We start from the raw sequence: 57671 nt of genomic DNA on the forward strand, positions 1-57671 counted from the left end.
ACTTTCTCAATTGAATGACTACGAATTGCTTTGTTTACAGCGTTTAACGTTCTGTTATCTACACCGTTATCTTTTCCTTCGTTGAAGTTTTTACCAACGATGTCAGTTTCAACTTTCGTCATGAAATCAGCTAATAATGGCTTACAAGCGTGGTCGAATAAATAACATCCGTATTCAGCTGTATCAGAAATTACTGAGTTCATTTCAAATAATTTTCTACGAGCGATTGTGTTTGCGATAAGTGGCGTTTCGTGTAATGACTCATAGTAAGCAGATTCTTCAATGATTCCTGATTCTACCATTGTTTCATACGCTAATTCAACACCTGCACGTACCATCGCAACCATTAAAAGACCGTTATCGAAATATTCTTGTTCTGCAATTTTAACCGCTCCAGCAGGTGTTTTTTCAAATGCTGTTTCGCCAGTTGCTGCTCTCCAAGTCAATAAGTTTTTATCGTCATTAGCCCAGTCTTCCATCATTGTTTGCGAGAAATGACCGCTCATGATGTCGTCTTGGTGCTTTTGGAACAACGGACGCATAATCGTTTTCAATTCTTCAGAAATTTCAAATGCTTTGATTTTCGCAGGATTTGAAAGTCTGTCGAACATACCCGTGATACCACCTTGTTTCAAGGCTTCTGTGATAGTTTCCCAACCGTATTGGATTAATTTTGAAGCATATCCAGCGTCGATTCCTTTCTCAATCATTTTGTCGAAACAAAGGATTGAACCTGTTTGTAACAAACCACAAAGGATAGTTTGCTCACCCATTAAGTCAGATTTTACCTCAGCTACGAAAGATGATTTCAATACACCCGCACGGTGTCCACCTGTACCTACGCAATAGGCTTTTGCGTAATCCCAACCTTTTCCTTGTGGGTCGTTTTCTGGGTGAACGGCAATTAAAGTAGGCACACCAAAACCACGAACATATTCAGCACGAACTTCTGAACCCGGACATTTTGGAGCAACCATGATAACTGTTAAATCTTTACGGATTTGCATTCCTTCTTCAACGATGTTGAAACCGTGTGAATAAGAAAGTGTAGCATCTTGTTTCATCAATGGCATTACCGCTGAAACTACCGCTGTATGTTGTTTATCTGGCGTAAGGTTGATTACTAAATCAGCCGTTGGGATTAATTGCTCGTAAGTACCCACTGTAAAATTATTTTCAGTAGCACTTTTCCAAGATTGTCTTTTTGCGTCGATAGCTTCTTGACGAAGAGCGTAAGAAACATCTAAGCCAGAATCACGAAGGTTCAAACCTTGGTTAAGTCCTTGAGCTCCACAACCAACAACTACGATTTTTTTACCTTCTAATGCTTTAACACCGTCAGCGAATGCACTGCTATCCATGAATTCACAAACGCCTAATTGACTAAGTTTTTCTCTTAATGAAAGAGTATTGAAATAATTTGCCATTATTTTTGAGTGATTTTGTTAAGTATTGTCTGCCATGTTCTCCACAGCGAAATTTATAATGTAAAGTTCATCAAAATCCATTGAAATATTGTGGTAAATAATCCTTAATTTTAGGTAGTTATGATGGGTAGTGAATATTGTTGAAATGATGATTTGTTTTAAGTAATTGATATTTAATAGTTTGTGTTTTTTTATTGATTGTATAATTTGTATAAAAAAACTATATCTATTTTGGTCTTTGTGTTGAGTATTTAGATAATAATGTTCTCTATTCATTATCTTTTTGTAATTTGTAGAAAAATAAGCACTTATAATGATTGAAATAGAAAAGCCTCATTATTCATTTGAGAGTTCACCCGATGCCCTTTTATTTGAATTTGAAAGTATTAGTGAAAATAAGACCATTCGTAAAGCCGTTATTTATGAAGAAATAGAGGGATATGAAAATTTAGTTCAACTGGGTTTTGGGGATATTACTGAGGAAGGAGAAATAGATTTTATTGCCGTTAGTAGAAATAAAGATAGAGATAAAATATTAGCGACAGTTGCTCAGACAATGATAATTTTCTTTGAAAAATATCCTAATAAAAAACTTTATTTTAGAGGTAGTACCGATACCAGAACTCGACTTTATAGAAGTCTTATTTCTAAATTTATCGAAGTTATTGAACCCTATTTTTCTGTGATTGGTTTAAAACATGATGGTTCACCCGAGAAATTTATTTTAAATCAAGATTATAACGCTTTCATCATATATCAGTATGGAACAGAATAAAAAAACAGCAACTATTTGTACTGTAAATCCAAATTTACAAGGCAAAAAATATAAACTTACGGCTGAATCAAAAGCTTTTTTAGAAAAAGGACAAATGTTTTTGAGAGAAAAAGTGAAAGAGCTTGTCCTGTAAATTTCTATAATTTAATAGCTTGAAGATGTCTTCTATTAGTACAACTGATAGAAGACATTTTGTTTTTATCTTAAAAGTTAGAGTCTGTCTAATGTAATTTGACAAATTGGAAATCCGTCTTACCAGTATGCAATCAATCCCCGTTTATAGCATAGATAAATTCAATTCTAAAACTGAAAAAACGATTCAGTTTCAGATTGAGCCATTTGATATTCACCGAAATTTTAAAGTGACCTATCCGCACAGGCACGATGATTTTTATGAGATTCTTTTCATTACACAAGGCGAAGGTATTTATACCATTGATATGCAGGATTATGTCATTAAACCGTTTACAATTTTCTTTGTTTCTCCGGGGCAAATACATGAATTAGAGCTTTCGGAAGATGTGCAAGGTTATATTTTTCTTTTTACTTCTTCGTTTTATCATTTCAATAAAACTGACCCATACAAACTTTTTGAGTTACCTTTTTTCTATAATTTGGCACAAGAAACGCCTCCACTTTGTTTAAAAACGGAAGTAGAAAAACAAGATTTCGTTGAATTATTCAGAAAGGCGATGAATGAAAATCAGTTGAAATTGACTGATAATGAAGAGGTTATTAGAGCTTTGTTGGATTTGATTCTGATTCAGAGTAAACGGATTTATCCTGTAAGTATTACCGAAGAACCAACCAATAAAGGACGCATTTTAGTGAAGCGTTTTAAGCAACTAATTGAAGAAAAATGTCAGGAGAATTTATCGGTGAGAGAATATGCAGAGCTACTAAAAATTACGTCTAATCATCTCAGTGAAACCGTCAAAAGCGTAACAGGAAGAACCTCAACAGATTTGATTAACGACCGTATGATTATGGAAATTAAGCGATATTTGACCCATACAGATTTGGGCGTTTCCGAAATTGCGTATCAATTAAACTTTGCTGACCAGTCGTATTTTTCTAAGTATTTTAAAAAAATGACAGAAGTTTCACCGTTGGAATTTCGGAGGTTATTAAGTACAAAAATTGTCTGAACTTAGATTGCGAAACGTCGCACCGTATTAGATTTATGGATTTTACGATTAAAACTCGACGAATAATCCTAAAAATCCATAAATCTAATACGGTGCGACGTTTCGCAATCCAAGTTCAGATATTTTTTATAAAATCTCTACCAATCCACTCTTAATTAAAGCATTATCTTTAGAAGTTAATTTTGAAATACCTCCACTAACTTTCGTTTCATAAACCTCTGTTTTTCCTTCGCTTTTTACTTCTAATAAGACATAGAAAGTACCTTTTGCAGTAGTTTTAGAATTTACTACAAAGTTTTCGTGTGGCGTATCTTTTTCAGAAAGAGGGAGTTTTGAGGCAGTTTTTGCTTGCCAAGTTGGAAGAGATTCTGGTTTGAAATCTGACAATTCAAATTTACCTTCTTTGGCTTCTTCTTCGCTTTTAGGAGTTTGTGCTTCTTTAGCAGGAACGTACAGATTTTCTACAAATTTATGCGTTGAATCTTCCACCCAAATGGCTACAACGGGCATTTTGGTTTCTTTATTTTTCTCTACTAACACTCTCAATGCAGTTCCTTTTGAATCTTGATTGGTTTTTATTTCTTCAAAAGATAAGTTTTCAGGTCTTTGTCTTTTCTTGGCAAAAATTCTGCCTGCTTCAGCTATTGGTTCAAATACTTCAGTAACGCTTCCGATGAGTACGACGCCAAAAATTGCCGAAGCCACAATGAGTTCCTTCTGAATTTTCCCTGATTTTCTTTCCTTAGAATAGCCTGTAATTGATGACCAGTTATTAACAATATGAAAAATGGCAAAACCGATAAAAATTAATCCGAAGATAGTATGGGTAATTTCAGCAGCGTGTGATTTCTGTTTGATATAAAGTAAAATACCTGTGATAGCAATAGCCAAAAAGGCGAATCCAATGGTTAGACTAATAATGTTCTTTCTTTTCATGATTTTTTAGTTAAATGTGGTACTAACAAATTTAAAGGATTTATCTGATTGTCTTGAATGATAAACCATTAAATCATTAAAGCGACCGTAAAATCAGAAGTTTATGGAGAGTGTTTTTTTGTGATAAGTAATTTTACAAGATAAACGACCATTGCTATTATTTGTAAATCATTGACAATCAACGCTATGATAACCATAATTTTTTAATCATGATTGTACTTGTAAATGTTGATTAAGGGTATTGTTTGCTCGTAAAAATTACAAAAATCATTTTTGGTTATTAGGGCTTTTATTGGGTATCTAAACCATTAACTCAATAATAAGACCACATAATAAGAAAATCTTTTTCTGCACTTAATGTTCATTTACGTTTGTCATGAAATTTTAAACAATCTAAACATTTAATGAAAATGACACAAGATATTATTTTGTATTGGAATGAAGTTGCTCTTGATGCAAACAAAGAAAGCCATACTTCTGGTAATGATGGTGGTATGGTTAATGGTCCAACACTTAGCTCTCGGGCAATGGCGATAGTTCATTTGGCAATGTATGATGCTTTTGTAGGAACAAGCGGTTCACTATTGACAAGCTATACAGGGACGGGGAGCATTACCAACGGTTCTGTCAGTGCAGCAGTTTCTGCGGCAGCTCATGCTACTTTATGTGCCTTGTTTCCTTCTCAAAAAGCAACTTTTGAACAGAAACATAAAAAAGCAACAATAACAGGAACAACTGATGAGATAAACGCTGGTCATACATTTGGGCAAAGCATCGCAAACCAAATTTTATTTCTTAGAAAAGATGACCCCAATGCAAGTGATGATGGTTATTCTTCGTACCCAAGTCATGGAACGCATCGTCCAGACCCAATTAATGTAAATCAAGGTTATCATGCTCCTTTTTATGGGCGACGTTCTGATTTATTCGCTTCGTCAACTCGCTACGCATTGAATGCCCCTCCTCAACCCTATGAAACAGACGCTAATTACAAAAAAGCTCTTAAACAAGTTAGAGGAAAAGGAATTGCTGCTGAATTGATGGGAACTTTACCTACAACTTATTCTAAAAGAACAGTTGATGAAACACTTATCGGGATATTTTGGGGATATGACGGAGCAAAAAAGTTAGGTACTCCTCCAAGATTATATAATCAGATTATCAAAAAAATTGCGGAAGAACAAAGAAATACGCTCGAAGAAAATGCTCATTTATTTGCCTTAATAAATGTAGCTATGGGGGATGCAGGCATTTTGGCGTGGGAACAAAAGTACCATTATAATTATTGGAGACCTGTATTGGGTGTACGAGAACACGATAGCTCAATGGGTTTTGTTGGGACTGGAACAAGTGACATTGACAACGATTGTGACCCACTTTGGTTACCATTGGGTGCTCCAAGTACAAATGAGAAAGGGAAGCCTAACGGAACACCACATTTCCCTGCTTATCCTTCGGGTCATGCTACATTTGGTGGCTCTGTTTTTGAAATTGCCAAGAAATTTTATGCTTTGAAGGGAAAAGATTTACAGCCAATGTTCGATACTGTAAGTTTTGTTTCGGAAGAATTTAATGGAGAAAGTTTTGATAATAATGGCGTAGTAAGACCCAAACATTATCGAAAATTTTTAAGAGGTTTTGACCAAATGATTGAAGAGAATGGTTTCAGTCGTATTTATCTTGGAGTTCATTGGTCTTTTGATGCTTTTGGTTTAGGTAGTGATGGTAAACCAGATTTTACTCAAAATATTGGAGGTGTTCCTTTGGGTATTAATATCGCAAATGATGTTTTTAATGGAGGATTAGGAATTAAAAAATCAATAGTTAAAGGGGTAAAACCATAATATGACAATAAAAAATAGGGGTGAGCTAATGAACTCACCCCATTTATTTCTACAACATATCCTTAACAACCTCTTTCTTCTCTCTCGAAACTGTCAGAATTAATTCAGCAATTAGACCTGTCCAACCTGTTTGGTGAGCGGCTCCGAGTCCTTTTCCTGTGTCTCCATCAAAGTATTCACTGAAAAGATATAAGTCTTTGAAATGTGGGTCAGATTGTAGTTTTTCGTATTTTTCGTACATCGGACGTTTTCCTTTTTCGTCTTCCGTGAAGAGTTTTATTAACCTTTCTGAAATACTCAATGCTGCATCTTTTATACTAACCATCAATCCCGAATCGGTTGGGTATTCTACTTCATAATCATTGCCATAATACGCTTGGAATTTTAATAAGGAGTCGATTAACAAGAAGTTCATTGGGAACCAAATTGGACCACGCCAGTTTGAATTTCCGCCAAACATACTTCCTGTTGACTCGGCAGGCGTATAATCAACTCTCAAAATATCATTATTTACACGGAATTGATAAGGATTTTCGAGGTGATATTTTGACAATGAACGAATGCCGAAATCTGATAAAAATTCGCTTTCATCAAACATTCGTTTCATAATCATTTTCATACGGTGTCCACGCAAAATAGCAAGCAAACGGTTTTCTCCTTTTCCAGATTCGTACCAACGTGAAATTAATCCTGCTAAGTCTGGGCGGTTATTCAATACCCATTCTACTCTGCGACGGAAATCTGGAAGTTTTTCCAACATTTCTGGCGTTAAAACTTCTACCGCAAAAAGTGGAATTAAACCTACCATCGACCTGATTTTCAGTAACATACTCTTACTGTTTGGCAAATGTAGCATATCATAATAGAATTGGTCTTCTTCATCCCAAAGGCTGATGTCATCACCACCCAATGACTGCATAGCTCCCGCAATGTGCAAAAAGTGTTCAAAGAATTTAGACGCCATATCTTGATAAACAGGACGTTCCAACGCAATTTCACAGGCAATTCTTAACATATTTAAGCTATACATTGCCATCCAACCCGTTCCGTCGGCTTGTTCTAAGTGTCCGCCCGTTGGCAAAGTTGCCGAACGGTCAAAAACTCCGATATTATCCATTCCTAAGAATCCACCACCGAAGACGTTATTGCCTCCCTCATCTTTTAAATTAACCCACCACGTGAAGTTGAGTAATAATTTATGGAAAATTCTTTCTAAAAAGGCAATGTCTCCTTTACCGTTTATTTCTTTGTCAATTTCATAAACCTTCCAAGTTGCCCATGCGTGTACGGGCGGATTTACGTCTGAAAATGACCATTCATAAGCAGGAATTTGTCCGTTCGGGTGCATATAATACTCCCGCAAGACAACTGCCAATTGACGCTTGGCAAAATTTGGGTCAAGGCGTGCCAATGGCAGTGTATGAAACGCCAAATCCCAAGCGGCAAACCAAGGATATTCCCATTTATCTGGCATTGATAAAATATTGGCAGCATACATGTGTCGCCAACCTGCATTTCGCCCGTATTTACGATAGCCAGAAGGTTCTGGCATAGCTGGGTCACCTTTTATCCATTCATTGACATTGTAGTAATACCATTGTTTTGTCCACAACATTCCTGCATAAGCCTGACGTTGAATTTTCAATAACTCAGGGTCTTTAACGTCTTTTTGAACTTCGTCATAAAACTGATTTCCCTCACGGATTCTTTTGTCCATTGTATCTTCAAATCCTCCGAAAGGCTCAAGAATAGAATGGTCAACCAAACGCAAACGAACCGTAACACTTTCTCCTGCTTTGACAATTTTCTCGTATTTTGCTGAAGCTTTAGTTCCAATATTATTTGGATTAACGGCTTTTGTGTCACCTTCTACGATATATTCGTTGATGCCATCTTTGGTATAAGGAGAGAAATTGGCTGCTCCGTAAAGACGTTCGAAATTACTTTCGTTTTCCGTGAAAAGTAGTTCGTCTGCTCCTTCACAATACAATTTGAAATGCCCCACCACTTTATGGTCAATTTCAACGGCTTTGTTAGAAACTCCCGTCAACATGGGTTTATACTTGAAGTTTTCGTAACCCCAACTCCACGTATTTCTAAACCAAACAGTTGGCAATATCGTCAGCGGTGCATCTTTAGCACTGCGGTTATGTGCCGTAATTTTGATTAAAATATCTTGTTCATCTGACTTTGCATATTCGATAAAAACATCAAAATATTCGTCTTTGTCAAAAACACCTGTGTCAAGAAGTTCATACTCAGGCTCTAAACGAGAACGCTTACGACTTTCATCAACCAATTTATCATAAGGATAAGCATTGATTGGGTACTTATAAAGCATCTTCATGTATGAGTGCGTAGGCGTAGAGTCGAGGTAGTAATACAACTCTTTTACGTCTTCACCATGATTAGATTCGTTGCCTGTCAATCCAAAAAAGCGTTCTTTCAGAATATGGTCATTATGATTCCAAAGTGCTAATGCAAAACAAATGTGAGATTTATTGTCTGAAATCCCCGCAATGCCTTCTTCTCCCCAACGATAGGCAACAGAGCGTGCCATATCATGTGAAACCGCATTCCACGCATCCTGACTTGGTGAATAATCTTCTCGCACAGTTCCCCATTGACGTTCTGACAAATATGGTCCCCACTTTTTCCAACCTTTGTTATCTTGACGAGTGTTTAATCGAAGTTTCTCTACGCTAATAATTTTACTCATAATTTCTTTATATAAATGGCAAATTGAAGAAGCCCTGATGGATAATTTATTGATGGTACAAATTTTAGAAAAATTTGCAAATTTTTGCAAATTTTAAATTTTTACTTTGCAAAATTAAGCAGAATATAATTCAAATTTAATTAAAACACTCGCATCACCAACCAAACGAGTATAATAATTATAATCTTTTTTGCCAACTTACTTATTTGCATTATAACTTTGTAGTCTAATTTTTAAAAATCCAATGACCTCAAAAAATTACTTAGCGTTGTTTCTCTTGACACTCATCAGTGTCAAGACGCTACTTGTTCCTGTGGTTTATTTGGATTTTGAATTGAGGAAAGATTACATCATCCAAAACCTTTGTGAAAACCGTTTCAAGCCACAATTGAAATGTAATGGACAGTGTTATTTAGCAAAAAAACTCCATAAAATTGCTGAAGACAACGCTACCAAACAGACACAAAAACAAGGTGAATCAATCAAGAAAATTATGGAAGAAGTTTTTGACGAAACTCCTCTTTTCTCGTGCGATTGGGCGGTGAAAGTTCTTTCTCCAAAATCCATTTATTCCTATCAATTGGCTCATCCACAGAGCGTAACTTCTTCTTTTTTTCATCCTCCAATAATTTAGTTTCGTTTCCGTGTTGGGGTAATTATGCCCTTTTTATTTTATGGTTAAATGTTAAGTTCAATTTTTAGTTGAGGTTTTGAGGTATGTTTTATGCTCAAATATCGAATGCTGTTATTGTTCTTAAGATTTTAAACCACGCTATTTTCTGCTTTTTGTATTCATTAAAAATTAGCCAACACATTTTTATCTGTATCGATGGGATTTTGCTTGTTAAAAATCACCTTTCAGCTACCGATAAGTAGGGGTTGGGATTTAGTTGTTAGGCATTAGTGTTGGAACTCCTTATTAATCAGGACATTGCAGCATTGTCAAACATAACCACAGGGGAGACCCGCCTAATTCTTAACGAATACTTATATTTAATTAAAACTAAATTATTTCATGAAAACGATATATAATTTGCTCATTGTCAGTTTGTTGACGATGAGTTTCTCCTTTGCCCAAAATGTCATAAAAGGACGAGTTTTTGATAATACAACCAAAGAGCCAATCGTAGGGGCATCTGTAAAAATTGATGGAACAAATCTCGGAACAACGACGAATCTAAACGGACAATTTTCACTAAATTCCTCTGTAAAGGCTTCCAAAATAAGTGTTTCGAGTGTTGGATTTACTTCGCAAAGTTTTGATTATCAAGACGAAAAACCCTTTAATGTTTCGCTTGAACCTTCTATTGAAAATCTTCAACAAGTGGTGGTTACGGCAAATCGTGAAGCTGGTTTACGTACACAAGCCCCGATTGCTATTTCAAAAATTTCTCCGAAAATGATTGAAGAAGCCAAACCTACGGCGATGTTTGAGATTGTTAATAAAGTTCCCGGTGTTTTGATGGTGAATCTAAATAATGAACAACATCAAATGGCAATTCGCCAACCTATGACTACCAACGCTTATTTTTTATACATGGAAGATGGCGTTCCAATTCGCCCGATGGGCGTTTTTAATCATAATTCTATTTTGGAATATAATCAATTTGCTATTAGTTCTGTGGAGGTTGTGAAAGGTCCTGTTTCATCAATTTATGGAGCAGAAGCCGTTGGCGGAGCCATTAACTTTATTACGCATCGTCCGACTGCTGTACCAACGGCAAAAGTTGGCGTGCAGTTCGACCAATTCGGTTATCAACGTTTGCAATATGGAGCAGGAGCTACTTCTGGAAAATTTGGCGTTTATATTGGTGGTTTTGTGGCAAAACAACGCAATGCTTGGATGACGAGTTCTGATTATGATAAAACATCTTTAAATGCTCGTTTGGAATATTTATTTACGCCCAAAACTCGTTTGACTTTAGGTTGGTCATACAATGATTACAATTCTCAAACCAGTGGAAGCGTGGACAGCGTTGCTTTTTACTCACGTCAATATGTAAGTACAACTGATTTTACGTACAGAAAAGCGTATTCTGTGAGAAGCCGTTTGACGCTCGACCACGAATGGAAAAATGGCTCACAGAGTTTTATTACGGCTTTTTATCGTAATAATCGTCATGGACAAAATCCATCTTATAGTTTAATTTGGAAATCTGGGGCGACAACTGCTACGGGACAAGTCAATTCTAACGATTTTAACAGTTTAGGTTTTATTGCTCAACATACGCAAAAAATCAATTTTTGGAACTCAAAAATTATCGTTGGAACAACCCTTGATTTTTCTCCAAATGATTATTGGGCGTATCAAGTGGACTTAAATGCAAAATTGCGTGCTGACGGAAAATCGGTAGAAAAATATACCATTACTAAAGAACGTCCAGACATCAAATTAGCAGATTATAACGCTGATATTCATAATCTTGGAACGTATTTGCAGTATGATTTTGAACCAATTGCAAAACTTCGTTTGTCGGCAGGTTTGCGTTATGACCGCATGGCTTTCGATTTCGTCAATAATCTTGATGTAAATAAAACGACGGGCGAAGCTCTTAGCGGTTCAAAAGAATATAGCCAAGTAAGCCCAAAAATTGGTTTGACTTATGATTTAGGACAAGGAAAAGGTTTGTATGCCAATTATTCCAAAGGTTTTTCGCCTCCTGCACTTACGGCAATTTTTCGTAAACGAACCACTGCCGCAGCTAATGGAGATTTATTTTACTACAATATCGACCCTGCCTTATTTGACAATGCTGAAATTGGCGGATGGGCTTCTTTACTCAATAATAAAATTTATATTGATGTAGCTTATTATCAAATGAACGGTACAAATGAACTTTTGAGTATTCGCCAACCAGATAATTCTACTGATTATCAGTCGGTTGGAAAAACGCTTCACCGAGGTTTTGAATTTGGCATTACTTATAAACCCTCAAAAGAATACTTTTTTCGTTTTGGCGGAACGACCGCTATTCACCGTTTTGTAGAATTTACTTTGAGCCAAAGAGCATCAGATGCGTTGAAAGATGTAAACGGAAAAGATATGCCACAAGCTCCACGTTGGGTTTGGAATACAGCGTTTAGTTATTATCCAAAATGGGCAAAAAATCTCCGTACTTCGCTTGAATGGCAACACGTAAGCAGTTGGTTTCAGAACCAAATTAATTCGGTTTCTTATGCAGGATATGATGCCTTTAATGTGCGTTTAGGCTACAAATGGAAAGGAATTGAGGTATTTACCAATATCTTAAATGCTACTGACGCTTTGTACGCTTACAGTGCCTCACGTGGTAATAACACAACCGATAGAACAACATTTACGCCAGCCGCACCACGTACTTTTAATATGGGCGTGCAATATACATTTACGGGCAAATAATACAAAAGGCAGGAAGTGATGATTGGCAGAGCTTCCTGCTTATGATGATTTGTTTAGGACGATTTGTTCCCCGAAATAAATTTCGGGGCTACAAAATTTACCGAACCTACGGTTCTTTTTAAAGAAAGTTTTAAAGTGTTCATTCAAGTCCGATTCGTCAGTCGCTAAATTTCACATAATTACTATCAATTCAATATACAATATGAAAAAGGTTATCATTGCCATTATCAGCACATTGTGCTTATCGACAGGAGTTTTTGCTCAACATGAAGGACATTCAAAAAAGTCAGAGAAAGCTAAACAGCCAAAAGCTGAACAAGTTTTACAGAACGATGCTATCGACCCCATTTGTAAAATGTCTGTGCCAAAAGGTTCAAAACAAGTGTCGATTTATAAAGGCAAACAGGTTGGCTTTTGTAGTATTGTATGCAAAGAAATGTTTGATAAAGACCCGAAAAAATATGCTGGTCACAAACACTAAAATTTTCAGTTTATGAAATATTTAATCATTACTGTTTTGAGCGTTTTGTTGGGCTTAGAACAATCAAATAAAATTACGCAAATTTCTGACAGTCAGAATGTTGGAGTTACACCACGTTTTACGAAAGATGTAAATGGAAATCCTGTTTTGAGTTGGGTAGAAAAAGAAGGTGATAAAGTCAATCGTTTCTTTTTTGCTATTTTAAAAGATGGAGGAGCGACTTTTTCTGAGAAAATTATGGTCAAAGTTCCTGAAACTATCTCAACTCATGCCGAAGGAATGCCCAAAATTGCCTTCAAGAAAAATGGTGAAATTATTGCCAGTTTTGAAATGTCAAAACCAACACCAACGGAGCGTTTCGCAGGAAATTTATACTACGTTGTGTCGAAAGATAATGGCAAAACTTGGACAGAACCTCAAACGGTTCATACTGATGTGACGGCAGGAAAAAGTCATTCTTTCAACGATATTACAACGCTTCCAGACGGACAAGTTGGTTTTGTTTGGTTGGATGAAAAATTAGGAAAATATACAGGCAGAAGCGTAAAATTTCGTCAGACGTTATCAGACGGCACGCTTTCGCCAGAAGTTGTGGTTGATTCAAACGCTTGTCAATGTTGTAGAACTAATCTTTTTGTCGATGCTGATAAAAACTTACACATTCTTTATCGTGATATGTTGGTGGATGGTTCTCGGGATATTTCGCACGTAATTTCAAAAGACGGAGGAAAATCATTTACTGATGCAAAAGTCATTTTTGATGATAAATGGAAAGTAAACGCTTGTCCACATACAGGTCCAAGTATTACGCAAGTAGGTAAAGATTTGTACACAACTTGGTTTACAGGGAAAGAAAACGAAGCAGGCGTTAGACTTACCAAACTTGGTTCGGGCAAGTTGATAGATAATATTCAAACGAATAGGGCAAAACATCCACAAATCAGTAATTTGAATGATAATTTGGTATTAGTTTGGGAGCAATCTATGCAGAAAGATGATACTTTTTTTACCAAAATTGGCTTGAAAATTTTTGGAAAAGACAGACTAAAACAAGAATGGCTAACACCCGATGGAATGGTTTGTAATTATCCAGTTGTAATGGCAGTAGGGGAGGATTTATTAATTGCTTATGAACAAAAAAAGGATATTCAGAGCAATTCTACTATCATCTTTCAACGTATAAGTACGGTGGCAAAATAAAGCATTTTTTACGATTCGGGGATATTGTAATCTGTTGATAATCAGTATTTTTACATATTTCTTCCGTTTGAGTATAAAATTTAGCCTTTTATGTATCCCTTTGTTAATTCGTGAAGATTTTTATTGTTTTCGGATTTATTATGGTTCATATTTGGTGTTGCAATTGTGCAACGCCAACCTAAGTAAAATTTTTATGAATCACTTTCCGCCCCAAGTGAGACAAATGCAAGACATCATGTCTCACGCAAAATCCCTTGGAATACTCCATGGGCATTTTTCCGATTATCAATTAAACGGACAAACGATTAATCTTAATGGACAAGACCTACATCATTTCGCCAATTGTAGTTATCTTGGACTTGAGCTTGACCAACGTCTAAAGAATGCCGCCAAAGATGCCATCGAACGTTATGGTATTCAGTTTTCTTCTTCCCGAACTTACCTCGAATCAGGACTTTACGAGGTTTTGGAAGATAAATTATCTCAAATTTTTGGTAATCCTGTTATCGTTGCCCCCACAACGAGTTTAGGACATATTTCGTGGATACCAAACGTTGTACATAAAAATGATGCCGTCATTCTCGACCATCAAGTACACCGTAGCGTTCAGAATGCCACGATGATTGCCAAAGCTAATGGAACGCACGTAGAATTGTTGCGTCATAATCGCATGGATTTGTTGGAAGACCGCATTATTGAGCTTTCAGCAAAATATCGTAAAGTTTGGTACATGGCAGACGGTGTATATTCAATGTTTGGAGACGTTGCACCAATGCAGGAATTATATGATTTGTTGAATAGACACGAGCAGTTTCATTTGTACGTAGATGATGCCCACGGAATGAGTTGGGCTGGTAAACACGGACGTGGCTATGCCCTTAGTAATGTGGACTATTACCACGAAAAAATGTGTTTGATTACCTCTATCAATAAAGGTTTTGGAGCAAATGGTTCTGCGATGGTTTTTTCGGATGAAATCCAGAAGGCAATGATAAAAAATGCAGGGTCAACATTGATTTTTTCTGGACCAGTTTCTCCTGTAATGTTGACGGCAGGAATTGCTTCGGCAGATATTCATTTGAGCGATGAAATTTATGACCGTCAGAACAGATTAACGGATTTAATTAAACATTTCAACCAAACCGCAATAGCTTTAGATTTGCCTTTGGTTCGTCAAGATATTACGCCAATTTGTTATTTAGCCGTTGGAGCAAATCCGCTTCATTGCGTAGAAATTGCTCATGGTTTGCAACAAGACGGTTATTTTGTCAATGTTTCGTCTTTCCCAACGGTTCCATTGAAAAATTCGGGAATGAGAATTACCCTCAATACCAATCATACCGAAGAGGCAATTACAGGTTTGTTAAACTCTTTAAAAAATAGAATGGACGAACGAGAAATTGTTACAGAAGAAGTGCTGAAACCGTTTGTGAGTAGAGATTTAGTAGTGGCTTAGTACACTGTTTAATAAATTATTTCAACTTCCCGAAAGTAAAAAAACTTTCGGGAAGTAGTCGAGAGGTTCACTTCCCGAAAGTTTTTTCTACTTTCGGGAAGTTGAAGAAACTTATTAAACACTGTACTTAGTTAGGTATTAGTGTTGGCTCATTATTAATCAAGTTGTTCAATCATAAACTAATACTTATGAGAAATTTGCTTATGTCGTATTTGGAGTATTTAAGAACGTACTGACTAAAAGGAAACTCCAATACTAACAACTAAATACTGAAACCTAAAAACAAAAAATAGGGTAAATAAATGGCTTAATACCATTTGTTTACCCTATTTTTTGTGCGAAAAACTCAACCTCGCATGGTTTTTTCATGTATCTTTGGAAAGCATCATTTTGAAATTTCTGATACAATAATGTCAACCAATTCCATATATAAAACCTCAAATACTATTAAAAGCTTTGTGCTAAGTCCACATTTTGGTGATGGACTACGGATAACCTTTGGGGTAGTGCTTCCGAGTTTATTGTTGGCACAATTTGATTTATTAAAAACAGGAATCAATATTTCTTTAGGAGCATTATGTGCCAGTATTGCTGATACTCCGGGGCCTATCACGCACAGAAGAAATGCCATGTTTTTCACGATAGGTTTAGTAACAATCGTTTCATTGATAACGGGTTTAGCTACGATTTCGGTATTCGTAACAGCTTTACTGATTGGCGGGTTAAGTTTCTTGTTTTCAATGTCTTATATCTATGGGAATCGTGCTTCGTCAATTGGAGTAGCGGCTTTATTGGTAATGATTTTGGGAATAGATGATATTCGTCCATTGTCCGAAATTGTGATGTATTCACTTTTTATCACGCTCGGAGGAATTTGGTACACAGCCCTGAGTTTGTCGCTTTACAAAATTATGCCTTATCGTTTGGCGACTTTATCATTGGCTGAATGTGTGATGGAAATTGCTGATTTTATGAAAATTAAGGCAGGTTTTTATCATGCAGGAATGGATTATGACGAAAACTACAAGAAATTAATTGAAGCACAAATAACGGTTAATGAACGCCTTGACGCAGTAAGAGAACAACTATTTAAAAGTCGTGAAATAGTAAGAGAAAATACCCAAGAAGGACGTTTTTTATTGGTCGTTTTTGTGGATATGGTTGATTTGTACGAACAAATTATTTCTACTTTTTACAACTATCAAAAACTCCATAAACAGTTTGACCATACAGGAATTTTGACCGATTTTGAGGTAATTCTAACGCTTCTTTCTCAGCAAATTGAAGAAATCGCTTTTTCATTAAAAGATGGAACAAAACCCAATTTCGATTTAAGTTTACCTCGAAAAATTCAAGAATTGAAATTAGCCATTGAAGCACTTTCGCCCGAAGGCGATACCATAGGAGAATCTGCTATTTTTTCAAGCACAGGTTTACAAGCACTTAAAAATATTGAAGTAAATGTTGAGAATATTTATCTCAGAATAAAGAAAATTAAAGGCTATTTTAAAGAAAAACAACTCAAAAAATTGGGTAGAAATGAGATTAAAATAAACTCATTTACGTCGCACCAAGAATATGAATTGGATACTTTCTTTGAAAATCTTAACCTAAAATCTGAAAACTTCAGACACGCCCTTCGTGTTTCGGGCATGATGCTGATAGGTTTTATTATTGCCCAATCTTTCAATTTTTTACATAGCAATTGGATTCTCTTGACCATCATGGTGATTATGAAACCCGCTTATAGTCTCACCAAAGAGCGTAATCTCGACCGACTCATTGGTACAGTTTCGGGTGCATTTATTGGCATGATGATTCTCAATTATGTTACCAACGACTACTGGCTTTTTGGTATTTTGCTTTTTTGTATGTTGGGAACGTATAGTTTTCAACGCAAAACGTATTTGGTCAGCGTGGTATTTATGACACCATTCATTCTCATTCTTTTTGACTTTTTGGGCATGGGAAGTCGAGCTTTAATGATTGAGCGAGTTTATGATACCATTATTGGCGGAGGCTTGGCTTTTATTGGCAGTTACGTTTTACTGCCTAATTGGGAACACGAGAAACTAAGAAAGACTTTAGGCGAAATGTTGGAAGCCAATTTGGCGTATTATCATCAAGTTGCTCAAATGTATTTTGGAGAAAAATACGACCGAGTTCCTTATAAAATTATCCGTAAAGAAGTATTTGTACGAAGTGCCAATTTAGCTTCTGGTTTTCAAAGAATGTTCTCCGAACCCAAGCATAAGCAGTTGAGTATAAATGAAGTACATAAGTTTTCGGTTTTGAATCACTTAATGTCCTCTTACGTAGCCACGCTTGCCTTGTACGCCAAAGAGCATTTTGAAACATTGCCAGATTTTGAGGAATTAAAACAGATTGCTCAGAATACCGAAAACATGATGAACGAAGCCATCAAAATTATAGAACAAAGCGAATTTGTGACGAAAGAAAATATCCAAATATTGAAACTAAAAGCAACCACAGAAACCGACGAAGAAAGCAAAATTGTCATTCCCGAACAATTTATGAATCTTCAAAAAGTTGCTTTTGATATTTGTAAAATTTCCGAGCGGATTCGGTTGTAAAAAAAAACTGTTATCTTTAACCTTTCATCTAATAAACAAAAACCACTTTTATCTTTAGTATCAACCCTTCACGTATGGAACGTTTCACAGGACTCATTGGAATTGTATTGATTTTGGGCATCGCCTATTTGATGTCAAATAATAGAAAAGCTATTAATTTTCGAACTGTTGGTATGGGCTTGGCTTTGCAAACAGCTTTAGCCGTTTTTATCTTGAAAACTTCAGTTGGAGCATTAGCATTTTCAACATTGGGGAGTTGGGTTACTCGTGTAATTAATTTCAGTAACGAAGGTGCAAAATTTGTTTTTGGTCCATTGGCGGATGTTCCAGCGGTATCAAAAGCATTTGATGGCGGCGGTTTCATTTTCTTCTTTAATATCATTCCTACTATCATTTTCGTAGCCGTTTTGGTGAATATTTTTTACCATTTAGGTATAATTCAAGCGGTTGTTAGAATATTAGCCAAAGGAATGAAATTCTTGATGGGTGTAAGTGGTTCAGAAGCACTTTCTAATATTTCGAGTGCTTTTGTAGGGCAAGTTGAAGCTCAAATCATGATTAAGCCTTATTTGAAAGGAATGACACTTTCTGAATTAACTGCCTCAATGTCTGGTAGTTATGCTTGTATTGCAGGTGGTGTAATGGCTACTTACATTCAGTTTGGTGTACCTGCCGCTTATTTGATTGCAGCGAGTATTATGGCTGCTCCGGGAGCTTTGGCAATTTCAAAAATTATTTATCCAGAAACTGAAGAGTCGGAAACGAAAGGAATTGTAAAATTGGAAGTTAAAAAAGAATATACAAACCTGATTGATGCTATTTCAGCAGGTTGTTCAGACGGACTAAAAGTTGGTTTAAATGTATTAGCCATGCTTATCGGTTTCTTGGCTTTGATTGCCCTTATCAACTTTATTTTTAGTAAAGTAGGAGGTATTTTCAACTATGCTGATTTTAGTTTAGATACGCTTTTAGGATATTTATTTGCAGGTTTTGCTTGGTGTATGGGTGTACCAAAAGAAGAAATTGTACAAGCAGGTTCATTAATGGGAACGAAGTTGGCAGCCAATGAATTTGTGGCATATTTGAAATTATCACCAATGATTCAAGCTCATACGCTTTCTCCAAAAACAATTGCTATTGTCAGTTTTGCCTTATGTGGCTTTGCGAATTTTGGGTCTTTGGGTATTCAAATTGGAGGAATTAGTGCATTAGAACCAAGTCGTAGAAAAGATTTGACAAAAGTAGCAGTTCGTGCCTTAATTGCTGGAACATTAGCCAGTTATATGTCGGCTACTTTGGCGGGGATGTTGTTTTAGATTTTATTTTGAAGCAAATACCAAATCTCAAAAAAAAACGTTATTTTCGTAACCAAAATGTCAGCCTAAATGGTTGGCATTTTTTTTGATAACATTCCTTATATCACATAAATAGAATCTCAACCACGATTCAATAAAATAATCCCCAATGGCAAATCAACTTAGTGTTTTATCATCTTTTACACACATTACACAAGAAATTCAAGGTATTCGTGCCATCGTATCTGTTCAATATCCAGAATTAACTGCCATGCAGTCGCTGAGTGATTCGTTTTCAAAAATTTTGGGAAATAAAAGAGCCGTTTATTTAGCTGTTACTGACCAACAATTTTGGCACGTTCATACAGTAGGAGAGAAAGTTGTGAAAAAAACACCAATTGAAGCAAATCATATTGATGATGTGAAAATCTCTAATACAACGCTTACGGGTGAAAGAGACGTTAAATTGCCACAAATAACTATTACAACGAAGCAAGTAACTCACAAAACGGTTAAGGAGGGAAAAGAGAAAAAGACAGTGGAAGTTCCCAATTTTACACAACATGATTTTACGTTGTTTCCTGTAACTTTCCTTCCAAATTTGAAGTATAGCCAAAAAATGGATGAGGTGCTTCAATCAGTTGAAATGAGACAAATTGTATTGACTTCGTTGCAAAAAATCCAAACAAAAATTGCAGATAAAAAAATAATTGAGCAGTTCAACGCTCAAGGAAAATAATAATAATGTAACACAGACTTTAGTCTGTACCAACTTACAGACTAAAGTCTGTGTTACATTATTCAGCTTCGATATTATCTAAATTATAATGCAATCCTCTGTTTTCTTTTCTCGCAATAGCATCTTTAATAACTAAATATGCCACATTAATCATATTGCGTAATTCACTTACTTTTACCGAAATTTTAGATTGTCTATATAATTCTTCGTGTTCAAGATAAATCAATTCTAAGCGGTCATAAGCACGTTTTAAACGACGGTCAGTTCGTACAATTCCTACATAATTACTCATGATTGACTCTAATTCACGAGTCATTTCTGTTACCAAAACTAACTCTTCTGGGTGTGTCGTTCCATCATCATTCCAATCAGGAATATTACTTGGCAATACGTTTTCTTCAAAGGTTTCGATTGACTTCAAAAAGGCACGGTGAGCATATACAATGGCTTCGAGTAATGAATTAGAAGCCAAACGGTTAGCTCCGTGAAGTCCCGTTGCAGAGCATTCACCTGCTGCAAATAAATGTTCAATATTAGTTTGAGAATATTCATTTACTTTGATTCCACCACATAAATAATGTTGAGCTGGCACAACAGGAATCATATCTTTGCCCGTAATGTCCAAACCAAGATTATCCTTGCAATAATTGTAAATCATTGGGAAGTGATGTTTGAAATCCTCAGATTCAAGATGACGAGTATCTAAATAAACATGGTCAACGCCATTTTTCTTCATTTCAGAGTCAATAGCACGAGCCACAATATCTCTTGGAGCAAGCGACAAACGAGGGTCATATTTCTCCATAAACGTGGTTTCATCAATATTTTTCAACACACCACCATGTCCACGAACTGCCTCAGAAATTAAGAAAGAAGGTTTTTTGCTTGGCTGATACAAAGAAGTTGGGTGAAATTGGATAAACTCCATACCTTCAACCAAAGCTTTGGCACGATACGCCATTGCGATACCGTCGCCAGTGGCAATAATTGGATTGGTTGTACTTTGGTAAATATTTCCGATGCCACCCGTTGCCAAAAGGGTATTTTTAGCTAAAAATGTTTCCGTTTTTCCTGTTAAAGTATTGAAAACATAAGCCCCAAAACATTTTTTATGTGGGGTGTCTTTCGTTACTTTTTCACCTAAATGATGTTGAGTAATTAAATCAATGGCGAAATAATGGGTGAAAAAATCAACCGATTTAAACGACTTTACTTTTTCCAATAAAGCTCTTTCAATTTCGTTTCCTGTGGAGTCTTTATGATGTAAAATTCGTTGGTCGGAGTGTCCACCTTCTTTTACTAAATCGTATGTTCCATCTTTCTTTTTATCGAAATTTGTTCCATAAGAAATCAACTCTTTCAAACGTTCTGGAGCTTCAGTTACAACGATTTCAACAGCTTGGCGGTCAGACAAAAAATCACCCGCCACCATTGTATCTTCAATGTGTTTGTCAAAAGAATCATCATCTTTCCAGACGGTAGCAATGCCACCCTGAGCATATTTTGTATTACTTTCTTCCGCAACCGTTTTGGTGATAATGGCAATTTTTACGTCCTTGCCTTTTTCCTCAAAATAAGTAGCAATTTTGGCGGTGTACGAAAGCCCTGCGATTCCAGAGCCAATCACTAAAAAGTCATATTGGGGCATCTTTCAGTTATCAGTTATTATTAAACAGTTATCAGTAAACTGCCATGTTATTTCATAATCAGTACCAATATTACAAATAAATGTTTATTGGTAAAGAAAACAAAGCTAATACCTTTCGAGATGAACCTGCATAAATTTATCCCGAAAATTTCTGTTATCCGTTGATAATTACTAAATTCGGAACTCAAAAATTTCAAAAATGAGTATTACAGGCTCATCGTTAACCCAAAATTCGGAATAATTTTATGGAAGAATCATCGCAAAGCAATGGCATTTGGAAGGCATTAGTGGGAATTCTGGCAGTCGTTTCAGGTATTCTTGGTTACTTATTATTTGATGCTAAAACTGCCAATAAAAACCAAGAACAAGTAATTAATCAAAAGGTTGAGGAATTGGCTTCTGCAAGGGTTAGATTAGACTCAATTGGGTCACAATTGGATGCAAAAATAGCTCAGATTAAAGTATTGGGTGGAAATATTGAGTCGTTGGAAGCAGCAAAAAGACAATTAGAAGCTGATAAGGTTCAGTTGAAAAAAGTAAATATTTTCTCGAAACAACAATATGATGTTAAAATTGCAGATTTTGTAACGCTTTTAGCGGCAAAAGATGCCGAATTAGTACAGTTAAAGCGTGAAAATGGAGAATTAGTAGCAAAAAATAAAGATTTGTTCTCTCAGAATAGTACACTGACCACTGAAAACATGGGATTGAAAACGTCTAAACAAAATTTGACGGATTCAGTTGATAATTTCTACCGTCGTAACCGAGAATTAACAGCTAAAGTTACTCGTGCATCAGCATTACAAGCTCAATTTGTACAAGCCCTTGCGGTTTCTGATAAGAATAAGGAACGTGATGGAGGTGTTTATCGTGCTTCAAAAGTGGATAAAATCAAGGTTATTTTCCAATTACAACCAAACCCAATTGCCAAACAAGACGTAAAAACGATTTATATGCGTGTTTACGACCCAGACGGTTCTGTTCTTTATGATTCGGGGGTTGGTTCTGGAAACTTCGATTTATTCGGCAAGGAAACAACTTATACCGCTAAAAAAGATATTCAGTTTCAAAATAACGGACAAGGCGTTGAAATTCTTTACGGACGTGGTTCGGCTATTCAATATCGTGAAGGGCATTATAAAATCGAGCTTTTTTCAGAAGGATTTAAAATCGGAGAAGGAAGTTTTGATGTGAAGTAATTAGGAGTTAGGTATTAGAAATAAATTATTTGACATTATGTAGTGGCGTATAGCATACGCCAAAAATTATCAAAACATTGGCGTATGCTATACGCCATTACCCATCAATGACATTAATTTTATTAAATATTAGTATTCAAAGTGTTATTAATCATGGAATTATTGAAATACTAAATTGAACTAATACTTAATGTAAAATAAAAAGGGTTTCAAAACATTGATTTTGAAACCCTTTTTATTGGGGGTATCGTAAAAATACTAAGCTCTAAAACCCAAATCCTAACCCCTAACTAATCAACTCAAACTCCCCATTTTCGTGTCTTTCAGCCATTTCTACGTAATGCAAAGCACTTAGTGGAAGATGTTGAGCTTGTTGTTCTGAAATTTGCTTAATTACCTTTGCAGGAATCCCTACAACTAAAGAATTATCTGGAACTTCCATACCTTCAGTAACTAAGGCACAAGCTCCAATAATACAATTTTTCCCGATTTTGGCTTTATTTAAAACCGTTGCCCGCATTCCAATTAGTGAGCCATCTCCAACGGTTGCACCATGTACAATTGCACCATGCCCAACGGTTACATCTTTTCCAATAATAGTTGGGTCGCCTGGGTCTGCATGAAGCACCGCCGTATCTTGAATATTAGAACGGTCGCCGATAATAATGGCTTCTACATCTGCCCGAATAACCGCCCCGTACCACACAGATACATCTTCACCGAAAGTAACATTGCCCATCACCGAAGCGTTTGGAGCTATAAATGGTTTGTTTTTCATTATGCGTCTTAATTTTACTTGAATGGTAATAAATTACTGAAATATTTTTTTGAAAGTGAAATTATGAAACAATTAGACAAAAGATGGATACAAAAACGAATATGTAGTATTTTTTGCTTTTGTATTTTTGTAAATTCAATATGAAAGGCTTTTTGTTTTTTAACGTATTAATTGTCAAAAAGAATAATTCATCATTCAAATACTTTTAAAACCCCCTCAAATGAAAAATTTGATTTTATGGTTGGCTCTTGTCAGTCCTTTGCTGGTAAATGCCCAACAAAAAGTTCCTTTAGACGATATGTCTTTCTGGAAATCAAGCGATAAAACAAACTGGCAAATTGCTGGTGATGTTTCTGCTGACCTCAACCAAGCCGAAGCCATGACTAAAACTGCTGGAAAGGGAGTTTTAGTGAATATTCCAAATGCTCAAAATCGCTCAAATTTACAATCAGTAGCAGAATATGGAGACGTTGATGTTTCATTTGATTTTATGATGGCATCTCATTCAAATTCTGGTTTTTATTTAATGGGACGTTATGAAATCCAATTGTTGGATAGTTGGGGAGTTAAAAACCCTGCTACGGGCGATTGTGGAGGTATTTACAAGCGTCGTCGTTATGAAAATGGAAAAGAAATTCTTTGGGAAGGTCACGCTCCACGCCTTAATGCTTGTTTAGCTCCAGGTTTATGGCAACATTTAGACATTTCTTTCCAAGCTCCACGTTTTGATGCTTCTGGAAATAAAATTGCCAATGCCAAAGTTTTGTTAATCAAAATGAATGGCGTTGTTGTTCAAGAGAACGTAGAATTGACAGGTCCAACGGGAGGACCAATTGCTGAAACAGAAGCACCAACAGGGCCATTCATGATTCAAGGTGACCATGGGCCAGTGGCTTTCAGAAATTTCGTTATCTCTAATTTTAGTGGAAAACCTGCTGAATTTTCTAATATTTCTTACAAAGTTTTTTACGGGAAATTTAAAGAACCTAAAGACTTTTTGAGCAAAAAACCAGATGCGGTGGGTTCAATTGATAAATTATCTTGGGATGTAAGCAAACAAGATAATGATTTTGCACAAATCTTTAATGGAACATTGAAAGTGCCAGTGGCAGGAAAACACCAGTTTACTTTTCAGATTGGAGGGAAATATTATGTTTCAGTTAATGGAAAAGAATTACTTCCAGACGCTTGGACTACTTCAAACAATAAACGCTCAGCAGATATTGAATTGCCTGCGGGAGATGTACCCGTAGAAATTACTGTTTACAAAACTGATGGTTGGGTAGCTCCAGTTTTAGGAATGTCGGTACAAGGACCTAACTTTAGAAATACTCAATACCAATCTTTAGGTTCATTACTGTCTTCTCCTCCCAACGACCCTATTTATTTGGATGCAAAAGAGCCTACCATTTTACGCTCATTTTCAGATGTTGTAAAAAATGGCAAGAAACAAAAACGCATCACACACGCTGTAAACGTGGGTCATCAAGATAAATTACACTATACTTATGACTTATCTAATGGGGCAATTGCTCAAATTTGGAAAGGGGATTTCTTAGATACTTCTCCCATGTGGGATAATCGTGGAGATGGTTCTTCTCGTCCACGTGGAGCAGTTTTAGCCCTTACCGATTCTCCACTTTTAGTAGTGGCAGATTCAAAAGGTGCAGTTACAGAAATACCTGCTGATAATGCTAATTTCCGTGCTTTAGGGTATGATTTAGACGCTAATAACCTGCCAATTTTCCGTTATCAAATGTTTGGTGCAGAAGTGGAAGACCAAATCAGAATTACTGATGGAAAATATCTAAAACGTACTTTAGCCGTAAAAAATATTGACGCAAACAAGCAAGAAACGTTTCGTATTGCTGTGGGGTCAAATATTACTAAATTAACTGACGATACTTACGAAGTAGATGGAAAAAGCTATTTCATCAAATTAGCAACAGGAACAACCGCAACGATTGAAAAAGTAGGAGATAATTCGGTGCTTTTAGTTCCTGCAAAGGAAAAAGTTGAGTACTCAATTATGTGGTAATATCTGTAAACCGAAGACACTACTTTGGTACTGATAAGAGTTAAAATTTGACAATATTTGATGTCCGATGCCAAAGCGTTGGAAAACAATAAAATGAAACTAAAATCATTCATACATACTTGCACAGCGGCTATGCTTGCGTGCTTGACACAGGGGGCGTTTTCTCAAAAAACAGAACCCACTGAAAACGATTATTATAAAATCGTAAAAATTCCTATTCCAGAAGGTATTGTTTTGGAAGTAGGCGGAATTGCAAAAATGCCAAACGGTGACATGGCGGTTTCTACTCGTAGAGGCGATGTTTATATCATTGAGAATGTCTATTCGAGTATGCCTATTTTTCGTAAGTTTGCTTCTGGCTTACACGAAATTTTAGGGCTTGCTATCAAAGATGGAAATATTTATGTGGCTCAAAGAGGTGAATTGACAAAATTGATTGATAAAAACGGAGACGGAAAAGCAGAACGTTATGAAACAGTTTGTGCATTGCCAATTTCTGGACACTATCATGAATATTCTTTTGGTCCTAAAATCGCTCCAGATGGTTCATTTTATGTAACAGGAAACGTTGGTTTTGGTAATTCTGACTGGTGGGCAGGAAAATCGTATGTGCCTTTCAGAGGTTGGACAATGAAGATTTCGGAAGATGGAAAATTAACGCCATTTGCCGCAGGTATGCGTTCTCCATGCGGAATTGGTATGATTGATGGAGAGTTTTTCTATGGTGATAATCAAGGAGATTGGATGGGTTCTGGATTTATTTCACACGTTGAAAAAGGTGATTTTATGGGTCATCCAGCTTCTTTAGCTTGGGCAGACCGTCCTGACTCGCCTGTGAAAATGCGTAAAGAAATGATTTTCACAAAAGTTGACCCACGTGACGACCCAAAAGTGAAGCCTGAGTATGTGAAGGACGAGCCAATGACGACTATCTACGAAATGGGAAAAACAACTTATCCGAACATGGGCATAAAAGCTCCTGCGGTTTGGTTGCCACATGGAGTTTTGGGAGTTTCTACGTCAGAATTAATTACAGATGATACCAAAGGAAATTTCGGGCCTTTTGCAGGACAAGTTTTTGTGGGTGACCAAGGAATGTCAAAAATTGCTCGTGTATTTTTAGAAAAAGTAAATGGAAAATATCAAGGAGCATCTTTTGACTTTAAAAGTGGTTTCCGTTCGGGTGTATTACGTATGGCCTGGGGAAGCGACAACGCCATGTATGTAGGTGGTACAAATCGTGGTTGGGGTTCAGTTGGTAAAGAAGATTTTGGCTTAGAACGCTTAGTTTACACAGGAAAAACTCCTTTTGAAATGAAAGCCGTAAGAGCAATGCCAGATGGTTTTGAAATTGAATTTACTGTACCAGTTGATAAAAAAACGGCTGAAGATGTGAACAACTATGACGTTTCAAGCTATGTTTATAAATATCACCCTGTTTACGGAAGTCCAATTGTAAACCGTAAGGATAATTCAGTAAGAGGAGCGAAGGCATCAGAAGATGGATTAAAAGTAAGAATTGTAGTTGATGGATTACGTGAAGGTTATGTACACGATATTAAGCCAGAAGGCGTTCGTTCTGCAAAAGATAATTTATCGTTATTACACGGTTCCGCATATTATACGTTGAATAATATTCCAACAGGAGAAAAAGCAAATATCACTTTAGTTACGCCAAAAACTCGTGCAGAACGTGAGCGTATTGATGCAGGTGCTAATGCCAATACTCCTGACAATCAGATGAAGGAAGCTATGCCAACAACCGCAGGTGTTGCCGCAGCAGCAAAAGGAAAAACAACTGTAAAAAATATAACTCCAACCGCTGTAAAAGCATCAATTATTTCTGATGCAGAAGCTACAAAATTATTGGCAAAACATACTTGTTTGGCTTGTCACAAAGTCGGAGAACGAGCAGTTGGACCTTCGTATAAAGACGTTGCAAAACGTAAATATACCAACGAACAAATTGAAGCATTAATCATTGAACCCAAACCAGAAAATTGGCCAGATTTCTCTACGCCAATGGCTCCGATGGCACACGTACCAAAAGGTGACATCAAGAAAATTGCCGCTTGGATAAATTCATTAGGTAATAAATAAGCTATTGAAAAGTAATGAATTTTACTAAAACATTACTTCTTTGGAAATTTATTCATTAAGATTTAGAACCGTCATTCAGTTTTTTCTGGATGGCGGTTTTTTCTTAAAGAAGAGGTGCAATTGCTTTTCATAACGATGCGATGGTATCTTTGGCTATTAGTCATCGTTTTTTCCACTAAGAAAAATAACATTCATAATAGATTATTTTTCTCACAACAAACCATAAACATTTCACGTTAATAGTAAGCAAATAATCATTTTTTAGCGTATATTAGAATTGTTTATTAGTTTTGAATCGTAAGGTTTTAATTCCTCTGTTCTCCGAATCATTATGCAAAAGAATTTACTATATATTTTTTTTAGTGTTTTTGTCTTCTCAAGTTCTGTAACCCTTGCCCAACAAGATGCACAACTGAGTCAATATATGTTTAATCCATTGTATATCAATCCAGCAACTGCGGGAATGGACGGAGTGACGAAATTTCAGTTACATTACCGCAATCAATGGTCAAATTATCAGACAACATTTGATGGCAATGGTTCTTTAGGAACACAAATATTTACGGCATCTATGCCATTAAATGGATTGCACAGCGGAATCGGCATACAATTTGTAAATGATAAAACACCATCGGGTGCAGGTTATCAAAATATGTTGTTATCTTACTCATATCAGATAGGTTTATCAAATGGTGGAGTAGTATCAATCGGTGCAAAAGGAGGTATTCATACTAAATCATTTGATTCACGCTTTCGCCCACGTGAAACTGGCGACCCAATTGTAGATGGACTTGCAGGAAGTGTAAATCAAACTAAAACTGATTTTTCGGTTGGAGCCTTATATAAAACGGCAAATTATCAGATTGGTGCAAGTTTAAATCATGTCAATACACCAAGTTATAGTTTTGGAACAGATAAATCTGGGCAATATGCTATCAAACAAGTTTTAAACTTAACTGCGAGTTATGATTATTATTTAAACGACGATATTAAAGTAAGTCCGATGGCATTATGGAAGACGGATTTTACAACAAGTGTTTTGGAAGGAGGTGCAATTTTTACGTATGATGATAAATATTGGCTTGGAGGTTCGTATCGTTTAAACGATGCTGGCATTATTATTGCTGGAATTTCGATGTTAAAAGACAACGCATTAAGGTTGGGTTATTCACTTGACTTAACCACCGTAGGAGCAACCGCCAAAGCCCCATTATCGCATGAAATCTTGCTAAGTTATGCCATTCCCGCCCCAAGACTTTTAGCAGGAAAGAAAACTCCCGTGCGTACCCCAAGATTCAACCATTAAATCAATAAGTGCGAAAAACACTAAATCATTGATAGACAACACAAAAAAATATTTAACTTTGTTGTTCTGATTTTATACTAAATCGATTAAAGTTCACGTTTTTAAGAAAATTTAACATATTAGAATTGTATTAGATTCTCGACTTAGCATAATATTACCATTAAATAAATTAAAACACAGTCATATTTGAAGCATAACTACCTATAATTATTTTTCAGGTATCATTCAAAAAAGTTTATAACACTATGAATTACGGTGGAATTTTCAGGAAATCACTTTTACTACTTTTGGTAGTTATTCCTGCCTTGTTCTTGGAAAGTTGTAGCTCCTCTGGCGGAAGCAAGAGTAAAGGCAAATCAACAGCAAGTAGCAAAGGAAGAAGTAGCAAAGGTAAAGGTGAAGTAGCCTCTAAGGGGAAAGGCAAAAATAGTAAAAATAGCCGCAGTAGTAAAAAAGAAGATGTTGGCATGGTCAACGGGGAAGTTGCAGCTACAGCTCGTAAAGGTTGGAAACAAACTACTCCACTCGGAATGGTTTTAATCCCTTCTGGCTCATACATGATGGGACAAGCTGATGAAGACGTTGCGTCAACTTCAGTAAGTTTCAACAAACGTGTAACAGTGGCTCAGTTCTACATGGATGATACCGAAATCACTAATAATGAATATCGTCAATTTACAAGCGTAATGATGACGGATTCGATTTCTGTTTTAGGAGAAGAAAAAATCTTAGCAGAATATTATCCTGATACAACTGTTTGGAGTAAAGACTTTACTTATCATAACGGTGACCCAATGACAGAATATTACTTCTCAAGTCCTGCCTTCGATATGTATCCAGTTGTGGGTGTAAGTTGGGTAGCCGCAAGATATTTCTGCGAATGGAGAACAAAAGCTTATAACGATTACCGTACTTCAGAAGGTATGTATATTTCTCCAAGATTCCGTTTGCCATCAGAAGCAGAATGGGAATGGGCAGCTCGTGGAGGAAAAGCATCTGCAAAATATCCTTGGGGTAACCCTTATGTAGCTAATGGAAAAGGTTGTTTATTAGCCAACTTCAAGCCACATAGAGGAAATTATGATGCTGATGGTTATGCTTATACTGCTCCTGCAAACCAATTTAATCCTAATGATTATGGTTTGTATAACATGGCAGGTAACGTAGCTGAATGGTGTTTAGATGCTTATGCTGATAACTCAGTAGCTATTACTTGGGACTTAAACACCATCAACGATGATAAAGATGAGCCACGTAAAGTAATTCGTGGAGGTTCTTGGAAAGACGTTGCTTATTACTTAGAAACAGGTACACGTTCTTACGAATACGAAAATAAAAAACGTTCTTATATCGGATTTCGTTGTGCAATGAACCACTTAGGTCGTTCATCAGGCAAAGAATTCAAATAGTAGAATTACACATTTGAAGAAAAGCTAATATAGCACTTCAAATAATAAGCGAGGGAAACCCATCTTACTAAACAAGATAAGTTCCCTCGCTTACTTTTGAGATAATAATAGAAAATTGTTGAGCAAATATCAAAATCCTTTAAATCTAAAGAATCTGCCATATTACCAACTTAAAAACGCTATTACTTATCCATTATATTAAAAATACAGGTATTAGTCTCAAATAAATTTATCTTATTAATCACAATGGAAAAAATTATTAACGTCATCGCCAGTTTTGGTGCAGCAGTAGTTATCGTTGGAGCTTTATTTAAAATTTTACACTGGAATGGTGCAAATGAAATGTTGATGGTTGGTATGTTTACAGAAGCCGCTATCTTTATTTTATTCGGTGTTTTATACTTAGTAGCAAAACCAGAAAAACAATACGAGTGGGAGAGAGTATATCCAGAATTATCAAAAGAATTTACAGGTGAATTGCCAAAAAGAAGTGTTGCTGCTCCATCTACTGGAACAGGCATCACTGCTAAAATGGACGAAATGTTAGCTAACGCAAGAGTTACGCCTGATATTTTTGATAATTTAGGAAAAGGAATGAAGTCTTTGACTGACACCGTTTCTAAAATTGGTGATATTACAGATGCAACAATTGCTACAAATGATTATGCTAAAAATGTAAAATCTGCATCAGGAGCGATGGGTGAAATGAACAAGGCTTATGGAGCTACAATGAATGCTATGTCAGAAATGTCATCAGCTACACAAGATGCAAAAGAATACCGTGTTCAGTTCCAGAAAGTAACTCAGAATATGGGAGCATTAAATGCTGTTTATGAATTAGAATTACAAGACACCAATAAGCACTTGAAAGCAATGAATACGTTCTATGGCAATTTAACAACTGCTATGGAAAATATGGCTGATGCAAGTAAGGATACTCAACAGTTTAAGCAAGAATTATCTAAATTGACAACTAACTTATCTTCATTAAACAACGTTTACGGAAGTATGTTAACAGCAATGAAAGGATAGTAATAGGTATTAGGTTGAAGGTCTTAGGTTTTAGTAGTTTTTGCTAACCCCTAAATCCTAATCCCTACCCCCTAAAAATAAAACTTAAACTAAAACGAAATCCTATAAGCACATAATATCATGGCAGGAATGAAAGAAACGCCCCGTCAGAAGATGATTGGGATGATGTATTTGGTGCTAACCGCCCTACTTGCGTTGCAGGTGAGTGATGCCCTTTTACAGAAATTTGTATTATTAAATAACAGCTTAGAGACGGCAAATAATTCAGCCGTACAGAAAAATATTGCAACTATTGAAGGCATGAAAACTTTGTTAGAAAAATCTGCTAACAAAGCAAACGATGCACAATATATTACACAAGCTCAAGAAGTCCACAAATTAGCCGATGCAATGGTTGGAGAATTAGATAATTTGAAAGCTCAAATTGTTGAAAAAACAGGTGGATATGACAAAGAAACTGGTGCTTTAGTAGGAATGAAAGAAACCGAAAAAGTATATGAGTTAATGATTGGTGGAAAGAAAAATGGTTTAGCTTATGGTCTTAAAACTAAATTAGATGACTATGTTGCTAAAATTTCTAAATACGCAGGTGACAGTAAGTTAAAAGTTGAGCCTTTAGCAATGTCGGGTAGTGAAGACCCTGCTGTGGCAAAAGATGCAAATAATAAGAATAAAGATTTTGCTGAATTAAACTTTGCAGAAACTCCCGTTCCAGCAGCTTTAGCAACATTAAGTCAAAAGCAATCAGAAGTTCGTCGTCATGAAAGTACAATTTTGAGTGCATTGGCTCAAAAAATTGGTTTGAAAGACATCAAATTTGATAAAATTTTAGCCATGGTTTCTGCAAAATCAAATACTGTTGTTGCAGGTATGGACTATGAGGCTGAAATGTTTATTGCTGCTTATTCTTCTGGAATTACGCCAAGAATGAGTTTCAATGGTTCTTCTGTTCCTGTGAAAGATGGTAAAGGACAAATTAAATTTAAAGCTCAAGGTGGTCAATATGACGGTCGTGGACTTTCAAGAAAAACTTATACCGCAACAATCTCTTTCAACGGACCAAACGGTGCTGAAACAAGAACAATCGACCAAGAATATTTCGTATTGAAACCAACTTATAACATCGAAGCAGGTAGTTTACCTCCATTATATTTAGGTTGTGCAAATAAATTAAGTATTGTAAGTCCAGGTTTAGGAGCTTTATGGCAACCGTCTATTACCGCTAATGGTGGAGATGTTATTGCAGGTGGTGGTGCAGGAAAAATCACTGTTGTTCCAAGCGGTACATCTGTTGAATTAAGTATCAATAACGGTGGTATTTTGTTAGGCGTTGAAAAATTTAGAGTTCAAAGAATTCCTAAGCCAGAAGTTAGAGTATTTGGTAATGGTGGCGAATTAGATGAAAAACGTGGTGCAAGTGCAACTGGTTTAAGAAGTATTGATGCAAGAGCAATCGCACAAGAATCATTCAAAGCAACTAACCCCGATGACGCTAATTACCGAGTTTCAGAAGTATATGTAGCTTTAGCAAGAGGTAGTAAAAAAGTTGGAGACGTAACTCTATCTGGAGGTGGAAGTATTAGTTCTTTAGCTCAAGTAGCTCAACCTGGTGACCGCTATTATATTGAAATTAAAGGTGTTCAGAGAAAAAGCTTTAGAGGTACTATCGAGACTATTCCTTTTAACATGGTTAAGAATATTCCTTTGAATTAAGAAGTACAAAGTATTATGTATTAAGTATCATGAATAACATTTATTGACGTTTGCTTCTTAATACTTAGCACATAATACTAAATACTAAAATATATCGTTATTCAAAATATGAAACAATAAGTTTACAGATACTTGAAAATCAAATAATTGTAAAACTTGTCATTCCATAATTTTATGAAGAATCTTAGTAAAATAGCAAGTGTGGTTTTATTGTCTATGACAACTTGCACATGGGTATCTGCCCAAGAAAAAGACAATAAAGGGAAGAATCCTGATTCTGTTCGTCCAATTGATGAATCTAACATCATGTGGAAACAGCGTTTGTGGAGACGTATGGATTTGAACGAAAAACAAAATCAGCCTTTTTTCTCAAAAGGAAATGAAATTACTAAATACCTAATTGAATGGGTACAAAGTGGTGTTTTGCAACCATATAGAAATGACTCTTTGAAAACTAAAATTTCTAAGGAAGATTTCATGAAAAACTTAGTCATGGAAAACTCTATTGGAGATAATGCTTTATCTGATGCTGAAAAAGCAGCAGGTTTTGGAACTGAAAGTGGAGGTACTGCCGCAGCAGATGATGGTTGGGGTGACCCAAAACCAAAAACTCCTGCAAATGGTACAGCAAATGATGGATTCAATGGTCCAAAACCTTCATCATCGGGCGGAGAATATTATTTTCCTAAAGAGTTATCAGTATTAGAAATACGTGAAGATGCCATTTTTGATAAACAACGCTCTCGTTTGTACTATGATATTCAGTCGATTACTGTAATCATTCCAGCAAACAAAACAACGGCTGGTTTTGATAAAAATGTAGCGTCATTCAAATACAAAGATTTAGATAAATTATTCCGTAGTAATCCAAATTGTGTTTGGTATAACGAACAAAATGAAGCTCAACACAAAAATATGGCTGATGCTTTTGACTTACGTTTGTTTCACGCTCGTTTGACCAAAAAAGGAAACTCTAAAGATGATGATTTAGATACAATTTATGGTGGTGCAAAACAAGGAATGGTACAGTCTCAACAATTAGAATACAAATTGATGGAGATGGAACATAACCTTTGGGAATACTAAGAAATTTCGATTTCAAAATAAAAAAGAACGTCAATTTGACGTTCTTTTTTATTTATTGACCACCTACTTCTTCTAACTGTTGTTTAATTTTCAAAGCACGAGCTTTTCCTAATAATGTTTCTAATTCTTCGGGCGTTGCCTTGTAAATATTGCTTACCGTTCCAAAATGCTTTAATAGTTTTTCTGCTGTATTTTTCCCAATTCCCTCAATACTTTCTAATTGACTGATGATGAAATTTTTAGAGCGTTTATCTCGGTGTTTGGTAATGCCAAAACGGTGAGCCTCATCTCGAAGCCTTTGAATTAATTTTAACGATTCAGACTTTTTATCAATGTATAAGGGGATGCTATCTTCTGGAAAATAAATTTCTTCTAATCTTTTGGCAATACCAATAATCGGAACTTTACCGTATAAACCAAGAGCTTTGAGGGCATCGCTGGCAGAACTCAATTGACCTTTGCCACCGTCCACAATAATCAAATCGGGTAATGCCGCTTCCTCTTCCAATAAACGAGTATATCTTCTGGTGATAACTTCGTACATCGTGGCAAAATCATTTGGTCCAACTACTGTTCGAGGGGTAAAGTGACGATAATCCTTTTTTGAAGGCATTCCATTTTTAAAACAAACCATTGCTGAAACAGGGTTTGTTCCTTGAATATTGGAGTTATCAAAACATTCTATGTGTTTCGGAATCGTTTTTATCTGTAAATCATTTTTCAAAGTAAGTAAAATACGCATTTTAGCATCTCCAGCACTTTCTTCAGATGCTTGCCTATCTGCTTTTTCTTTACGGAAATATAGCACATTTTTGAGCGACATATCCAAAAGCTTTTTCTTATCGCCAATTTGTGGAATGGTATTTTCGACCCCTTTTAATTCTACCGAAAGCGGAATATTAGTAATTACTTCCTTGGCATCGCTTTCATATTTATCTCGCATTTCCCAAACCATCATGGTTAAAATATCTTCTTCCGTTTCTTCTAATTTTTTCTTTACTTCTAAAGATTGAGATTGAGTAATAAATCCATTCTGAACCTTCATGAAATTAAAATAAATGGCTTCTTCATCGGATACAATTGAGAAGACATCGACATTCTTGATATTGGGATTAACAACGGTTGATTTACTTTGGAAATTTACCAAATACGCCAATTTTTCCTTAAACTCTTGAGCTTCTTCAAAATTTAATTTACTGGCAGCATCCAGCATTTTTTCCTCAAAATATTGGCGTGGGAGACCCATATTCCCTTTTAATATATTTTTTGCTTGGTCAACTTCTTTTAAATAATCAGATTCACTTTGTAAGTTTTCACAAGGTCCTTTGCAATTTCCAATGTGATATTCGAGACATACTTTGAATTTCCTTTCTTGAATATTTTTTTCCGATAAGTTTAGGTTGCAAGTTCTGAATTTGTACAATTGTTTAAACATATCCAGAATAGAATACATCACTTTTAAATTGGCAAAAGGACCAAAAAAAGTTCCTAATTTTTTGTCAACTCTTCTGATGGTAATAATCTTAGGGAATGGTTCATTAGTGATGCAAATGAATGGATACATTTTATCATCACGAAGTAAGATGTTGAATTTAGGTTGGTACTTTTTTATGAGTGTATTCTCTAAAAGCAGAGCATCAAATTCAGTATGAACGATGGTGAATTCTAAATTTCTGATTTGGCTGACCAGGCGTTTAGTCTTACGGTCGTGTTGATTTGATTTGGCAAAATAACTACTAACTCTATTTTTTAAGTTCTTTGCTTTACCGACGTAAATGACTGTGCCTTCTTCGTCAAAATACCGATATACTCCTGGTTCTTCAGGGACTTTTGCTAAGGCTGATTTATAGTCAAATGTTGTCATAGAATTAGGATATGTTCAATGATGAAGTAATTGTTGTGAAATTATGATTTAATATAAAAAGGAATTGAATAATGGTTTGTCAAAAGATTATCCTGTGTTGTAAGGTATATTGTTTGAATGCCAAAATAATTCAAATATACTACATACAAAAATAGCCTTAGAGCTACTGTGAGTAAATTTAAAAAGTTTTTTTTTAGTTTTTTTTGGCTTTAAATTATTAAAACATAGTATTTTACGTCTAAAAAATAGTAGTTAACTAATGCTTTTCATTTGTTTTGTTAGAAACGAAGTTCTACCTTTATGATGATTTTCAACCAAAAGTCAAATTTTTTCAATTAAAAACCCAATTTTTATTATGAACACAAAATTTTACTCTCCTTTGAAGAGTATGCTTTTGTTAGGCGTATTTCTCCTGAGTACGTTATTAACTTTAGCACAGGACAGACGTGTGACTGGAAAGGTTACAGGTGCTGATGGACAGGGAATTCCTGGGGTTTCTATCCTTTTAAAGGGTACACAAACAGGTACAACGACAGATGCGGGCGGTAATTTTGCAATCGGCCTGAAATCGGGAAAAGATGTTTTAGTTTTTTCTGCAATCGGTTACAAGGGTTCGGAAGTAAGTGTTGGTTCACAGACTTCAGTAAATGTAACATTGAGTGATGATGTGTCAGCGTTAGATGAAGTAGTAGTAACAGGTTACCAAACTGTTCGTAAAAGAGACATTACTGGTGCTGTTACAGTTGTGAACACTGAAGACCTCAAAGCTGTCAAAAACACTTCATTTATCCAAAATTTGGCAGGTCAAGCCTCTGGTTTGAACATTTCGACTTCTGGTTCTCCTGGCGATGCAACAAACGTGCGTATTCGTGGTATTAGTTCGTTTACCAACAACGACCCTCTTTACGTGATTGATGGTGTACCTGTTGAGGATAAGTTCCAAAATACGATTAACCCCAATGACATCGAGACTATCCAAGTATTGAAAGATGCTTCGGCTTCTTCTATTTATGGTTCTCGTGCTTCTAATGGCGTAATCGTAATTACAACTCGTCAAGGTAAGTCGGGAAAAGCTAAGGTTTCTTTCAACAGTAGCTTTGGATTAGCGAATGCTGTAAAAGGTTACGATGAAGTTTTGAACACTTCATCAGAATACTATGCTCAGGCAATCAGACTTAAGTTTCAAGCTGATGCAGCTAATACTCCATGGTATGCTAAAACGCCAGGAGCTCTCAGCCAGTATATTCAGAATTCACCCGCATTAATTAACGGGGTGAGTAATTATGACCCATCTACTTATGACCCATTGAACAACCAAATCACTGAGACGAATAAAACGGGTACTAACTGGTGGAAAGAAATTACAAGAACTGCCAAAGTGATAGACCAGAGTTTGAATGTTACAGGAGGTAATGATGTGGCTAACTACAACATCTCAGCTTCATATTTGAATCAAGAAGGTATTCTTAATCTTACTCAGTTTAATAGAGCTACCATTCGTGCCAACTCGAGTTTCAAAATTGGTAAGAGGTTACGTGTTGGTGAGAATATCATGTATGCTGCTAATTGGGGCGTAGGTATCTCGTCCAGAGGTGGTAACAACAACGAATTTGGGGTTATTGGTGAGGTAATCAAATCTACACCAGTAGTTCCAGTATATGATATCAAAGGAGGACCTGCTGGTCACCTTTCTGCTCAGTCAGGTAACTTCACTAACCCAACCCAAGTGTTGATTGACAATAGTAACAACAATGATACGGGTAAAAGATTGTTGGGTAATATTTTCGGTGAATTTGAAATCATTGATGGGCTTAAGTTTAGAACAAATTTAGGTGCAGATATTGGAACAACTTGGAGACGCTCTTTCACTTATCCACAGCCTTATCGTGCTGAGGGTGTGAAAACGTTGGCAGGTTCAATCTTCAACGAATCTTGGACACAGACCACTACCTGGAATATTACCAATACTTTACAATTCAACAGAAACTTTGGTAAACATTCTGTGGGTATATTGGCAGGACAAGAGGCAGTTGCCACTGATTATAGAGATATATTCGGACAATTAGCTGGATACTTTACTGCCGATATCAACGCTTGGTATTTGAATACTGCTTTGGGAGACCCTGCTTCACGGTCAGTTTCATCAACGGGATATGAATCTAAATTAGCTTCATATTTTGGCAAAGTTGATTATGCTTTCGATGATAAATACTTGATTTCGGCAACTATTCGCCGTGACGGTTCTTCAAAATTCTTATCTTCCGTTCGTTATGGCGTATTCCCTGCATTATCTTTGGGTTGGAGAATTTCACAAGAAGGATTCATGAAAGACTTGACGTTTATTTCTGATTTGAAATTGAGAGCATCGTATGGTGAATTGGGTAATCAACGCATCAGAAACTATAACTTTGCCAGTATCTATGGTGGAGCGGTAGGGACTACTTTCTATGACATCAATGGAGCAAATGGTAGTGCAGCAACTGGTTATTCACTTCAGTCTTTTGGAAACCCAGATACTCAATGGGAGACTTCTAAAAACAAAAACTTTGGTTTTGATGCTTCGTTTATCAACAATACTCTCAACGTAGTATTAGATATTTATTCAAGAAATACCGAAAACTTATTGTATAATCCTGCCTTGCCTGGAACCGCTGGTGTTGCTTCACCTCCTTTTATAAATGTAGGGTCTATGTTGAATACAGGTTGGGATTTGAGTATTAATTATCGCAAGAATATTGCTAAAGACCTTAGCCTAAATCTTGGCATGAATTTGAGTCATTATCGTAATGAAATTCAGAAGGTATCCAATAATGCCAACTTCTTCTATCCATCAGATGGTACTGCTTTAAATAGCCGTATTCCAGGCTCAACAACCTCAATCATCAACAAAGTAGGTTATCCTATTTCATCATTCAATGGTTACATAGTTGAAGGGCTTATCACGACTGATGCTGAATTGAAAAAGCATACTGGAACGGGTGCTGCAGCCATTGGTGGTTTGAAATTTAAGGATGTAAATGGCGATGGCGTAATTAATGAAAACGATATTACGGTTAATGGTAATCCTCACCCAAGTTTAACGGGCGGTTTGAACATCGGTTTGAAATACAAAAATTTTGATTTTAATTCATTCTGGTTTGGTTCGTTTGGAAACCAAATATTTACAGGTTACTGGATTCAGTCATATTTCATGAACTTCAACGCCAACGTATTGAAAGACATTCTTGAAAAACAAGGAACAGGCAATTATCCAAAAATCAATCAAGTGGACCGTTCGTCAGCGAATGCTTCTACCTTCTATATTCAAGATGGTACTTACGTGAGAATGACTAACTTGCAGTTAGGCTATACTTTGCCCTCAAACCTTCTTAGCAAAGCAGGTATTAGCAAAGCTCGTGTGTATATACAAGGTCAAAACTTATTGACATTTACGGGTTATATTGGTGCTGACCCCGCTATCTCAAACGCCAATATTGGGTCTGATAGAAACAATCCAGTTAATGATAACGCCATGGGCTTTGATAATGGTAACTATCCGTCAAACAAAGTTTTCAACATTGGTCTTAATTTAGAATTCTAAAAAAAATATGAAACATTCATTTAAAAAATCAATTTTAGCCCTTTTGGTAGCTACTATAGGTATTTACTCTTGTAAAGACAGCTTTTTGGATACTCCTCCACAAGCGGCTCTTTCAAATACACTGTTGGCTGGTAGTAAAAGTGGTGTCAATGCTACTTTAATTGCTTCTTATCACAGCCTTTCGGGTTGGATAGGTGCTGGTGGAAATGCTTGGGGTGCTGCTCCTTCAAACTGGGTATATAATTTGGCAGCTGATGAAGTCCACAAAGGTTCAGAAGCAGGAGATGGTGATGCTTGGTTGGCAATAGAATTATTCCAGTGGAATCCAGGTGAAAGTTCATTTAGCAATAAGTGGCTTTCGTGTTACGAGGGTATTAACCGTGCTAATTCATCTATTAATACTGCAAATGACTTTTTGAAAGCTAATCCTTCTGAAACAACGTTTGTAAATAGAACCATAGGAGAAGCAATTTTTTTGAGAGCTTATTTCCATTTTGAGTTGTACAAAGTATTCAAGAATGCACCCTACTTTACAGAAGCAGACAAAGATTTCAATAAGCCCAATGATAAGCCTATGATACCTTTGATTATTGCTGACTTAGAAAAAGCTATATCTTTATTGGATGCTGACAAAGTTTCTGCTGGTAGAGCTGACAAAACGATTGCCACTGCTTTCTTGGGTAAGGTAAAATTGTATAATAAAGATTATCCAGGGGCATTAATAGAATTCAATAAGGTAATTGCCAGTGGTAAATACAAATTGTCTGACTGTATCTATGATAATTTTAACTTGAGTACAGAAAACAACAGCGAGAATATTTTCTCGGTACAGGCATCAGTAAATGATGGTGATGCAGGTGGACAAAATGCTAATAATTCTGAACGTTTGGGTCTTCCTCATGGCGATAGCTTCACAAGTTGTTGTGGCTTCAAACAGCCTACTCATGACTTAGTATATGCTTTCAAAGTGGATGCTAATGGACTTCCTATGCCAACTAAAGGAGTAGCATTGAGAAGAATTTTAGCAGGTGATGCTGATGTACTTGACCCACGAGTAGAATATACTGCAGGACGTACAAACGTTCCTTATCTTGACTGGGGAGCACACAAAGATAGCTGGATTCGTGGTCAAGGTTATCAAGGTTGGTATTCACCTAAAAGAGTCGTTCAACTCAAAGCCAATCCTACGCTTGCGGGTGGTTGGACTGGTACTCAGCTTTCTGCTTTGAACTTCCCATTGATGCGTTATGCTGATGTGCTTTTGATGGCTGCTGAATGTGAAGTAGAATCAGGTTCTTTAGAAAAAGCCAGAGGTTATGTAAACCAAATTCGTAAGCGTGCTGGTAACTGTACACAAGGTGCTGGTACTAACGTGAAAGTGGCTATTAATGCTCCAGAAATTACTTGGGGTAAATATGCAGTAAGCCAATACACAGCGGCTTGGACAAACCAAGCTACTGCTCGTGAAGCTGTAAGAACAGAAAGAAGATTAGAACTTGCTTTGGAAGGACACCGTGTATTCGACTTGCAAAGATGGGGTGTTTACGCAGCAGTAATGGCTGACTATGTTCCTCGTGAGTCTAAATTGGTTTCGATTCTTAGTCAAGCGCAACCTGTGGCTGCCAAGCATGATGCTTGGCCTATTCCATCGGTTGAAATTCTTAAATCAAACGGCGTACTTAAGCAAAATTCTGGATATTAAAATTTGGGTTTATGTGTCAATGTTTTTAATCTTTGACATTTCATGAAAACAGTAGCGACTTACAGGTCGCTACTGTTTTTTTATTATCTTTGATGTGAGCTCATCGAATCTTTTTTATCAAATATGAAATTACATTTTCTACTTTTTGTAGCCCTAATTGGTCTTAATGCTTGCCAAAAATCAGAACCAAATGATACGGCAAATATTGAGCCTTTCAAACTGTTGGTAACCAGTGAGACAGGGATAGATTTTGAAAATAAAGTTGAAGACCAAGAAAATTTCAATGTCTTAACCTATCGAAATTATTATAATGGGGGAGGAGTTGCTATTGGAGACGTCAATAATGATGGCATGAAAGACATCTATTTTACTGCCAATATGAGTGATAACAAATTATATCTTAATAAAGGTAAAGGAGAAAAAACGACTTTACAGTTTGAAGATATTACTAATAAAGCAGGTGTAAAAGGGAAAAAATCATGGTGTACAGGCGTTACAATGGCAGATGTAAATGCCGATGGTTTTCTGGATATTTATGTGTGTTATTCGGGAGGAGTGTTGAAGGATAATAAAGAGAATGAGCTTTTTATCAATAATGGAACGACTAAAGGTGGCGTGCCTACTTTTACCGAAAAAGCAAAAGAATATGGATTGAATGATGCAGGAAGTACAACCCATGCTTCGTTTTTTGATTATGATTTAGATGGAGATTTGGATTGTTATGTATTGAATGATAGTTATAAATCGCCCGATAAAATTGCATTGACTGGGCGAGAAAAGTTTGATGAAAAGGCAGAAGGTGGTGATAGATTGTACCGTAATGATGATGGTAAATTTGTAAATGTTACTCAACAAGAAGGTATTTTTTCAAGTGATATTGGTTTTGGATTAGGAATTTCAGTAGGGGATGTCAATGGCGACTTATACCCTGATATTTATATTTCAAATGATTTTTGGGAGCGAGATTATCTCTACATAAATCAAGGAAATGGACACGGCTCGTCGCCACGATTTAAAGAAATGTTGCCAGAGAAAATGGCTTATACTTCATTGTCGAGTATGGGGTCGGATATGGCAGATATTAACAATGATGGTCATTTGGATATTTTTAGTACAGATATGCTTCCGCCTGATAATCAACGCTTGAAAGCAGCAACCAAATTTGACGATTATTATTTGGCAGATTATAGATTCAGAAATGGGTATCATAACCAAATGTTTCAGAATTGTTTGCAGGTCAATAATGGTAATGGGACGTTTCAAGAAACTGCTTTTTTCTCAGGCGTGGCTGCAACTGATTGGAGTTGGGGGGCATTGGCTTTTGACATGAATTTGGACGGACAAAAGGATTTATTTGTAAGCAACGGTGTCTATAATGATATTACAGATTCTGATTTTGTCGATTTTATTGCAGACCCTTCCGAAGTTAAAAAAATTGTAGAGGAAAAAGGAAAGTATGATTTTAGAGATTTTGTAAAGTTTTTACCCCATAATAAAAGAAAAAACTACGCTTTTATTAATCAAGGAAAATTACATTTTGAGAATTTGACATCGAGCCTAAATCTTGACCAAGAAGGATATAGCAATGGTTCTGCTTATGGAGATTTGGATAATGATGGAGATTTTGATTTGGTGGTAAATAATGTCAATATGCCTGCTTTTATCTATCAAAATAATGCCGTAGAAGAGAAAAAGAATGCTTTTGTGAAGTTCAAATTGTCTGGAAGCGAAAAGAATAAATTTGGTATTGGTTCTACGGTTTTACTATATCAAAAAGGGAATGTGCAGATGGCTCAAAGTATGTCGTCGAGAGGATTTGAAAGTTCGGTTGACTCTGATATTATTTTTGGACTTGGGAATAATACTGCCATTGATTCGGTTAGAATTATTTGGACAGATTTGAAAACGCAAGTGCTTAAAAATGTAAAAAGTAATGCAACGCTGACGCTTGATTATAAAAATGCCAAAGACATTTATAATCCTCAAAGTATTAAATCTCAGGTAGTTTTTAGTGAAATTTCTAATCAAATAATTGCAGATGCCACTCATGTTGAGAACAAATACGTTGATTTTGATTCTGACCGACTGATGCCTCACGTTCTTTCTGCGGAAGGTCCTAAAATAATTGAAGGTGATGTTAATAAAGATGGGAAAAACGACTTTATTTTATTAGGAGCAAAAGATGGTACTGATAAGTTGTTTTTGAATAACGGAAGTAAATTTATTGAGAGTAAACAAGCATCTTTTATGGCTCAAAACCTATCTGACCATATTTCGGGAGCTTTATTTGATGCTGATACAGATGGAGATTTAGACTTTATTGTGGGTTGTGGTGGCAATGAATATAAACTTGGAATTGCAGGTTTTACTACTATTTATTACGAAAATAATGGGAAAGGAGAGTTTACAAAACAAGATAGTAAAGCTCCAATGATAAAGGGACAAATCAGTTGTATTAAGCCTTGTGATTATGATAATGATGGTGACCTCGACCTTTTTGCAGGTGGAAAGGCAGTGCCAGGTGGATACGGTTTGAACCCACGAAGTTTCATGTTACAAAATGACGGAAAAGGTCATTTTACGGATGTTACCAATGAATTTACAGGACCAATTGGAATGGTCACTGATGCCGTTTGGGCTGATATTAATGCTGATAAATTACCCGATTTAATTGTTGTGGGTGAATGGATGCCGATTACTGTTTTTGTAAACGAGAGTGGCGAATTTGTGAAACCACTCATCATTCCGAATAGTGAAGGATGGTGGAATACCATTAAAATGAGTGATATTGATAACGATGGCGATATGGATTTTATGCTTGGTAATTGGGGACAAAATATCAAACTAAAAGCAAGCCTTGAAAAACCATTAAACTTGTATGTGTATGATTTTGACCAAAATAAAAGACCAGAAGTTGTGATGGAATGGTTTACGCAAGAGGATTCAAAACCTTATCCTTTTGCCAGTAAAGCTGATTTGACGGCTCAAATGCCTGCTCTTAAAAAGACAAGTCTGAAATATCAAGAGTTTGCTCAGAAGCAAGTGAAAGATTTATTTGATAACAAACTTTTAGAGAAAGCAATACAAAAAAGAGTGGTTAATTTTTCGTCTTCCGTTTTACTAAATCAGAAGGGAGATTTGGTTTTAGAATCTTTGCAAGATGAGGCCCAAATGTCTCCAATTTTTGCTATCGAAACAGGCGATTTTGATAAAGATGGAATCACGGATTATTTTGTTGGAGGTAATTTTTACAGATTAAAACCTGAAATGGGACGACATGACAGTTTTAATGGCGGATATTTCAAGGGTATTGGAAAAGGAAAGTTTGTCTATAAATCTTCAGTCAATTCTGGAATTGGGGTAAAAGGGGAAGTGCGAGATGCTATATGGTTGGATAAAAAACTAATCATAGCTCGTAATGATGCTTCTGTGTTGATATTTCAGTAAGAAGCTATTTAAACTTTCGCTACCAATGTAAATTGTCTATTATTTAAAGATGTCTTCATTAAATTTTTTCAATGTAGCTCTGCTATATGTCAAAAATTTGCTTCGACCTCTTTAAAAATAAACAAATTTTCAAAAGATACCAAAAGTTTCAAAAGCTTCTAAATAAAGTGTTTTAAGTTTCTGTAAATCAGAGTCTTAAATTTTAAAGATAATTGAAAATGTTTTTATCATTTAGAAATATAATAGTGCCATTGGTTGTAGTGGTATTGATATATAGTTGTAATAATTCTCCTAAAAAAGAGCCTTATACGCCACCCAAACCGCAAAATTTATCAGGAAAGGTATTGGCTCAAACCTATTGTGGTAGTTGTCATCAAGTGCCTGACCCTACAATGTTGGATAAAAAAACATGGGAAAAAGGCGTACTTCCCAAAATGGCGTATCGACTTGGTGTTGACCAAGATTATTTTAAACTCTTTGCCAATGTAGATGCCGACGAAATGCAACTCATTTTGGCAGAAGGCGTTTATCCCGAACATCCACAATTAGCGATGGAAGATTGGGAGAAAATAAAAAAATATTATCTCGATAACGCTCCAGAAAATCCAATTAAGCAAGATGATAAACCAAAAGTAAAAGTTGGTTTAACAGATTTTGACGTAAAACCCTTGAAAGTATGGGGCGACGAACCACCAAGAGTAACTTTAGTGAAATTCAATCCAGAGTCGCAAGAAATATATGTGGCTTGGCGAGGCTTTAGCAATTTCATTAAAAAATATAATGCCAAACTGTTAAAAACAGATTCAATAACGGTTCAAAGTGCGGTTTCGGATATTGCTCCCCAAAAAGAAACACTCAGTATTTTGTCGATGGGAATCATGGACCCAAGCGAAAAATCGAGAGGAACACTTACGCAAGTCGATAAAACCAAGAAAGTTTCTAAGCAATTAGACAGCCTCAAAAGACCTGTACAAATGAGTTATGGAGATTTGAATCAAGACTCCGTAGAAGATATTCTTATCTGCAATTTTGGGAATGAAGTTGGTAACTTAACTTGGTACGAAGGCGGAAGTATGAAGCCTCACCTATTGAAAGCATTACCGGGGGCAAGAGTTGCTTATTTGAAAGATATGAACAATGATAAATTGCTTGATATTGTGGTTTTAATGACCCAAGCAAGAGAAGGAATTTCTATCTTTTATAATAAAGGAAAAGGAGAGTTTGAGGAAAAGGAAATTCTTCAGTTTTCATCAGTTTATGGCTCAAGTTTTATCAGTTTGGTAGATTTTAATAAAGATGGATTCACGGATATTCTTTATACCAACGGAGATAACGCAGATTTGTCGATTTCTTTGAAAGCTTATCATGGCATAAGAATCTTTTTGAATGACGGTAAAGGAGCATTCAAATTAGGATATTTTTATCCAATGTATGGAGCATCTAAAGCTTTAGCGGCTGATTTTGACATGGACGGAGATTTAGATATTGCGGCTATTTCATTTTTCACCGCTCTCGACCAAAAACCGAATGAAGGCTTTTTACTATTAAAAAATAAAGGCAACATGACTTTTGATGCTTCGACGATTCAAGAAGCAAAATCTGGGAAATGGATGGTGATGGACGTTGGCGATATGGATAAAGACGGCGATGATGATATTATTCTCGGTTCGTTTTTGAGAGGTGGAATGTTGGGTTTAGAAGGGCTAAGTTTCAAAGGAAAAAGTCCACCAGCCGTACTTGTTTTAGAAAATAAACATTTTAAATAGCTTCTAAGTGTTAGCCGATTCACTTCCCAAAAGTTCTAAAGACTTTTGGGAAGTTTGACTATGAAATATAATAAATTGAAAAAAGCACCTTAGCAGTTCTTAAATAACTAATAGCCACTTACTCAAACAGTTTTTAACTATATCCCAAAATTATCAACGTGAAAATTATAAATTATGTCTTTTGTCTGTTTGTTGCTCTTGGAGCAATGAGCTGTATTGACCCATATTCGCTGGATTTTAATCAGAAAAATAGTGTTTTGGTAGTTGAAGGATTCCTTACTGACGATGTTGTAAAACCTGATACTATCAAGATTCAATATTCAAATTTTGAGAATGAGGCGATAAGAATTGTTCCAATCGCTTCTGTGAAGGCATCTGTCTTGAATGTAGATACCAATGAGGAGACAAAGTTGATAGAACAACCAAAGGGTGGTTTTTTACCTCCAAAAACCTTTAGAATAAATACTCAGCATAAATATATTCTGAAATTTAGCCTTCCCAACGGACAAAATTATGAGTCTGCTCCAGAGAAAATAACACCCACGCCAGCAATCGCAAAGGTTTATGATATATTCAATGCTCAAAGTGTATTGTCTGAAGACGGTAAGAAATTCCTTTCTGCCAATGAAGTGTATTTAGATACGCAAGACCCAACCGAGCAGAAAAACTACTATTTATGGCGTTATACTCACTTTGAAAGACTTGGTTTTTGTATCACCTGTACAAAGTCTCAGTATAGTGTACAAACAGGTGCGTGTACTATTCCACTTGCCAACTTTAACAGAACGGCTTATTACGATTATCAATGTGCGGGCGATTGTTTCTCTATTTTTAAGAGTAAACAAGTCAATGTACTTTCGGACGTAGCTTCAAATGGGCAGCTGATTAAAGGAAAATTGATTGCAAAAATTCCTACTTATAGTCCTACGGGTTGTTTAATACAAATCCAACAAATTAGTATTTCTCCAGAAATGTATTTGTATTTCAAAATTCTTGAAGCACAAACACAGTCAAATGGTGGTTTGGCTGATACACCGCCCGCAGGAATTGTCGGAAATATTAAAAATATCACCACGCCGAGTGAAAAAATAGTTGGGTATTTTGGGGTTGTGTCTATCCAAAAGAACAATTATTGGATTGATAGAAAAGACGCAAAATCGCCTTACGAATTAATATTAGGGCACGAAATATCCGAAGAAAATGCTACTGCTGATACCTCAAGACCACCTTTTGCCCCTTGTACTGCCAGTTCGACCAGAACACCTATTAAACCAGATGGTTGGCAGTAAGGCGTCTCAATCTTTCAAATATTTCTAATCCAAAATATGGCATGAACTCAAAAGTTATACTAATACTCATTTCGTTGCTTTTTATGGGTAGCGGAATTTTCGCACAACAACAGTCTTCTCTGATTCAGATTACCGTAAAAGATTCAAGTGACAACACGCCACTTAAAGATATTGTTATCAAAATTGATTTCAAAAGAGCCAATTTCTCTTCGAGTGAAAACGGTGTGCATACCTTTTATCTTCCACAAGGTGAATATGGAATTACCATCAGCCATTTGGGCTACAAAACATTCCGAAAAAGAATAAATGTTAAAAGTTCAACCATAGAATTTTCGGTTAGTTTAATCAATGTTGCCAAAGAATTAGATGAAGTCATTGTCAATAATCAAGGTGGAAGTGGTGGAAACGTTTCTCGCCAATTATTAGGTGTAACGCCGTTAAGTATCAAAACCATCAAGAAAATCCCTGCAATGATGGGAGAAACAGACGTTTTGAGAGGTTTACAAATGCTTCCTGGGGTTACTTCTGTGGGAGAAGCTGCCAACGGTGTTAATATCAGAGGAGGAACAACCGACCAAAATTTAATTCTTTTGGATGATACCCCAATTTTTAACCCAACGCATTTATTTGGTTTATTCTCAATTTTCCCTCCAGATGCCACCGCAGGCTTAGATTTATACAAAGGTGGAATTCCGTCTCGCTTTGGCGGAAGGGTTTCGTCTGTGATTGATATAAGTTTATTGAATCCGTCCTTAGATAAATTTAAAGCGACTGGTGGAATCAGTTTAGTTGCCAATCGTTTGACAATAGAACAACCCATCATCAAAGATAAAATGGCTGTTTTAGTTTCGGGGAGAGCTTCGTATAATGATTTCTTCTTCAAATTAGGTCCTCCCAAATTGCAGAATATCAGAGCTAATTTCTATGATTTGGTAACGAAGGTTTTTTACAGAATGAATGCTAAAAATACTTTAACGTTTTCGGGTTATTTGAGCAATGATTTTTTCCAAACAGATTTGTTAGGAACAATTAGTAACGTAAACGCAACCAGCACACAATATGCGTATTCAACAAAAAATGCGTCCGTGAAATGGTTTCATTCTTTCAATTCAAAGCTGAATATTCAGACCTCAGCCATCTTGACAGATTATGAGCCTAAAACGCTTTTACCTGAGTTGAACTCATCAAATACCGTTAATATCGAATCTGGAATTGTTTACAAACAGTTAAAATCAAGTCTTAGTTATCAGCCTAACGACAAGCACCATTTTGAAGGAGGAATAAGCTCAATTTTATATTCAATTAACCCAGGTAAATTAAATCCAGGAACGTCAAATAGCGTAAATCCGATAACTATTCCAGAAGAAAGAGGCTTAGAATCAAGTATCTTTTTGGAAGATGAAATTGCTCTTAATAGACGAGTGAGTTTATCACTTGGACTAAGATATTCGCATTATATGGCTTTGGGGGCTGCCACCGTAAGAAATTACAAACCATCGTTACCGCTCAATGATATTAATGTAATTGATTCCACAAAATATAAATCAGGAGAGGTTTTTGCTAATTATGGCGGTTTTGAACCTCGAATTTCATTCAAATATTTACTAACAGACAATTCGTCGGTAAAGGTTGGATATAGCTTGATGAGACAATATTTACAAGTTGTTTCTAATACCACAACGCCATTGCCAACATCACGTTGGACGATGAGTAATAACTATATAAAACCACAAGTAAGTCAGTTAATTTCGGCAGGATATTTTAAAAATTCCGCCAATAATATATACGAATTCTCTTTGGAAGGATATTATAGAAGTACCGAAAATGTGCTGGATTTTAAACCCGGAGCTGACTTTGTTTTTCAGCCATTTATTGAAACCCAAACCCTACAAGGCAAAGGAAAAGCCTACGGTTTGGAGTTGATGGTTAGTAAGAAAAAAGGAGAAATAACGGGTTGGATTAACTATACGTATTCAAGAGCTTTGAATCAAATCAATGCAGGACAGGGCTTTGGAGAACAAATTAATAGCGGAAATTGGTATGCAACCAACTTCGACCGTCCACATAGTTTTAATGCCACCGTGAGTATATCGCAAGGAGGACACCATGAATTTGGGTTTACTTTTGTTTATAATACAGGAAGACCTTTTACAGTGCCAGAAGGATACGTGCAGTATAATGAAGTGAAATATCCGTATTATTTAGAAAGAAATAACCAGAGAATCAGCGATTATCACAGACTTGATTTTTCATGGACAATCAGAAATCCATCTATGACGAAGAAACGTTGGGAGGGTTCATGGACATTCGGAATTTATAATCTTTATGCCCGTCAAAATGCGTACTCAGTTTATCTAAAATCTGAAAAAACAATTAATGCGTATCAATTAACGATATTTGGTTCTGCAATTCCGTCATTGACTTATAATTTCAAATTTATGTAAAAATGACCTTCTTGGTTTAGATTATCCAACTTTTTAAAGTTGGATAATCTAAAAATCACTTAAAAAAAACGGTCTTTAAATCTAAAGCATTATTGATAATTTCTTCTTTATCCAAAATTTTTGAGTTCATAAATTCGGAAGGAGTGATGTTAAATTGCTTTTGAAAATTACGAGCAAAATTACTTTGCGAGCTAAAACCAACCATGTAAGACACCTCAAAAATCCGATGATTCCCTTCTGCTAATAATTCCGCTCCCCGTTTTAGACGGGTAATATTGATTAATTCTATGGGCGTTAATATCGAAATCGCTTTAATTTTTCGATAAAGCGTTATACGACTCATATTCATGATTTGAGCTAATTTCTCCACATCCAAATCGGTATCTTCAAGATTTTTATTGATGGTATCATGCAAGGTTTCTAAGAAAGATTCATCGGCTTTGGTATGGGCGATACTCTTAATATGCACAAGTGGCGAACTGGCAAAATATTCCCGAATCATGTTACGGTTATTCAATAAACTGGCAATTTGAGCTTGCAAATGTTCCTTTGAAAATGGCTTTTCGATGTAGGCATCTGCACCTAATTCTAAGCCTTGTACTTTTGATTGAATACTGTTTTTAGCAGTCAATAAAATCACGGGAATGTGCGAATATTCAAAGTTACTTTTGATTTTTTGGCAAAATTCAAACCCATCCATTACGGGCATCATCACATCACTAACAATCAATTGAACGGTTTCTTTATCAAGTACTTCGAGGGCTTCTGTGCCATTTTCAGCTTTCAAAATGGTATATTTTTGCCTGAGCATTCTTTCTAAAAAATCCAGAATCTCGTCGTTATCATCTACAAGTAAAATGGTTGGTAACATAATTTTTCGATAGTTTTTGGTTTCAAAAGTAATGGTATTTCTAAAATAGATGATTTTGCGAATGGTTTACGATAATTCTATCTTGATTAATTGGTAGAATCAGTACAAAAACGATAGAATCATCTGTGGTTGCTTTTAGGTACAAATCGCCATTTAACAAATGCGTCAGTGAACGTGCTAAAGCCAAACCAATGCCTGTTCCTTCTTGTTTTGCTTCTTTTAATCTATAAAATGGCTCAAAAATCTTCTCTTTTTTCTCTAAAGGAATTTTTAGTCCATCATTCTCAAATTCAATGGTATAATTGATGGCATCTTCTGTAATGGGCAAAACTCTAATAGCCACTTTCTTCAAAGCAAATTTGATAGCGTTGTTGAAAAGATTGCTGAAAATTTTATTGAGAGCTTCTTCATCAACAAAAGCATAAATGTCTTCTTGGAGATACTCAATGGTATATTCAAGTTTTCTTTTTTTGGCAAGTGGCGAAAAATTCTGATATGATTCTTTCAGTAAATGAGAAACATTCAGTCGGTTAAAATCAATGCTAAAACTGTTGGTTTCAACTTTTCTAAAATCCAGAATTTGTGATACAAGCAGAATGAGCCGATTGGTATTTCTGTCCATCAAAACTATGTCCTCTTTTATTTCTGGAATGTCATCTACTTGTTCTAATAAATTTTCAATTGGTCCTTTTATGAGGGTCAAAGGAGTTCTGATTTCATGAGCCAAATTGGTAAAAAAGTCAATTTTAGCTTCGTAAACTTCTTTCTCTTTTCGGTCTTGAATAATAATATGATAACTCACAAACACATTATAAACAATGGCGATAAAAATAATTGAATATAAAATGTATGCTCCTAAAGTTGCCCACCAAGGCGATAAAATGGTGATAACTAATTGTTTTTCAGCAGGGGTATGGCTACCGTTAATGGAAGCTTTTAGCTTGAATATATATTTCCCTGGAGAAAGATTGGTAAAATAGACTTTACGATTGGGTTTAATTTCTGTCCATTCTTTATCCAAACCTTTCATAAAATAGCTGAAAGAGGTCATTTCGGGAGAATAATAACTCAAAACGGTGAAGTCAATACTGAATGAAGATTTATCGTGTGGTAACGTAATTTCATCGGTATAAATGATTGACTTTGGTAAAAACGAATTTTTATCCCCGATGATTTGCTCCTTATTTTCTACTCTGAAATCAGTAATATAAATGGGTGCTTTCACAATTGCCTGTAAAACATTTTGTGGGTCAAAAGTGACCATTCCTTTAATACTTCCAAAATATATTCTGCCGTTTTGGTCTTTATACCCTGAATTGTAGTTAAACTGGTCGCTCAATAAACCGTTATCTATGGTATAAGTAATAATCTGTTTGCTAAAAGGATTATAATTGGCTAATCCACGAGAGGTCGCTATCCAAAAAGTTTTATTGTTATCTTCCAAAACCTTCAAAACAAAATTGCTTGGAAGCCCATCTTTCATCGTCAGTGAAGTTATCTTTTTACGGTCTTTATCTAATTTACAAACGCCACCACCTTCTGTTGCAAACCACAAATTTTCTTGGCTATCTTCAAGAATACCATTAATATCGTTATTGGTTAATGAATGTGGTTTTTTAGGGTCGTTATAATAATGACATCTTTGCTTGTTAGTGGGGTTATATGAAAACACCCCTGTATTTGTTCCAATCCACAAAAGCCCCTTTTTATCTTCAAATACAGAGGTTGTAAAGTTGGTATAGGGTATTTCTTGGGCTAATTCAAAACCATCTACTTTAGGATTGTACTTTGACAATGTGCGAGCCGTTGCCACGAAAATCTCTCCAGCCTTGTTTTGGTAAATATTCATAATAAAGTTACTCTTTAAATCATATTTTCCTAAGCCTGCATTATAGTGCTTTCTAATTTTTCCCGTTTTGATGTCCATGATATCGAGTCCATGTTCAAAAGTTCCAATCCATAAATCATTGCCAACATTTAGTAAGCCCTGTATATTGGTATAAGCAATACTGTATTTGCCCGCATTGGGGATAAATTGGGTGATTATTCCTGTTTTTGGGTTCAATTTATTCAAACCTGCATCTTCTGTTCCTATCCAAATATTCCCAAATTTATCTGGACAAATTTCTCTGATAACATTGCCACTCAGGGCTTTAGATGAATTATCGGCAAAGTATTTTTCAAATAATGAATTACGTTTAGAATAATAATTAACGCCGCCAAAGAATGTTCCTGCCCAAATACCGCCTTCATTGTCTTTACAAAGTGAATAAACGGCATTATCGGTTAATGAAAATGGGTCGAGGAATTTTTTGGTGATATTGGTAAATTGATGCGTTTGTGTATTGAGAATGAAAATGCCAGATTCGGTAGCGAGCCAAAGTTCATTTGGGAAAAATGGTTTTATATCACGAACGTGGATAACATTGTTTGATTTGCTATAAATTAAAACGTCTTCGTAAGTACCGCTTGGAATATGAAATTTCTTTAAACCTTGATTGACCGTACCGACGTAAATGGTTTCTGTTCCCAAACAAAAAATCGTCTGAATCAATTTTGAAGGCACTTTTCCCGAATGTGCAAAAACATCATATTTCTGGAAACTTTGTGTCTGATGATTAAATTTTTGAATAAAACCATCTCGTGTTCCCACCCAAATTTGTCCATTTTCGTCCATTGAAAGTGAGGAGGCTGGGAAGTATTTTGCCATCGGAAATTCGACCAATTTTTTAGTCTTAAAATTATATCTCCACAAGGTAAAAGCTGAAATAAACCAAATTTGATTGTTGTTATCTATCTGAATATACTTCACTTCTTTGAGGGTATCTATCAGCGGAATGAGCTTTTCATTTTCATAATCGAAGTAGAATAAACCCTTAGAACTGCCCACCCACAAAGTTCCCTTTTTATCAGGAGAAATGCAGTAAATTAAATCTGTATGAAATGAATATTTAGGATTTTCAGTCTTATAAGTTTTGAAATGATAGCCATCAAAACGGTTTAAACCATCTTTTGTTCCAAACCACATAAATCCCTTTTTATCTTGCGTACTGCAATAAATGGCATTATTTGACAGACCGTTTTCTACCTGATAATGCCTAAAAAAGTAGGGCTGAGCCATCGCTTTTAAAGTACAAAATAGAACAATGATAAAGGCTTTCGTTAGCAATGAAATATGTTGATATTTTTTCAAAAGTCTGTTGGTGGATTTGGTTGATAGTGGAGTGAAAATTGTGTCATAAAGTTAAGATAATATTACTCAACCGAGATAAAATGAAACAATATGTGGAAATAATGATAATTTTTGAATCATTTGGCAAGAAATGAAAGCATAATTTTGTGATGTATTCTGATAATGATTAAAAGTCAAAATAAAAATATAACTCTTTTTGAGTCAAAATTTAGTAAAAGTTTAAGTAATAAAGATTGGGTATAGTGAAAGAAGGTGGGGTTAGCCTTAGCCCCACATTTCTTAAATTTTATCGTAATAATCAGCATTTAATAATCAAAAAATGAAAAAAATATTTTTAGTAGCACTTATTTTGTCTCAAGTAGCGTACTTCTCTTTTTCCCAAAATACACAAGCTCCCGCTTTTCCTCTTATCACCCATGACCCTTATTTCAGCATCTGGTCAACGTCCGACAAACTTAATGACTCTCCCACAAAACATTGGTCTGGCACTGACCATTCTTTAATGGGAATGCTAAAAGTAGATGGAACAATTTACCGTTTTATGGGTGCCAAAAGCATTGGATACAAAAATATATTACCCGCAGGTGATGACGTAAATTATGCCGCAAAATATACCGAAACAGAACCTTCAAGCGACTGGAAAAATCCAAGTTTTGATGATGCTAATTGGCAAAATGGCGTTGCTCCTTTCGGAAATAGAGAGGGCGTTTCTAAAACTTTATGGAAATCTAAAAATATTTGGATGCGTCGTGAATTTACACTCGACAACCTCAATTTTAAAGACCCACTCCTAAAACTACAACACGATGATATTGTAAAAGTGTATCTCAACGGTGATTTAATTTATGATGCAGGTTGTTGTGCAGGAAAATATCTCTATTTACCGCTGACAAATGAGGTAAAAAGTAAATTGAAAAAAGGAAAAAATGTTTTTGCCATTCATGTTATCAATACAGGTGGTGAAGCATTATTAGATGTTGGCATTGTGGAGAAAAATATTCCTGTTTCAGATACTAAAATACAAATGGCAGAGCAGAAAAGTGTGAAACTGAATGCTACGCAAACGCTTTATGAATTTGCCTGTGGAAAAGTGAATTTATCCTTAACTTTTACTTCTCCGTTGTTGATAAACGACCTTGATATTATGGCTCGTCCAGTGTCGTATATTAGTGCTAAAGTAAAATCAAATGATGGAGCATCTCACGCTGTTCAATTGTATTTGGGGGCTTCAACTGATATTGCTACCAATCACGATTCGCAACCAATATCGGCTCAAAAATATACCAATAATAATTTGAGCATTTTGAAAGCTGGAACTACTGAGCAACCAATTTTAAAGAAAAAAGGAGACGACCTCCGCATTGATTGGGGATATATGTACGTAGCAACGCCAACTTCTGCAAACGTAAAGCAATCAATTTCTACGAATGACGTTCAGAATCCTTTTCAAACAGAAATATCTGACGTTTCAACAGGTAAACGCTTGATGTTGAATACGATAGCTGATATGGGTAAAGTGGCAAGTACTTCGAAAGAACAGGTCATTATGCTTGCTTATGACGATTTATATGCTATTCAATATTTCGGAACGAACCTTCTTCCTTGGTGGAAAGAGAATGGGTCAACCATTGAGCAACAACTAACTTTAGCGTCAAAAGATTATTCTACAATCGTTAAAAAATGTGAAGTAATCAACCAAACAATTTATAATGATGCCTTGAAAGTTGGTGGAGAAAAATACGCAAAACTATGTGAATTGGCTTATCGTCAAAGTATCTCAGCTCATAAATTAGTGAAAAGTCCACAAGGTGAAATCTTGTTCCTTTCAAAAGAAAATTTTAGTAATGGCTCTATCAATACCGTAGATGTAACCTATCCGTCAGCACCTCTATTCCTAATTTACAATCCTGATTTAATGAAAGGAATGTTGAATGGAATATTTTATTACAGTGAAAGTGGAAAATGGGCAAAACCATTTCCTGCCCACGACTTAGGTACGTATCCGCTTGCCAATGGACAAACCTACGGCGAAGATATGCCTGTGGAAGAATGTGGAAACATGATGATTTTGGCGGCAGCAATTTGTAAAGCTGAAGGCAATAATAACTATGCTAAAAAACATTGGAAAACGATGAATATTTGGGCGGATTTCTTAGCAAAAGATGGTTTTGACCCTGCCAATCAGCTTTGCACGGATGATTTTGCAGGTCACCTTGCCCGTAATATTAACCTTTCAGCAAAAGCAATTGTAGCTCTTGAAACTTATACACAATTGGCAAAAGAATTAGGCGAAACGGCAACGTATCAAAAGTATGATGCTATCACAAAAGGGTTTGTGTCTAAGTGGATAGAAATGGCAAAAGATGGCGACCATTACGCCTTGACTTTCGATAAAAAAGGAACGTGGAGTCAGAAGTATAATTTGGTTTGGGATAAAGTAATGAATCTTAATTATTTCCCGAAAGAAGTATTTGAAACGGAGATTAAATATTACTTAACCAAACAAAATGAATTTGGTTTGCCACTTGATAGCCGTGCTACATATACAAAATCTGATTGGGTAATTTGGACTTCAGTCTTAGCTAATAATCCTCAAGATTTTAACGCATTTATTAACCCGATGTACACTTATGCCACTAAAACGTCATCAAGAGTTCCCATTAGCGACTGGCATGAGACAAAGACAGGTAAAATGGTTGGTTTTCAGGCAAGAAGTGTTGTAGGAGGCTATTTTATGAAAGTTTTAGAACAAAAATTTAAAAATAAATAATCCTTAAAACAGGAATTTTACCAATAATTTATAGTTCCCCAATAATAACCACTGATGGAGATAACTCACTATCAGTGGTTTTTTTTAGGAGTTATTTTGAGAGACAAGGTTTTATTAAAGCCCTTTTCAATATAAGTAAAAAGAACAAATTAATTGATAATATAAATGTTGTCATCATGACGTAGGGGCGTATAGCATACGCCCACATCTCGACCTTTTGGGCGTATGCTATACACCCCTACACAATATCAATTTATTTATTCCAAATGCTTATGAAGTTGGAAGTTGGAATGAAATGGATACACCAATTCAATTAGTCTTGAAACTTACTATTAATCAAACACATATCAATTTTCAACGGATACTTAGTTATTCTCTAAAGCGTCATTTTGACACATTTTTGAAATATTACTTTAATTACCGATGCTTGATAAAATGAAACA

Annotated in this window: 35 protein-coding genes (1 of these 35 only partly in view); 27 read left to right on the forward strand and 8 right to left on the reverse strand. The window is 35.8% G+C overall.

What is annotated here, in order from left to right:
• Nucleotides 1-1427: the 5' portion of a ketol-acid reductoisomerase gene (ilvC, locus tag LV89_RS15740; RefSeq protein WP_109743876.1), read on the reverse strand. 58 nt of this gene lie to the left of the window's left edge; only the first 1427 of its 1485 coding nucleotides appear in the window; it begins with the start codon at nucleotides 1425-1427; the stop codon falls past the left edge of the window.
• Nucleotides 1428-1740: 313 nt separating this feature from the next.
• On the opposite strand from ilvC, the gene LV89_RS15750 reads away from it, so the two are divergent.
• The 3 genes from LV89_RS15750 to LV89_RS15755 all read left to right on the forward strand — a co-directional run bounded on the left by LV89_RS15750 (nucleotide 1741) and on the right by LV89_RS15755 (nucleotide 3350).
• Complete coding sequence (locus tag LV89_RS15750) at nucleotides 1741-2202, forward strand: DUF6934 family protein (RefSeq protein ID WP_109743878.1); 462 nt, start codon at nucleotides 1741-1743, stop codon at nucleotides 2200-2202.
• Nucleotides 2189-2335, forward strand: a complete 147-nt coding sequence (locus tag LV89_RS25230) for a hypothetical protein (protein ID WP_158279603.1) — start codon at nucleotides 2189-2191, stop codon at nucleotides 2333-2335. The genes LV89_RS15750 and LV89_RS25230 overlap by 14 nt, the downstream gene beginning before the upstream one ends.
• A gap of 127 nt (nucleotides 2336-2462) precedes the next feature.
• On the forward strand, nucleotides 2463-3350 hold the full coding sequence (locus LV89_RS15755) for a helix-turn-helix domain-containing protein (RefSeq protein WP_109743879.1): 888 nt from the start codon (nucleotides 2463-2465) through the stop codon (nucleotides 3348-3350).
• Nucleotides 3351-3476: 126 nt separating this feature from the next.
• Here the strand turns inward: LV89_RS15755 and LV89_RS15760 are convergent, their stop codons facing one another.
• The gene (locus LV89_RS15760; protein WP_109743880.1) at nucleotides 3477-4286 is read right to left on the reverse strand and encodes a DUF4405 domain-containing protein; all 810 of its coding nucleotides are present in this window, start codon (nucleotides 4284-4286) and stop codon (nucleotides 3477-3479) included.
• A 410-nt stretch (nucleotides 4287-4696) separates the two neighbouring features.
• Here LV89_RS15760 and LV89_RS15765 point away from each other — a divergent pair, with 410 nt between their 5' ends.
• A complete protein-coding gene (locus LV89_RS15765) occupies nucleotides 4697-6130 on the forward strand; it encodes a vanadium-dependent haloperoxidase (RefSeq protein WP_211321218.1) in 1434 nt (477 codons plus the stop codon).
• A 49-nt stretch (nucleotides 6131-6179) separates the two neighbouring features.
• Here LV89_RS15765 and LV89_RS15770 read toward each other — a convergent pair whose 3' ends face one another.
• Nucleotides 6180-8849 (reverse strand): MGH1-like glycoside hydrolase domain-containing protein, encoded by a 2670-nt coding sequence (locus LV89_RS15770; RefSeq protein ID WP_109743911.1) that lies wholly within the window; start codon nucleotides 8847-8849, stop codon nucleotides 6180-6182.
• Between the two features lie 244 nt (nucleotides 8850-9093).
• Here LV89_RS15770 and LV89_RS15775 point away from each other — a divergent pair, with 244 nt between their 5' ends.
• From LV89_RS15775 to LV89_RS15810, 8 genes are all read left to right on the forward strand, one after another.
• Nucleotides 9094-9483 carry a hypothetical protein gene (locus LV89_RS15775; RefSeq protein WP_109743882.1) on the forward strand — a complete coding sequence of 130 codons (390 nt, stop codon included), beginning with the start codon at nucleotides 9094-9096 and terminating at the stop codon, nucleotides 9481-9483.
• 381 nt (nucleotides 9484-9864) lie between these two features.
• Nucleotides 9865-12228: a TonB-dependent receptor gene (locus tag LV89_RS15780; protein ID WP_109743883.1), complete on the forward strand. Its 2364-nt coding sequence runs from the start codon at nucleotides 9865-9867 to the stop codon at nucleotides 12226-12228.
• Between the two features lie 202 nt (nucleotides 12229-12430).
• Nucleotides 12431-12709, forward strand: coding sequence for a YHS domain-containing protein (locus LV89_RS15785; protein ID WP_109743884.1), 279 nt, complete (start codon nucleotides 12431-12433; stop codon nucleotides 12707-12709).
• Between the two features lie 12 nt (nucleotides 12710-12721).
• Nucleotides 12722-13909 carry a sialidase family protein gene (locus LV89_RS15790; protein ID WP_109743885.1) on the forward strand — a complete coding sequence of 396 codons (1188 nt, stop codon included), beginning with the start codon at nucleotides 12722-12724 and terminating at the stop codon, nucleotides 13907-13909.
• Between the two features lie 193 nt (nucleotides 13910-14102).
• Nucleotides 14103-15365 carry an aminotransferase class I/II-fold pyridoxal phosphate-dependent enzyme gene (locus LV89_RS15795; RefSeq protein WP_146199176.1) on the forward strand — a complete coding sequence of 421 codons (1263 nt, stop codon included), beginning with the start codon at nucleotides 14103-14105 and terminating at the stop codon, nucleotides 15363-15365.
• Nucleotides 15366-15775: 410 nt separating this feature from the next.
• Nucleotides 15776-17959 carry an FUSC family protein gene (locus LV89_RS15800; protein ID WP_109743912.1) on the forward strand — a complete coding sequence of 728 codons (2184 nt, stop codon included), beginning with the start codon at nucleotides 15776-15778 and terminating at the stop codon, nucleotides 17957-17959.
• Nucleotides 17960-18033: 74 nt separating this feature from the next.
• Complete coding sequence (locus tag LV89_RS15805; RefSeq protein ID WP_109743887.1) at nucleotides 18034-19275, forward strand: NupC/NupG family nucleoside CNT transporter; 1242 nt, start codon at nucleotides 18034-18036, stop codon at nucleotides 19273-19275.
• A gap of 148 nt (nucleotides 19276-19423) precedes the next feature.
• Entirely contained in the window at nucleotides 19424-19993 is a 570-nt protein-coding gene (locus LV89_RS15810) for a hypothetical protein (RefSeq protein ID WP_109743888.1), read from the forward strand.
• A gap of 58 nt (nucleotides 19994-20051) precedes the next feature.
• Here the strand turns inward: LV89_RS15810 and nadB are convergent, their stop codons facing one another.
• The gene (nadB, locus tag LV89_RS15815) at nucleotides 20052-21641 is read right to left on the reverse strand and encodes an L-aspartate oxidase (protein ID WP_109743889.1); all 1590 of its coding nucleotides are present in this window, start codon (nucleotides 21639-21641) and stop codon (nucleotides 20052-20054) included.
• A 245-nt stretch (nucleotides 21642-21886) separates the two neighbouring features.
• Between nadB and LV89_RS15820 the strand changes: the two genes are divergently transcribed.
• Complete coding sequence (locus LV89_RS15820; RefSeq protein WP_109743890.1) at nucleotides 21887-22840, forward strand: DUF8428 domain-containing protein; 954 nt, start codon at nucleotides 21887-21889, stop codon at nucleotides 22838-22840.
• A gap of 286 nt (nucleotides 22841-23126) precedes the next feature.
• On the opposite strand, the gene LV89_RS15825 is transcribed toward LV89_RS15820, so the two are convergent.
• Nucleotides 23127-23618, reverse strand: a complete 492-nt coding sequence (locus LV89_RS15825; RefSeq protein WP_109743891.1) for a gamma carbonic anhydrase family protein — start codon at nucleotides 23616-23618, stop codon at nucleotides 23127-23129.
• Nucleotides 23619-23838: 220 nt separating this feature from the next.
• On the opposite strand from LV89_RS15825, the gene LV89_RS15830 reads away from it, so the two are divergent.
• The 7 genes from LV89_RS15830 (at nucleotide 23839) to porN (ending at nucleotide 34302) form a co-directional block, all read left to right on the forward strand.
• The gene (locus LV89_RS15830; protein ID WP_109743892.1) at nucleotides 23839-25656 is read left to right on the forward strand and encodes a 3-keto-alpha-glucoside-1,2-lyase-like domain-containing protein; all 1818 of its coding nucleotides are present in this window, start codon (nucleotides 23839-23841) and stop codon (nucleotides 25654-25656) included.
• A gap of 60 nt (nucleotides 25657-25716) precedes the next feature.
• Nucleotides 25717-27756: a c-type cytochrome gene (locus LV89_RS15835; RefSeq protein WP_229201532.1), complete on the forward strand. Its 2040-nt coding sequence runs from the start codon at nucleotides 25717-25719 to the stop codon at nucleotides 27754-27756.
• Between the two features lie 331 nt (nucleotides 27757-28087).
• Nucleotides 28088-29062, forward strand: coding sequence for a PorP/SprF family type IX secretion system membrane protein (locus LV89_RS15840; protein ID WP_109743893.1), 975 nt, complete (start codon nucleotides 28088-28090; stop codon nucleotides 29060-29062).
• A gap of 245 nt (nucleotides 29063-29307) precedes the next feature.
• Nucleotides 29308-30471 (forward strand): T9SS ring complex lipoprotein PorK/GldK, encoded by a 1164-nt coding sequence (gene porK, locus LV89_RS15845; protein ID WP_109743894.1) that lies wholly within the window; start codon nucleotides 29308-29310, stop codon nucleotides 30469-30471.
• A 246-nt stretch (nucleotides 30472-30717) separates the two neighbouring features.
• Complete coding sequence (gene porL, locus LV89_RS15850) at nucleotides 30718-31503, forward strand: type IX secretion system motor protein PorL/GldL (RefSeq protein WP_109743895.1); 786 nt, start codon at nucleotides 30718-30720, stop codon at nucleotides 31501-31503.
• A 120-nt stretch (nucleotides 31504-31623) separates the two neighbouring features.
• Nucleotides 31624-33216, forward strand: a complete 1593-nt coding sequence (gene porM, locus LV89_RS15855) for a type IX secretion system motor protein PorM/GldM (RefSeq protein WP_109743896.1) — start codon at nucleotides 31624-31626, stop codon at nucleotides 33214-33216.
• A 174-nt stretch (nucleotides 33217-33390) separates the two neighbouring features.
• Nucleotides 33391-34302, forward strand: coding sequence for a type IX secretion system ring subunit PorN/GldN (gene porN, locus LV89_RS15860; protein ID WP_109743897.1), 912 nt, complete (start codon nucleotides 33391-33393; stop codon nucleotides 34300-34302).
• 52 nt (nucleotides 34303-34354) lie between these two features.
• Here the strand turns inward: porN and uvrC are convergent, their stop codons facing one another.
• Complete coding sequence (uvrC, locus tag LV89_RS15865) at nucleotides 34355-36166, reverse strand: excinuclease ABC subunit UvrC (protein WP_109743898.1); 1812 nt, start codon at nucleotides 36164-36166, stop codon at nucleotides 34355-34357.
• Between the two features lie 355 nt (nucleotides 36167-36521).
• Here uvrC and LV89_RS15870 point away from each other — a divergent pair, with 355 nt between their 5' ends.
• The 6 genes from LV89_RS15870 (at nucleotide 36522) to LV89_RS15895 (ending at nucleotide 50394) form a co-directional block, all read left to right on the forward strand.
• Nucleotides 36522-39746 (forward strand): SusC/RagA family TonB-linked outer membrane protein, encoded by a 3225-nt coding sequence (locus LV89_RS15870; RefSeq protein ID WP_109743899.1) that lies wholly within the window; start codon nucleotides 36522-36524, stop codon nucleotides 39744-39746.
• 7 nt (nucleotides 39747-39753) lie between these two features.
• On the forward strand, nucleotides 39754-41448 hold the full coding sequence (locus LV89_RS15875; protein ID WP_109743900.1) for a RagB/SusD family nutrient uptake outer membrane protein: 1695 nt from the start codon (nucleotides 39754-39756) through the stop codon (nucleotides 41446-41448).
• A gap of 123 nt (nucleotides 41449-41571) precedes the next feature.
• Nucleotides 41572-44895 carry a VCBS repeat-containing protein gene (locus tag LV89_RS15880; RefSeq protein WP_109743901.1) on the forward strand — a complete coding sequence of 1108 codons (3324 nt, stop codon included), beginning with the start codon at nucleotides 41572-41574 and terminating at the stop codon, nucleotides 44893-44895.
• Nucleotides 44896-45113: 218 nt separating this feature from the next.
• Nucleotides 45114-46661, forward strand: coding sequence for an FG-GAP repeat domain-containing protein (locus tag LV89_RS15885; RefSeq protein ID WP_109743902.1), 1548 nt, complete (start codon nucleotides 45114-45116; stop codon nucleotides 46659-46661).
• 158 nt (nucleotides 46662-46819) lie between these two features.
• Nucleotides 46820-47950, forward strand: a complete 1131-nt coding sequence (locus tag LV89_RS15890) for a DUF4249 domain-containing protein (RefSeq protein ID WP_146199177.1) — start codon at nucleotides 46820-46822, stop codon at nucleotides 47948-47950.
• Nucleotides 47951-47991: 41 nt separating this feature from the next.
• Nucleotides 47992-50394 (forward strand): TonB-dependent receptor, encoded by a 2403-nt coding sequence (locus LV89_RS15895; RefSeq protein ID WP_109743904.1) that lies wholly within the window; start codon nucleotides 47992-47994, stop codon nucleotides 50392-50394.
• Between the two features lie 55 nt (nucleotides 50395-50449).
• On the opposite strand, the gene LV89_RS15900 is transcribed toward LV89_RS15895, so the two are convergent.
• The gene (locus tag LV89_RS15900) at nucleotides 50450-51265 is read right to left on the reverse strand and encodes a response regulator transcription factor (protein ID WP_109743905.1); all 816 of its coding nucleotides are present in this window, start codon (nucleotides 51263-51265) and stop codon (nucleotides 50450-50452) included.
• Nucleotides 51266-51305: 40 nt separating this feature from the next.
• Entirely contained in the window at nucleotides 51306-54458 is a 3153-nt protein-coding gene (locus tag LV89_RS15905; RefSeq protein WP_146199178.1) for a ligand-binding sensor domain-containing protein, read from the reverse strand.
• Between the two features lie 319 nt (nucleotides 54459-54777).
• Between LV89_RS15905 and LV89_RS15910 the strand changes: the two genes are divergently transcribed.
• Nucleotides 54778-57228 carry a glutaminase family protein gene (locus tag LV89_RS15910; RefSeq protein WP_109743907.1) on the forward strand — a complete coding sequence of 817 codons (2451 nt, stop codon included), beginning with the start codon at nucleotides 54778-54780 and terminating at the stop codon, nucleotides 57226-57228.
• Nucleotides 57229-57671: the final 443 nt, after the last annotated feature.

The sequence above is a fragment of the Arcicella aurantiaca genome (assembly GCF_003148625.1).
Taxonomy (GTDB): Bacteria; Bacteroidota; Bacteroidia; order Cytophagales; family Spirosomataceae; genus Arcicella; species Arcicella aurantiaca.

Bases quoted from the DNA above. Each gene is read 5' to 3' on its own strand.
- LV89_RS15805 (WP_109743887.1), top strand. From the start codon at position 18,034: ATGGAACGTTTCACAGGACTCATTGGAATTGTATTGATTTTGGGCATC.
- LV89_RS15770 (WP_109743911.1), bottom strand. From the start codon at position 8,849: ATGAGTAAAATTATTAGCGTAGAGAAACTTCGATTAAACACTCGTCAA.
- LV89_RS15885 (WP_109743902.1), top strand. From the start codon at position 45,114: ATGTTTTTATCATTTAGAAATATAATAGTGCCATTGGTTGTAGTGGTA.
- LV89_RS15875 (WP_109743900.1), top strand. From the start codon at position 39,754: ATGAAACATTCATTTAAAAAATCAATTTTAGCCCTTTTGGTAGCTACT.
- LV89_RS15755 (WP_109743879.1), top strand. From the start codon at position 2,463: ATGCAATCAATCCCCGTTTATAGCATAGATAAATTCAATTCTAAAACT.
- LV89_RS15870 (WP_109743899.1), top strand. From the start codon at position 36,522: ATGAACACAAAATTTTACTCTCCTTTGAAGAGTATGCTTTTGTTAGGC.
- LV89_RS15840 (WP_109743893.1), top strand. From the start codon at position 28,088: ATGCAAAAGAATTTACTATATATTTTTTTTAGTGTTTTTGTCTTCTCA.
- LV89_RS15910 (WP_109743907.1), top strand. From the start codon at position 54,778: ATGAAAAAAATATTTTTAGTAGCACTTATTTTGTCTCAAGTAGCGTAC.
- LV89_RS15825 (WP_109743891.1), bottom strand. From the start codon at position 23,618: ATGAAAAACAAACCATTTATAGCTCCAAACGCTTCGGTGATGGGCAAT.
- LV89_RS15765 (WP_211321218.1), top strand. From the start codon at position 4,697: ATGACACAAGATATTATTTTGTATTGGAATGAAGTTGCTCTTGATGCA.
- LV89_RS15835 (WP_229201532.1), top strand. From the start codon at position 25,717: ATGTCCGATGCCAAAGCGTTGGAAAACAATAAAATGAAACTAAAATCA.
- uvrC (WP_109743898.1), bottom strand. From the start codon at position 36,166: ATGACAACATTTGACTATAAATCAGCCTTAGCAAAAGTCCCTGAAGAA.
- porL (WP_109743895.1), top strand. From the start codon at position 30,718: ATGGAAAAAATTATTAACGTCATCGCCAGTTTTGGTGCAGCAGTAGTT.
- LV89_RS15800 (WP_109743912.1), top strand. From the start codon at position 15,776: ATGTCAACCAATTCCATATATAAAACCTCAAATACTATTAAAAGCTTT.
- nadB (WP_109743889.1), bottom strand. From the start codon at position 21,641: ATGCCCCAATATGACTTTTTAGTGATTGGCTCTGGAATCGCAGGGCTT.
- LV89_RS15895 (WP_109743904.1), top strand. From the start codon at position 47,992: ATGAACTCAAAAGTTATACTAATACTCATTTCGTTGCTTTTTATGGGT.
- porK (WP_109743894.1), top strand. From the start codon at position 29,308: ATGAATTACGGTGGAATTTTCAGGAAATCACTTTTACTACTTTTGGTA.
- LV89_RS15900 (WP_109743905.1), bottom strand. From the start codon at position 51,265: ATGTTACCAACCATTTTACTTGTAGATGATAACGACGAGATTCTGGAT.
- LV89_RS15830 (WP_109743892.1), top strand. From the start codon at position 23,839: ATGAAAAATTTGATTTTATGGTTGGCTCTTGTCAGTCCTTTGCTGGTA.
- LV89_RS15760 (WP_109743880.1), bottom strand. From the start codon at position 4,286: ATGAAAAGAAAGAACATTATTAGTCTAACCATTGGATTCGCCTTTTTG.
- LV89_RS15785 (WP_109743884.1), top strand. From the start codon at position 12,431: ATGAAAAAGGTTATCATTGCCATTATCAGCACATTGTGCTTATCGACA.
- LV89_RS25230 (WP_158279603.1), top strand. From the start codon at position 2,189: ATGGAACAGAATAAAAAAACAGCAACTATTTGTACTGTAAATCCAAAT.
- LV89_RS15780 (WP_109743883.1), top strand. From the start codon at position 9,865: ATGAAAACGATATATAATTTGCTCATTGTCAGTTTGTTGACGATGAGT.
- LV89_RS15750 (WP_109743878.1), top strand. From the start codon at position 1,741: ATGATTGAAATAGAAAAGCCTCATTATTCATTTGAGAGTTCACCCGAT.
- LV89_RS15795 (WP_146199176.1), top strand. From the start codon at position 14,103: ATGAATCACTTTCCGCCCCAAGTGAGACAAATGCAAGACATCATGTCT.
- LV89_RS15790 (WP_109743885.1), top strand. From the start codon at position 12,722: ATGAAATATTTAATCATTACTGTTTTGAGCGTTTTGTTGGGCTTAGAA.
- LV89_RS15810 (WP_109743888.1), top strand. From the start codon at position 19,424: ATGGCAAATCAACTTAGTGTTTTATCATCTTTTACACACATTACACAA.
- porM (WP_109743896.1), top strand. From the start codon at position 31,624: ATGGCAGGAATGAAAGAAACGCCCCGTCAGAAGATGATTGGGATGATG.
- porN (WP_109743897.1), top strand. From the start codon at position 33,391: ATGAAGAATCTTAGTAAAATAGCAAGTGTGGTTTTATTGTCTATGACA.
- LV89_RS15820 (WP_109743890.1), top strand. From the start codon at position 21,887: ATGGAAGAATCATCGCAAAGCAATGGCATTTGGAAGGCATTAGTGGGA.
- LV89_RS15880 (WP_109743901.1), top strand. From the start codon at position 41,572: ATGAAATTACATTTTCTACTTTTTGTAGCCCTAATTGGTCTTAATGCT.
- LV89_RS15775 (WP_109743882.1), top strand. From the start codon at position 9,094: ATGACCTCAAAAAATTACTTAGCGTTGTTTCTCTTGACACTCATCAGT.